Genomic DNA, 57,671 nt, shown 5'->3' on the forward strand with positions numbered 1-57,671 from the left:
GACTGCAGCCAAGAAACTGCTCAGCTGCATGACCGAACGTTTTGCAAGAAAAGGGAAAGAAAGCGGGTTGTTCGAATAAACCATATGAAAAAAGCAGAATAGACAAGAAAAATGAAAAGAGACATGAAAAGTGAAGTTGGCTTATAATAAGAAAGAAGAATATTTAGGAGGGGATTCAATTGGCGATTGCCGATATTACGATATTTCCGGTCGGAACGGATTCAACAAGCATCAGCAAATATGTGGCGGAGATTGAGAAGGCGCTGGGAAAAGAACAGGGAAGGGTGAAAATCAAGCTGACTCCGATGAGCACTTTAATAGAAGGGGACATCCATGACCTGTTTGAAATCATTGAAAAACTGCATGAAATCCCTTTTTCAAATGGCATAAAGCGCGTTGAAACGAATATCCGCATCGACGACCGCAGGGACAAACAGCTCACGATGGAAGGAAAACTGGCCTCCGTCGCCGAAAAACTTGACCAATAAAAAACCGGCACAAGGCCGGTATGATAAAAGGAGGTTTGGCCAGGCTCTGGGGGAAGCCCGGCCAAATATGGTTTGCTGCAATTCCTTGCCGCTGTTCTAAATGTAAAACATGAAAAAGAAAAACTTGTGAAATGAACATGATAAAATGATGAGAATTTCTCCGGAAAAAACAAAAAGCGGACCGGAGCCCGCCTTTTGAATGGGTCAACATTTTATCCGTGCAAAAATTTTACACAAACCGCTTCTGGAACGGGGACATCCTTTTGCAGCAAAGTGAGGATTCCGGTTTCCGGATCGCGGGCGTATAAAACGAGCGTGCCCGATTCCTGGTTTGCAGCCACGATAAATTTTTCGGTCGGGTCAAGCACAAAGTCGCGTGGCCAACTTCCTTCGGTTGAGGTGTACTCGACAAGGGACAGTTTGCCGTCCGGACCGACTGCAAACACGGCGATGCTGTCATGGCCGCGGTTTGCGGCGTAAACGAAACGACCGTCGGAAGAGAGATGGATTGCGCTTCCCTGGCTGTTTTCCGTAAAATCTTCCGGAATCGTTTTGATATACTGGACGTCTTTAAACGTACCGGAAGTTTCGTCAAATTCAAGCACAATCACTTCATTGCTCAGTTCTGTCATGCAGTAGGCAAATTTTCGGTCCGGATGAAAGGCAAGGTGACGCGGGCCGCTTCCCGGGCGGACGGAAAGGGCGGCTTTTTCCGTTAATTTGCCGCCATCATGCGCGTACGTTGTAATCGTATCATTGCCGAGGTCCACCGCGACGACATATTTTTCATCCGGGGTAAAGCCTGCAAAATGGACGTGCGGTTTTTCCTGGCGTTCCGGGTTCGGGCCGGAGCCGGTATGTTCGATGACACTTGCTGCCGGCTGCAGGCTGCCGTCTTCGTTTGTCAGATAGGCGCTGACCGTCCCGTTATGGTAGTTGGCGGAGACGACCGTTTTCTTTGCCGAATCCACGCTGACATGGCATGGGGAGGCGCCGCCGGATAATTGGCGGTTCAATTCCGTTAGAGCACCGCTTTCCGCATCAATTGAAAAAGCCGCAACCCCGCCCTGGCTGCCTTCTTTGACAACGGCATACAGATTGCGGTTGTCTGCCGTGATATTGAGATAAGTCGGATTGTCCAGTTTGGCGGCAACTTTCACATCTTCAATTTGCTTTTTTTCTGTATTGAGGGTGAAGGTGTAAATCCCTTCGCTGGCGCCTTTTGTATAGGTGCCGGCATACCCTGTCCATTTTGTTTTTCCCATGGCTGATGCTCCTTCCAATCTGTAATGTGAATATTATAACATAGAAAACGTTTCCCGTTCATTCAGGCGCATTTCCGGGTACGATGTCATGAGCGAAAAACAGGGTGATAAACGGGAAACATGCTCAAAATTGCTCCAAGCAAGCGAAAATATGGTAAATGTTTCATTTTTGTATCAAAATTGAAAGCGAACTGAAATTTTTTGTTGGAGATGTTTTGATAAAATAAAGTAATCGACAAAATTCTACACATCGCTGCATCCCGGATGCAATATGATAGAGATATAAAAGGCCGTGTGAGGAGGAAAATCATGAAGCCGGAAGACCAGTTTGTCCAAAAATGTTATTATGAAACGTTTATCAAAGAAGGGGAAGAGCGCCATCCGCTTGAAGTGCTCGGTGAAGCGTTCGAAAAAGAAAATGCCCTTGAAAATGCCGATCTTTCCTATATCCGCTTTGCACAAGGGGAAATTTATTTTCATTATAAAGATTATGAAGCGGCCGTTTTTAAATGGGAAAGCATACATAACGACTTTGAACCGTGGGCGCAAAAAAACATGGGGGATGCTTATTTTGAACTCGGTCTCAGCAGCATGGCCGAAGAAATTTACAAGTCGGTTCAAACAGACTCTATCGTGTTAAAGACGGAGATCGCGCTTCAGCTCATCTCACTTTATATGGAGGAGCAAAAGCATGACCAGGCTGTCCAGACAATCAAACAAGCGGTCGCTATGAACCCGGACTATCCGAATGTGACGAAAATCGCCCGTGCCTACTTTGAAAAAAACGAAGACTGGATGAATGCGGTTGAACTGGCTGTCAATGAATCCATCCGCACTGAATCGCTGTTTTGGTTTCAAATTTTAAAGTCGTATATTGAAAAAGGGCATACCAAGACGATTGCGCCGGATTATTTTCGGGATGCGCTGTCCGTTTTATACAAGGTGGATCAAATTCAGTTTGAACAACTGGCGGTTGCGCTTTGGCGGTCCTACGAAACGGAGGGCGCGTATCTCGGCTGGCTCCGCGAATTCAATGACCTATTTGCCGGGCTTGAACTCCATTCGCTTGAAACTTGGCACGAGCTGTCTGCCATTTACGGGGAAACCTATTTTTCTTTAATCAGCGGCAGCTATCTGTTAAAACAACTGGCACCGGTGATGCCGGGCATTTTAACGAACTGGCTGCGGATCACGGACCAGGCGCACGCCCTTCAAGCATCCACTGCGGTTCTCGCATGGGGCGATCTTTTTCCGGGCAGCATCGGGCCGCAGCAAATTGCCGATGCGGAAACGATTCTGAATCATGCGGAGCAAACATTGGATCAGCTTGAATATGCGCTCCGGCTCTTTGATTCCATTATGCAATGGGCAAAAAGGAACGGGCTATCCGTCAGCACCCGTTTGAAATGGATGGCGAGGGAGCTGATTGACTTTGATGTCCAGCACATTCTCGTTACCGGCATGAACGGCAGCGGCAAGACGGCCTTTATCCAGTCGGTGCTGGCCGACCCGCTCCCCGAACGGCCGACACAGTTTGTGATGGCGGTGCGCCATGATGATGAACATGCGCTTTCTGTGATCTCGGACAAAGGCATTTCGCCTGTAACGGAAGAGGACAATGCGGCGCCGGAGCCCGGAGACATGCTTGAATGGCGGGGTCCGAGCCGGTTTTTGGAAGAAAATGCGCTTATTTTCATCGATACACCCGGGCTGAACGGGCCGGGGCGGGGAAAGGCATACGAGTATTTGCGTTTTGTTGACGGCGTTTTATTCGTTTTAAATGCAAATGATCCCCTTACAGACAAAGAAGCGGATATGTTGTTGAAAATGAAGGAACAAGTGCCCGGGTTAACGATTCACTTTTTGCTGTCCAAAATGGATATGATATACAGCAAGCAGGAAGCGGCAGATTTAGTGGAAGAAACAGTACAAAAGGTGAAAACGATTTTTCCAGAGGCAAACTTGCACCCTTATACGTCCAATTATGCATCCCGGGAAGCAGGGCTGGATCTTGCCCGCTTTTTCCGGCAAAATTTCAAGCCGGAAAACCTGGAAGAAAGCCGGATTGAAAAACTATCGCACTGCATTCGGGAATCGATTGCCGATCTGCTGAAACAAAGGCTGCAAAATGAACAGCATCTGGTAGAGTCAATCAACCGGCATGAAGATCTGTACGCAAAATTAAACGGAGCGGCAAACCAGCTTCAGGATGTCATCCATGAACAAACCGAGCTTGTCCGCTCGTCCTATCACAGCATGACGCGGAAAATCCGCGATGAACTGCAAAATAAGATTCCGGAAATTTTACGGAAAAGCGCCGATTTTATTAAGCCGGACAGTGATTTTCGGAAAATTCATCTCGAGTTGAATGAAGAAATGAACAACCGGATCCGGCACTTTTTGCAGACGTCCATTTCCCCGAAATACGAGGAGCTGGTGACGGAGTGGATAGAAGCGTCGGAAAGGGAATTGCAGCAAAGCCAGGATTATCTTGATGAAATGGCGGAAGGGTTTAACAAGTTGTACGGGGAAGAGATTCTTGCGCTTGCCTGCGATTTTAAAATTATGGAGGACTGGCGGCGTGATGCGGATCGGATGGCAAACGGAATTCCTTTTGAACCGGTCAATATATTGTTGCGCCATACGCCGCAGCAGGTCCTGTTAAAGAGCGCGGGCAAATTGTTTGGTGTGCTTTCGCAAAACAAAACAATGCTGTATAACCGCTATAAAAAATTTATCGAAAGCGAAGATTATACGGAAATTGCAAACCTTGTCACGAATAAAGTGATGCTGCAATTCGAGCTGTTTGAACAAGGGCTTGAGCGCGATGTCCGCCTGTTCTTTAAAAATCCGGAAACGGTTCTCCGCGAAACGATTGCGGAAACAGGGGCGGCCATTGCCGAGACAAAAGAGATGCTGGAGAATATGAAAGAAAATCCGGAAGTGTATCAGGATCCGCTGAAATTATTCGAACTGAAACTCCGCCAGTTTGAATGGATGCAGCTCGGACAGAAAACAAGCGGGAAAGTGTAAACTTTTCGCAAGACGATGACGGGGCAGGCACAGGGCTTAAGGGGAAACAGGGCTTGCTGAACGCATGGCGAAAGTGCGGATTCAGTAAGCCCCAATATGATCAATAAATGAACCGCCTGAATTTCGCCGGAAACACATGCATGAACCGGTTTGGGAACAGAAAATGAACCGGCCGGATGTTGCGGAAAGCAGATGGATGGAAGCGGCCGAAAATTGTTGAATGAACAGCGCCCATATGCGGCGTTGTTTTTTTATCCTATTTTTCGGGTGTACCGGGCGTTTTCACCTGAAGCAGCGTGGGTTCTAAAAGTGTATTAAAGATAAGCTCCTTTTGGCAAAAACTTGACACTTGTTCGCAATATATTCCTGCTATGATGGATGATACATTCGTGATACTATTAAGATACAGTTTATACTTAGAAATGGGGTGGCATTTTGAAAAGGATTGACCGCATTTACGCGTATCTTGTTGAACAGTCGCAAGGCAAAACGCTTGATGAATGGATCCGTATAGAAGGATTTACAGCTTCGGATATCGCAAAAGACCTTGGCATTTTAAGAAACAATGTCAGTGCCGAGCTGAACAAGCTGTTGCGGCAGAAACGGATTATCAAAATAAAAGGCCGCCCGGTTCATTACTTGGTCAAACAAATCATGGAAGACCTTCTCGGAACGAAATTGCCGGAAGATCAATATGAATATGAAAATATACTTGAAGTGACGGGCGGGCAATCCCCGGATCCGGGCAACGGTCCGTCCGCAAATCATGATACCGCCTGGGAAACGAATCCCTTTGATGACCTGATCGGTTCGAAAACAAGCCTGAAAGTGCAGGTCGAACAGGCAAAGGCGGCCGTCCTCTATCCCCCGCACGGCCTTCATACGCTCATTGTCGGCCAGACTGGTGTCGGGAAAACGCTGTTTGCCAATTTGATGTTCAATTATGCAAAACTGGCAGCCCCGTTTATGGACGAAGACGCCCAATTTATTGTCTTTAACTGCGCGGATTATGCGAATAACCCGCAGCTCCTCATTTCCCACATTTTCGGTCATATTAAAGGCGCCTTTACGGGTGCGGACAGCGAAAAAGACGGCCTTGTTTCCAAAGCGGACGGCGGCATGCTGTTTCTCGATGAAATCCACCGGCTCCCGCCTGAAGGACAGGAAATGCTCTTTTACTTTATGGATACGGGGACGTATGCAAAGCTTGGGGAAACCGAACGGAATCGCAACGCCAATGTCCTGATCGTCGGGGCGACAACGGAAGACCCGGAATCTTCCTTGTTGAAAACGTTTGTCCGCCGTATTCCGATCCTGATCCGGATTCCGTCTTTTGAAGAACGGCCGGCAATTGACAAGATTGAGATTCTGAAATTCCTGCTTGCCATTGAAGCAAACCGCGTCCAAAAACCGATTAAAATTGATGCGGAATCGATGAAGGCGTTAATTGGCAATACGTCATACGGTAACGTCGGGCAGTTGAAATCCAACATCCAGCTTGTCTGCGCCAACGGTTTTCTGCACTGCCTGCACGATGATGTCATTACCATCCACTTTAAAGATCTGCCATCCGAACTGAAAAACGGTTTCTTCTATTTTAGTAGAAAACGCCAGGAAATCCAGGAGCTTTCCGATTTAATTGATTCCTATTTAACGGTTTATCCGGAAGGGGAAAACAAGGCGCTCTTTGAAGAAGACCCGTACGAACCGGATTTTAACCTGTACAACATCATCGAGGACAAAGTCAGTTTTATGATGGAACAGGACGTGTCGGATGAAGACATTAACCGGTTTCTGAAATTGGACATCGATATCCATTTAAACAAGTTTTACAACAAGTTTTCAAGCTATGCGCTGAACCGTGAGAAAATCTTAAAAATTGTCAGCGAAGATATCCTTAATTTCAGCGAAGAAGTGCAGGATATTGTGGAAAAACGGCTGAAGTGCAAAGTAAATGAACGTTTTTTGCTGGCGTTCAGCCTGCACTTGACTTCCTTCCTGAAGCGGGTAAAAAACCAGCAGGTGGCCAATTATACGAATATCGAAAATGTCATCAATGACCGACCGCAGGAGTATCAGCTGTCACTTGATATTTGCAAAATGATCGGGGAAAAATACCGCGTGCATGTACCGGTAAAAGAAGCCATGTACTTAACGATTTTGCTCACATCTCTTATAGACGAACAAAAGGCCGAGCAGGTGGCGATCCTCGTTGCCGCGCACGGGTTCAGCACCGCAAGCAGCATGGTAAGTGTTGTGAAAAGCCTCCTCGGTGAATCGAATGTGGACTGCATTGATATGCCGCTTGATATGGACCCGAAATATGTTTTGGAGGAAATGAAGAGGCGGGTAAAAGAAATTGATATGGGAAAAGGCGTCCTGCTGCTTGTCGATATGGGCTCGCTGACCGGGTTTGGCGATGTGATTACACAGGAAACGGGCATCAAAACGCGGACCATCGATATGGTGACAACGGCGCTCGTCATTGAAGCGATCCGCAAAGCGACGATTATGGAAATGGATCTCGACGATATTTATGAGTCATTAAAGGAATTCCGCGGCTACGGATCTTACCAGATGGAAAGCAAACCGCGGGAAACAGGGAAGCCCGTGAAACCGCAGGCCATTCTTTCCGTCTGTTCAACAGGGGAAGGGACGGCGGAAAAATTAAAGCAGCTGATTACAAGACTGCTCAAAAACATCGGCAAAACCAATATTGCCGTTATCCCGCTGCCAATCAACGAAGTAGAAGAAAAGAAAGAAATGCTGATGCAGAAATATGACATTTTGCTCGCTGTCGGGATTGCCGATCCGAAAGTCCAGGCACCGTTTGTTCCGCTTGAATCTTTGTTTATGGGCGACGGGGAAACGCAGGTCACCCATCTCATTCAAAACCACCAGTTGCTGAAACAACCGCCAAGGTCTCCGGCAATGGTGCGGGAAATGACGGAAGAAAGCCTGAATGAATTTTTAACCTTTTTAAATCCAAAGAAAGTGATCACAGCGATTACGGCGTTTGTCACTGCCCTTGAAAAAATAGCGGAAAGGCCGTTTAACAACGCATCGAAAATCAATATGAATATTCATATCGGTTGTGCGCTCGAAAGAATGGTCACCCAGTCTGGCCTCATTTACAAAAATGACATCACGCCGGAAAAAACTGCTAAAATCAAAAAATATAAAAAGGCGGCGCAAATTTTTGAAGACCAGCTGAAATTGAAGCTGTCGGATGATGAACTTTATTATATTGCCGACATGATCGACCATTTATCTGCCGAGCAAACTGCAGCCGTGCGGTAATTTTTACCTGCAAATAGATTCTCACTATTTGCAGGCTTTTTTTATGCCGGGGAAAAAGACGGAGAGATATCCCTGATACGGAATGCACATGCAGGTCAAAAGTATCAAAATGATACAGGTATTGCAGAACTTTTTAATACAGTAGCGAAATGGAAAATAAAACCCTTTTTCAATGTGTATTAAACAAACGGTTTGTGTATCATAAGCATAAAAGGATTTCTGAAAACGCTTATTTGACAACGGTTGTTTTTTGATACTCAAAAGTTGGCACACATCTTGCATTATAATAGGCGGAAAGGCAAGTTTTTTACGATTGATTAGCAGGAGGTGGTCGGATGGCATTGGATATACGGCTTGCGCGCATTGATGATCGTTTGATTCATGGCCAGGTTGCCACGGTTTGGTCGAGGGCAGTGGGGATTGACCGGATTTTAGTGGCCAATGATGAAGCCGCCAATGACGAGCTGCGAAAGCTTTTATTGAAGCAAGCGACACCACCGAGCATCAAATCACATGTCATTACGAAGCAAAAACTGCTTGAACTTTACCAAAACCGGCTGTTTGACGAAATGAAAGTGATGCTGCTGTTTGTTTCGCCGCAGGATGTACTGGAAGTTGTCCAGGCAGGGGTTGGTTTGAAATCGGTCAATATCGGCGGCATGCGTTTTACGGAAGGCAAGAAGATGATCACCAATTTTATTTCAGTCAATGAGGATGATATCCAGGCCTTTGCGAAGCTGGCTGCACGCGGCATCGAATTGGAAATCCGCCAAGTGCCCGCCGACCGGAAAATCGATTTGATGCAGCTGATCAAAAAGGAAAAACGGCTACATCCATGAATTTAGTTACAGGTTCTTTAGAACTTATTTATAAGATTGATACTGTAACAATACGATTAGGGAGGTAAGAAGATGGTAGGAATTATCATTGCCAGTCACGGCGATTTCGCCAATGGTGTCTTGCAATCCGGAGAGATGATCTTCGGAAAGCAGGAAAATGTAAAAGCTGTTACATTGATGCCGAGCGAAGGCCCTGATAACGTAAAGGCAAAAATGAAAGAAGCAGTCGCCTCTTTCGACAACCAGGATGAAGTCCTCTTCTTAGTCGATCTTTGGGGCGGAACACCTTTCAACCAGGCCAACAGCTTGTTTGAAGAACACAAAGACAAGTGGGCCATCGTCTCAGGCATGAACTTGCCAATGCTCATTGAAGCATTTGCAGCACGCGCCACGATGAACAAAGCCCAGGACATTGCCGCGCATATTTTAGGCGCAGCGAAAGAAGGCGTGAAAGTAAGGCCTGAAGCATTACAGCCGGCCGCACCTTCCAAGCCTGCCGGAAAACCGTTAACGGCAGGGGCTCCTGGCAAGTTTGAATACGTGCTGGCACGGATCGACTCTCGCCTGCTCCACGGACAAGTCGCAACATCTTGGACAAAAACGACACGGCCTACACGTATCATCGTTGTATCGGATGCGGTAGCGAAGGACGAACTTCGGAAGAAACTGATTCAACAGGCTGCGCCCCCTGGTGTAAAGGCACACGTTGTTCCTATCCGTAAAATGATTGAACTTGCGAAAGATGACCAGCATTTCGGTGGCCAGCGCGCCCTGCTTCTTTTTGAAAACCCGCAGGATGTGCTCCGTGCAGTCGAGGGCGGCGTTCCATTGAAAACAATCAACGTCGGTTCCATGGCACACTCGCCGGGCAAAGTTCAGCCAAACAAGGTGCTGGCATTTAGCCAGAATGATATTGATGCTTTCAAAAAAATGAAAGAACTGGGGCTAAAGTTTGATGTGCGCAAAGTTCCGGGCGATGCAAAAGGCGACATGGACGAAATTCTCAAAAGGGCTCAGGAAGAGCTGAACAAACAAAAATAATCCTGCCCATCAGGAGAAAAGGGAGGACGACTCGTTATGGATTTAAATATTGTCCAAATGATACTAGTCTTTATCGTAGCATTTTTAGCTGGTATGGAAGGGATTTTGGACCAATTCCAGTTCCATCAGCCACTCGTTGCTTGTACGTTAATTGGCCTCGTTACAGGTAACTTAGTGCCATGTATTATCTTAGGCGGTACCCTGCAAATGATCGCTTTAGGCTGGGCAAACATCGGGGCTGCCGTAGCGCCGGATGCTGCGCTTGCATCCGTTGCATCTGCCATTATCTTAGTTTTAAGCGGCGCAGGCAAAGCCGGTGTATCTTCTGCAATCGCGATTGCCGTTCCGCTTGCGGTTGCCGGCCTCTTATTGACGATCATCGTTCGTACCATTGCAACAGGGATTGTCCACTTAATGGATGCCGCAGCGCGGGAAGGAAACATCAGAACAGTTGAGTTTTGGCATATTGTTGCGATTTGCCTGCAAGGGCTGCGTATTGCGATTCCGGCAGTCCTGGTTTTAGCCATTGGTGCAGGACCGGTGCGTGACTTGTTATCCGCCATGCCGACCTGGTTGACAGACGGCCTTGCAATCGGCGGGGGAATGGTCGTTGCTGTTGGTTATGCAATGGTCATTAATATGATGGCGACAAGAGAAGTATGGCCGTTCTTCGCCATTGGGTTCGTTTTGGCAACTGTTTCGCAAATTACCCTTATCGGCCTTGGCGGTATCGGTGTGTCACTTGCACTGATTTATTTGGCGCTCTCCAAACAAGGCGGCTCCGGTAAAGGCGGCGGAAATGCAAACACCGGCGATCCGTTAGGCGATATTATTGACAATTACTAAGAAGGAGGCGGACAGAAAAATGGCACAAGAACTAAAATTATCTAGAAAAGATCGTATTTCTGTATGGTGGCGTTCAACTTTCCTTCAAGGTTCCTGGAACTATGAACGGATGCAAAACGGCGGCTGGGCATATACCATGATTCCGGCCATCAAAAAATTATATAAAACGAAAGAAGACCGTTCTGCTGCCCTGCAGCGCCACTTGGAATTTTTTAACACTCACCCTTATGTCGCTGCACCGATTGTTGGTGTAACTTTAGCGCTTGAAGAAGAACGTGCAAACGGCGCTCCCGTTGACGACACAGCCATTCAAGGTGTGAAAGTCGGGATGATGGGGCCTTTGGCAGGGATCGGGGATCCGGTATTCTGGTTCACGGTCAGGCCAATCCTTGGTGCGTTAGGTGCTTCTCTGGCATTGAACGGCAACATTCTCGGGCCAATTATTTTCTTCGTTGCATGGAACCTCATCCGGATGGGATTCCTGTGGTATACACAAGAATTCGGCTACAGAGCTGGTTCAAGAATTACGGAGGACTTATCGGGCGGCATTCTTCAGGATATTACAAAAGGCGCATCGATCCTTGGGATGTTTATCCTTGGCGCGCTGGTTAACAGATGGGTATCGATTAAGTTTACACCAGTTGTATCACAAGTAAAACTTTCTAAAGGCGCTTATATTGACTGGAATCATTTGCCTGCCGGAGCACAGGGGATTAAAACGGCGCTTGAACAGCAAGCTGCCGGCCTCTCATTGGAACCGGTCAAAGTCACGACATTGCAAAACAACCTGGACAGCTTAATTCCGGGCCTTGCCGCATTGCTTTTGACGCTGTTCTGCATGTGGCTTTTGAAAAAGAAAGTGTCTCCGATCGTTATGATTCTTGGATTGTTTGTTGTTGGTATCGTATTCCATTTAATTCACTTAATGTAAGAAAAGGCAAATGCCCGGGCTTTCTGGCCTGGGCTTTTTTCAAAAAAACCGCCAGCCCCTGGGTTGTATACGGGTTCTGAGTATGTTTTGCTTCAGGCGGTAAAACTTCGTATAATAAGGGAGAGGCCAGCCGGGGAAGATTTGCCCCGGATTTACAAATACGGTTGCGGGAAGAATTGCGATGTACAGCCGTTTCACCGGTCAACCAGGACCCTTTTTAGAAGCGAAGATCCGGAAATCAAGATAAGCTGTATAGATATGAATTTTTGAAACCACAAAAAGAAAAGAACGGGGTGGATCAAATGGTCCAATCAATCAATACAAAAGTGGATTTGGTGATAAAGGCAGCCGCGCATATGGGATTGACAGATTACGGCAAAATCATGATCGGCGATAAAGGATTTGAATTTTTCAATGAGCGCGATGTGCGCAAATACATTCAAATTCCTTGGGAAGAAGTCGATTACGTGATCGCTTCCGTCATGTTTAAAGGAAAATGGATCCCGCGTTATGCGATCAAAACGAAGAAAAACGGGACATACACCTTTTCTTCCAAAGATCCGAAAAGGGTGTTGCGGGCGGTCCGCCAATATGTGGATCCGAATCGGATGGTTCAGTCACTGAGTTTCTTCGATGTTGTGAAGCGCAGTTTTAAGAGAAAACCGAAAAAGCAATAGTTTTAAAAGACAAGGCAGGTTAAACTTGTCTTTTTTTGTTGGCTGTTCCGGGGAAATGGCAGGAAGAGCACGGAAAGTTTCCCTGAAGCCGGGCTGTTTGAAAAGCCGGATCACAGGACCGTTCTGAATCGTCGTCCAAAGCCTGTGGGCGTTGTCATTTTGTAAATATTATGATATGTTTTTTTATGAAAGCATCAGGGGTATTGGCAACTTTGTTTTACATAAAACTGTAAGTGCTTACAGTTTTGGCAAAATACAGAAACGGAGGATGGATGGAGATGGGAAATACGACACAGTTTGTGCCGGGGCTTGAAGGGGTTGTCGCTGTTGAAACGGAGCTTTCTTTTCTTGACACGGCCCAAGGCGAGATCGTTTTAAAGGGGTATGACTTGATTGAGTTGTCGAAAACGAAAAGCTATCTGGACATCGTGCATTTGCTTCTTGAAGGCACGCTCCCGAATGATGCCGAGAAAAAAGCGTTGGAAGAAAGTTTAAAGAAAAACTACCGGATTCCAGACGCCGTGCTGGACATTTTGAAGCTATTGCCGGCATCCACCCACCCGATGGATGCGCTCCGTACAGGGGTTTCAGCGCTGGCGGGGTATGATGAAAACCTGCTGGACCGCTCCCGTAAAGCCAATTTAAACCGTGCATACCATTTGCTCGGGAATGTGCCGAACATTGTTGCAAACAGCTACCATCTTTTAAATGGCGAGGACCCGGTTGAACCGCGGCAGGATTTGTCGTACAGCGCCAATTTCCTGTACATGATCACCGGGAAAGTCCCTTCGGAAAAGGAAGAAAAGATTTTCGACCGTTCCCTTGTCCTGTACAGCGAACATGAACTGCCGAATTCGACTTTTACGGCAAGGGTCATTGCGTCCACCTTGTCCGATTTATACGGGGCGTTAACAGGCGCAGTGGCATCGCTCAAGGGCCATCTGCACGGGGGCGCCAATGAAGCGGTGATGGAGATGCTGAAAGAAGCCGGCACGGTGGAAAAATTTGAAGAAATGCTTTATACGAAACTGAAAAACAAAGAAAAAGTAATGGGGTTCGGCCACCGCGTCTACATGAAAAAGATGGACCCGCGCGCCTTGATGATGAAAGAAGCGCTGAAAGAACTTTGTGCGGAAAAAGGGGATCATTCGCTGCTTGAAATGTGCGAAGCCGGGGAAAAAATCATGGCGCAGGAAAAAGGGCTCTATCCGAACCTCGATTATTATGCAGCCCCGGTTTATTGGATGCTCGGCATTCCGATTCCGCTTTATACGCCGATCTTTTTCAGTTCAAGAACGGTCGGGCTGTGCGCACATGTGATGGAGCAGCATGAAAACAACCGCCTGTTCCGTCCGCGCGTCCAATACAAAGGCCCGCGCGGTTTGCATCCGCAAGATTAAGTTTTAAAAAGGCCTGCGACCGGATGGCTTGCATTCGCAAGATGAGGTTTTAAAAAGGCGGGACCATTAAGAGATAAAGTGAACAAAAAGCTGGGGTAAAACGCTGTCTTAAGGACCCGGTGTTGCACTGCAGATGAAGTTTGGAAAGGGGAATGTTTAAATTGGCCGGTACAACAGCTGTAAATGAAAAAACAGGGGAGCGGGATGCCCTGATAGAAGAAATTGCCCGTTATGTGCTAGACAAAGAGATTACGAGTTCCGAAGCTTTTGAGACTGCGCGTTACGGGCTTTTGGATACGCTCGGCTGCGGCATTCTCGCCCTCCGTTTTCCGGAGTGTGCAAAAATGCTCGGTCCGATCGTTCCGGGTACAACCGTGCCGAACGGGACGCATGTGCCGGGCACTTCCTATGTGCTCGATCCGGTTGCGGGGGCGTTTAATATTGGCTGCATGATCCGCTGGCTCGATTATAACGATACGTGGCTCGCGGCGGAGTGGGGGCACCCTTCCGACAACCTCGGCGGCATCCTTGCTGTTGCGGATTTTTTGAGCCGGACGCGCGTTGCCAACGGGAAAGCACCGCTAAAAGTGCGCAATGTGCTCGAGGGCATGATCAAAGCCCATGAAATCCAAGGTGTGCTTGCTTTGGAAAACAGTTTGAACCGCGTCGGGCTTGACCATGTTTTATTTGTCAAAGTGGCTACAGCTGCTGTTGCGACAAAAATGCTCGGCGGCGGGAAAAACGAAATCATGAACGCCGTTTCCCACGCCTGGATTGATAACGGCCCGTTGCGCACATACCGGCATGCGCCGAATACCGGTTCGCGCAAATCATGGGCGGCCGGCGATGCAACCAGCAGGGGCGTGGCGCTTGCGCTGATTGCGATGAAAGGGGAGATGGGTTATCAAACGCCGCTTTCCGCACCCGGGTGGGGATTCCAGGACGTGATGTTCAAAGGGAAAGAACTGAAACTGGCCCGCCCGCTCGGTTCCTATGTGATGGAAAATGTTTTATTTAAAGTATCGTATCCGGCAGAATTCCATGCACAGACGGCAGCAGAAGCCGCAGTTAAACTCCATCCGGTTGTCGCCGGGAAACTGGATCAAATCAAGCATATTACCATTACAACGCATGAATCTGCCATCCGCATCATTGATAAAAAAGGGCCGCTTTATAACCCTGCTGACCGCGACCATTGCATCCAGTATGTGACGGCTGTCGGCCTGATCAAAGGCAATATTACGGCGGACGATTATGAAGACGCAGTCGCCGCTGACCCGCGCATTGATGCATTGAGGGAAAAAATGGCAGTTGTTGAAAACAAACAATACAGCATCGATTACCTTGATCCGGATAAACGTTCCATCGCGAATGCCGTACAAGTCTTTTTTGAAGACGGCACATCAACTGAAAATGTGGAAGTCGAGTATCCGCTTGGCCACCGCTTCAGAAGGGAAGAAGCGATCCCGAAAATTATCACCAAGTTTTCGGATAATATCGCCACCCACTATTCCGCGAAGCAGCAGGAAAGGATCAAAGAAGCCTGCCTTGCGGGAGAAGCGCTTGAAAAAATGGCCGTTCATGAATTCGTCAATTTATTCACCTTGTAGAAAGGATGTTGCACCATGGTTTGGATTGTCAATCACCCGTCTTCACAGGAGGCGCTTGCCAAACGGTTTAAGGAACGCATACAGGCGCCAGGCATTTTGCAAATCCCCGGCGCGCATGATGCAATGGCGGCACTCATTGCAAAAAACACAGGGTTTGAGGCGCTTTATTTATCAGGCGCTGCCTATACCGCGAGCAAAGGGATTCCGGATCTTGGCATGATCACATCGACGGAAATGGCGGAACGTGCACGCGATCTCGTGCGTGCCACCGATTTACCGGTTCTTGTTGACATTGACACCGGCTTTGGCGGCGTGCTGAACGTTGCCCGCACCGCCCGCGAAATGGTTGAAGCAGGGGTTGCGGCTGTTCAGATTGAAGACCAGCAGCTTCCGAAAAAATGCGGGCATTTAAACGGCAAACAGCTTGTGGAGACATCCGACATGCGCGAAAAAATCCGGGCGCTCAAAAGTGTGGCACCGCACCTCGTAGTTGTCGCACGTACGGACGCAAGAGGCGTCGAAGGGCTGGATTCCGCCTTGACGCGAGCTGAGGCGTATGTGGAAGCGGGGGCGGATGCGATTTTTCCGGAAGCGCTCGAGTCCCGTGATGAATTCCGGCTGTTTGCGAAAAAAATAAAAGCGCCGCTCCTTGCCAATATGACCGAATTCGGTAAAACCCCGTATTATACGGCGGAAGAATTTCAGGAAATGGGATACGCGATGGTCATTTATCCGGTTACTTCGCTGCGCGTTGCCGCAAAAGCTTATGAAAGGGTGTTTGAAAAAATCAAAAACGAAGGCACGCAAAAAAATGCCCTTTCCGACATGCAGACGAGGAAAGAACTTTACAACACGATTTCTTTAGAGGAATTTGAAGCGCTCGACCAGTCGATCGCTAAAACGATTCTGCCTGTTACGCCTGATCCTTCCTCATCAACGTAAAGAAAAAGGGCAAACCCGCCTTTTCCGTGCGGGTTTGCCCTTTTAAACTTAGCGGCCGGCCTATTTGGGGCTTACTCAATAAGCAAAATGGATACTGACAGCTTTGGCAAAAATTTTAAATGCAAGGGTTTTTTTCGACATCCAGCACTTCTTCGCGAACATCTACCTTTTCTCTTGCGACGTTGAGTAGTTTTCGCCAAATTCGTTTTTCAACCCGGATGCCGTTGTTTGGCCGGAAACTTCTGTGGCAGGATCGGCTGTTCTGGGAGCGGCCGTTTCATTGAGGGCAGAAGCATCATTGTCTACGAGCACAAGATAGTGTCCGGCATCAATTTCAGTCGAATAGCGGTCCAGTTCGTCCTGCGGGAGATCCAGATTGGTCAGTTTTCTTGTCGTTTCATCATAATAGTCCGGCTTGAAGAACCCTTTGATTTTCTCCCAGACAGAGCTGTTTTGTTCATCCTGGACAGTGGTGGTGTGGTCCACATTTGCGCCGGTCTGCTTTTTCAATAAAGTTCCATCATTCCCGTTTGAAATAATAGAAATATTGGAAGTGCTGTAGCCTTGTGCGGTCAACCGGTCTACTACGTCAATCGTTTCCTGCAACGTTGTGTAAATACCAACTACTTCTTTTGCCATCTCTATCTGCCTCCTAATGGTGATAGTGCATTTTTACCCGGTAGAAAAAGGGTTAAACGAGTTTCATAGGTTTTAACATCTCCATAAAATTCAGTCAATATAGAATTAAATGGAGGGAGAGAGATGGAAGAATCTGCATATCTATCGTATGATGCAACAGGGCTGGCCGGACTCGTAAAGCGAAAAGAAGTAAGTGTGGAAGAAGTGCTTGAGGCGGCAATGGCCCGGATTGAAAAAACAAACAGGCGTTTAAATGCCGTCATCCGGACACGGTTTGAGAAAGCAAAAAAGGAAGCGGCCACGCTCCGTACAGATGAGCAGCCATTTGCCGGCGTGCCGATTTTGCTGAAAGACCTTTCTCAGGCAGTAAAGGGCGAGCTGCTCACATCCGGATCAAAACTGCTCCAGCAAAACCGTGCCAGAGAAGATGCTTTTTTTACGGCAAAATTGAAGGAAGCGGGGTTTATCATTCTCGGACATACAAACGTACCGGAATTTGGATTAAAAAATATTACGGAACCTGAACTTTATGGTCCGGCGCGCAATCCGTGGAATCCCCATTTTTCACCCGGCGGATCAAGCGGTGGTTCCGCGGCTGCGGTGGCTTCCGGGATGGTACCGGTTGCCGGTGCAAGTGACGGCGGCGGATCGATCCGCATCCCAGCTTCTTTTACAAGTTTAACAGGATTAAAGCCGACAAGGGGAAGGACACCGGTCGGGCCGGGCCGTGGACGGCAATGGCAAGGGGCGGCTATTGACTTTGTGCTGGCAAAAACAGTCAGAGACAGTGCAGCGCTCCTCGATGTGCTACAAACGGTAGAGCCCGCCGCTGCTTTTCAAACGCCGCTTTTTCCGGGATATGTAAAGGAACTAGAGCGGAGTGGAACGAAAAAATACCGGATCGCGTTTTCGGTTGAATCGCCGGTCGGGACGCCTGTCAGCCGCGATGCAAAACAGGCTGTCTATAAAACGGCAAAATGGCTGGAGCAGGAGGGCCATCTTGTGGAAGAAGCCAAAAACGGTGTTGACGGCAGGCGGCTGATGGAAAACTATTATTTAATGAACTGCGGGGAAATGGCGGCGGAACTTTCGGATTTGGAAAGCGCACTTAGACGCCCGCTTACGGAAAAAGATATGGAGCCGGTTTCGTGGGTCTTGTATGCTGCCGGGAAAAATGTCACGGCGGCGGAATACGCAAAGAGCCTTGCGGAGTGGGATAAAGCCGCAGCACAAATGGCTGCTTTCCATGAGACTTATGACCTGTATATCACGCCTTCAACCGCGTTTCCGGCACCGAAAATCGGGGAACTTACCCAAACCGGGAAAGAGCGGGATCGCTTGTTTGGCGTTACCGGACTTCCGAAAGAAAAGCAGCAGGCACTTGTCTATGATATGTTTGAACCGAGCTTAACGTTTTCCCCGTTTACGCAGCTGGCCAATTTAACCGGGCAGCCGGCGATCAGCCTGCCGGTTCATGTAACAGCGGCCGGGCTTCCTTTAGGGGTACAGCTGGTTGCGCCGAAAGGAAATGAACATTGGCTGCTGGATGTCGCTTATGCGCTCGAACAGTCGGAACTTTGGGTTGGCATGCAGGGAAACCCTTGCCTTTAAAGCATGAATAAGCGGCGTTACTTACGCACGGGTTGGAACTCTACGTTAAGGAAGGCCGCGAAAAATCCTCGCTACCTTAACGTAGAGTCACTCTACGTTAAGGAAGGAGACCAAAAATCCCCGCTATCTTAACGTAGGGCGTTCTATGTTAAGGAAGGGTGAAAAAAGCAGGATTTATCTTAACATAGAAAGGAAGCTCGACAAAAAGACATGCTTTCTTAATGTAGAGACGTCCTATGTTAAGGAAGGCTGCCCAAAAGTCCCGCTTCCTTAACGTAGAGGCGTTCTACGTTAAGGAAGCTCGAAAAAAATGCCCGCTTTCTTAATGTAGAGGCGTTCTATGTTGAGGAATGCCGGCAAAAAGTTCCGCTATCTTAACGTAGAACTCTCTATGTTAAGGAAGTCCGAAAAAAAGACATGCTATCTTAACGTAGAGGCGTTCTATGTTAAGGAAGGCCGTCAAAAATCCCCGCTATCTTAACGCCCCAATCTTTACCAAGGCAGGCAAAGGCCGGCTTGCGCACCGCACCATCCTATTGAAAATTTTTTGCCAAAAAGGATGGCTTTCATGTTACAATAAAATTACAAGGAAAAAAAGCAGGGGAGCCGGTTTGGCTGAGAGGATGCCGCTTTGCATCGACCCTTCACCTGATCTGGATAATGCCAGCGTAGGGAGTCTCATATTGAAGCATGTTTCGGCATGTTTTGGATGGACAGGCTTTCTTGCGCATGCAATGAAAGCTTTTTTATTTGAAAAAAAGGAGGAGAATTTGATGGAAAAATCGAATCAAGTAACGGTTTCTTTTTCAGTTGTTCCGCATATTAAAAGTGATGACTTATACGGTGTCGTCGACCGCGCGATCGAAGTCGTCCAAAATGCCGGCGTACGTTATGAAGTCGGGGCAATGGAAACGACGATGGAAGGCGATCTTGACGAGCTGCTTGAGATCATCAAAAAAGCGCAGGATGCTTGCGTTCAAGCCGGTGCGATTGATGTCCTCACATCGATCAAAATCCATTACCGGCCAAGCACCGGGGTGACAATGGATGAAAAAATTGCAAAATATCGCGAACAAACGCCGCAGCCGGTTCGTTAACACGGCGCTCACGGCTGCCTGGCTCATTTTTTTGCTCTTCGTCTGGCAAGGGGTAACGGCCGGCTTTCATATCAGTGAATGGATGCTGCCAAAACCGACGGAAGTATGGCAGGAATTGAAAAGCCTGCAATGGATGGTTTGGCCCAATATTTGGCAAACTGCAAAAGAAGTATTGATCGGACTAGCCTTTTCCATTGTGATTGGCGCAGCGATTGCCGTTTTTATGGATATGGTTCCCGTTTTCCGGATGCTGGTCCGGCCGCTTTTGGTCGTTTCGCAAACGATTCCGATTGTGGCAATTGCGCCGCTTTTAATCGTCTGGTTCGGATTCGGGCTCCAGTCAAAAATCATTGTGGTCATTTTAATCTGCTTTTTCCCGCTGGCATTGAGCATCCTGGAAGGGTTTCAAACGGTGGATGATGACTTGGTGAAACTGTTAAAGACCATGCATGCTTCAAAATGGCAGCTATACCGGAAAGTCAAATTTCCGGCTGTGCTCCCTTACTTTTTTTCCGGTTTAAAAATTGCCGTTACATATAGTGTGATGGGTGCCATTATCGGTGAGTGGCTCGGCGCAAGCGAAGGGCTCGGCGTCATGCTGACAAGGGCGACGAAATCTTTTATGACGGCCCGCCTGTTTGCTATCTCTGCTGTCATCATTGGGCTCACATTTCTTTTATACGGCGCTGTTGAATGTTTGCAAAGGCTATCCGCACCATGGGTATACCGAAAGGAAGATCATCAATGAAGAAAATGTTAATCATCTTGCAGGCGGCCATGTTGCTGCTTGCTGCCGGATGCGCCGGAAGCGGGCAGAAGGAAAGCAGCAAAAAAGCGCTGCAAAAGGTGACGGTTGTGCTGGACTGGTTTCCGAACACCAATCATACCGGCCTGTATGTAGCTAAAACAAAACACTATTTTCAAAAGCAGGGCCTGGATGTGAAAATCATCCAGCCGGGGGACAATATTACGGCTGAACAAATGGTGGCTTCCGGGAAAGCGGATTTCGGGGTCAGTTATCAGGAAAATGTCACCACGGCAAGGACGGAAGGAATTCCGATTGTGTCCATTGCCGCGATTATCCAGCACAATACTTCCGGCTTTGCTTCTTTGAAAAAAGACAACATCACTTCTCCGAAAGACTTTGAAGGAAAACGTTACGGCGGCTGGGGTTCGCCGTCTGAAGAAGCCGTCATCAAAACGGTCATGGAAAAATATGGCGCCGACTACAGCAAAGTAAAAAATATTGTGCTCGGCCAGACGGATTTTTTCAAATCAATCGGGCGTGAAGCGGATTTTGAATGGATTTATTACGGCTGGGACGGCATCCAGGCAGAGCGGAGCGGGAAAAAACTGAATCTTATCATGGTCAAAGATCTCGACCCTGCGCTTGATTATTACAGCCCGGTCATCATTACAAGCGAAAAACTGGCCAAAGGGGATAAACCTCTTGTCAAATCTTTTATGAAGGCTACGGCTCAAGGCTATACATTTGCAATCAAGCACCCGGAACAGGCCGCCGATATCCTGATTAAGGACGTGCCGGATACAAATAAAGGGCTTGTCCGCGCCAGCCAGAAGTGGCTAAGCACGAAGTACCAGGACGATGCCGCGGAATGGGGGGTACAGAAGGAAGAAGTGTGGCGCCGTTATATGGACTTCCTTTATGACCATAAAGTCATTAAGAAAAAAATCAACATCAAGGCTGCCTACACAAACGAATTTCTTCCAAACCGGCCATGACGTATTTGCAATTGGAAGGTATTACGAAAACATTTGGCGGGAAAAAAGTGCTGGAAGGCATTTCCGCAACGATCCGGAAAGGTGAATTCTGTACTTTTATCGGGCCGAGCGGATGCGGAAAAAGCACGCTGTTAAATATCATTGCCGGGATTGAAAAGGCGAATGGCGGCAAAGTGCTGCTTGACGGCAAACCGGATGGGGTTCAGGATGCCGCCGGTTTCATGCCGCAGCAGGATTTGCTTCTGCCTTGGCGGACGGCACTGCAAAACATTGTTTTGCCGCTTGAAATAAAAGGGGTGCGGAAACGGGAACGGGTTTTGCGGGGGATGGAGGTGCTCCGGCAGTTTGGCCTTGAGGATTACGCCGGCCACTATCCCGCCTCGCTCTCCGGCGGCATGCGGCAGCGGATCAGCTTTTTGCGCACGTATTTATGCGAAAAACCGGTTATGCTGCTAGACGAACCGTTCGGGAAGCTCGATGCTTTTACTAAAATGGATGTCCACCGCTGGCTGCTCGAATCATGGGAGAAAGGAAACCAGACGATTCTTATGGTTACCCATGATCTTGATGAAGCCGTGCTGCTATCGGACCGTGTTTTTGTCATGTCGCAGCAGCCGTCCGCCATCATTCACGAATTGAAGGTGCATTTGCCGCGCCCGCGGAAATGGGAGATGCTCTCTTCGGATGCGTTGAAAAAAGACAAAGATGAACTGTTAAGAGAACTTGCCTCATTTTTGGGGAAATAAAAAAGGTTTGGAGATGCTCCAAACCTTTTTTTACAAGTTCAGCATATTGGATGCCGCATATTTTTCGACGGAAAGGCCGGTCCGGTCAATTTTGGCCGGTTCAACCAGCACATGCGGAAAATGGGCGTGGATCGTTTCTGCCATGGCCTCTGCCTGCCCGGACGGCACAAGCGAAATAACCGTCGGGCCGGCGCCGCTAATGACCGTCCCGTACGCGCCGAGTGATTTAGCCAGCCGGCGGATCTCCAAAAATTCGGGGATCAATTTTGTCCGGTACGGCTCGTGAAAACGGTCCTGTTCCATCATTTTTCCGGCCAGTTCGTACTGGCCGCTTATGAGCGCCGCAATAAAAAGATTGCTGGCCGCACTTCCTTTTACCGCCTCTTTCCGTGCATAAAAATCAGGAAGCACTTTGCGCGCATCTTCCGTTTTTAACTCATAATCGGGAATAAACAGGAGCAAATCCGCCATAATGTCAAAAAACGGCACGACTTCGACTCGTCCGTCCCCTTGCTCGGCTGAAACAACGAGCCCGCCGAACAGGGATGCCGCGACATTATCCGGATGCCCCTCGATCCGGGTGGCAATGTCCAGCTTTTCTGCAAGCGAAAGCCTGAGATTTCCGGCAAAGTTGGCAAGTTCAATGCCGGCCACAACGGCTGAGGCGCTGCTGCCAAGCCCGCGAGCAAGCGGAATTTCGCTGTCAACAATGACTTTGCACGGGGCAAGCTGCACGCCGTATAAATCCGCAACCTGCCGCGCAATTTTTAAGATAAAAGGGTCGCTGTCTTCCGGAAGCGGCGGCAAAAGGGGTGATACTTGTTCAAAAACCCATTCCTCGCTGCTAAGCACTTCAAGCGTTAAAAAACGGTTGAGCGCCATGCCGACTGAATCAAATCCGGGCCCGAGATTTGCCGTGCTTGCGGGGACGCGGATAACCAGCCTGTTCATACATGGATCACATTCGAAAGATAATCTGTCACGGCTTCCTCCGTTGCCGGCAGCACGGCAGGCCGGACTTCGACTTGGGACATGGCGGTCTGCGGGTCTTTTAGCCCGTTTCCGGTCAGGACAGCAACCACTTTGCTTCCTTTTTTGATCTGTCCCGTTTTGACCTGCTTGATGACACCGGCGATGGACGCACATGAACCCGGTTCGGCGAACGTTCCTTCATTGCGGGCGAGCAGCCGGAACGCATCAAGGATTTCCGGGTCTGACACTGAGTCAATCACGCCGCCTGATTCATCGCGGGCGTTGACAGCCAGTTTCCAGCTTGCCGGGTTGCCGATCCGGATCGCGGTGGCGACCGTTTCCGGGTTTTCGATCACCCGATCCCGGACGATGGCAGCTGCGCCTTCCGCTTCAAAGCCGTGCATTTCCGGCAGGCCGGTTTCGAATTTCTCATTGAACTCTTTGAATCCTTTCCAATACGCGCTGATGTTTCCGGCATTGCCGACCGGGATGGCAAGGACATCGGGTGCTGAACCCAGCTGCTCACAAATCTCGAAAGCTGCCGTTTTTTGGCCTTCCAGCCGGTAAGGGTTAACCGAGTTTACAAGTGTAACAGGCGAAGTTTCGCTTACTTTCCTGACGATTTTAAGCGCCTGGTCAAAATTGCCATCAATTTCCACGATTTCAGCGCCGTACATAACGGCCTGTGCCAGTTTGCCAAGCGCGATTTTTCCGCTCGGGATCACGATGATTGCCCGGATTCCGGCTTTTGCGGCATAGGCGGCCGCAGAAGCGGAAGTGTTGCCGGTGGAGGCGCAGATAACGGACCTGCTGCCGTTTTCGATCGCTTTCGCAACCGCCATCACCATGCCGCGGTCTTTAAAAGAGCCGGTTGGGTTCAAACCTTCAAATTTTCCGTACAATTCCACGCCGAGCTTTTCCGAGAGGCGGGCAAACGGGATAAGCGGCGTATTGCCTTCAAATAATGTCAGTTCCGGTGTTTTGTCTGTGACGGGTAAAAATGATTTGTACTGTTTGAGTAATCCTGGCCATTGATTCATGTTTTTATGCCTCTCCTTCAACACGGTAGTAGCTGTTCACTTCTTTGACAACAGGCATTTCATTTAACTGTTCGAGCGCCTTTTGGAAACGGTCGAGCGACACTTTGTGGGTAACAATGATGATTTCCGCAAGCTCATCGCGTTTATCAGGCGTCTGCAAAATCCGTTTAAAGCTGATATTGAGCGCGCTGAAGGCGGCTGTAATTTTTGAAAATGCGCCGACCTGGTCTTTTAAATGCATACGGATATAAAATTGCCCGTAGCGCTGCTCAGGCGGCATGAGTTTCCGTTCAAAGCGCGGGCCCCTGAGGTTCCGGCCGTTCACGCCGAGCTGCATGTTTTTAATCGCGGCAATACAATCGCTCACGACCGCGGTCGCAGTCGGCATGCTTCCGGCGCCGGGCCCGTAAAACATTGCCTCGCCGATTGCTTCCCCGTTAATATAAACGGCATTGAATTCGTTTTTCACGGAAGCAAGCGGGTGGTTTTGGGCGATATACGCCGGCTGCACGCTCACTTCAATATGTTCATCCTGGCATTCCGCCAAGCCGATCAGCTTCATCGTATACCCGAGCGTTTTCCCATAATGCAAATCTGCGGATGAAAGATGGGTAATGCCTTCCACTTCCACATCTTCAAGTTTCACATTTGTATAGAATGCGAGCCTTGCCAAAATCGCCATTTTCCTTGCCGCATCCAGGCCTTCCACATCTGATGTCGGGTCAGCTTCGGCAAAACCAAGTTCCTGTGCCTCTTTCAGCGCCTCGTCATAAGAAACGCCTTCATCCATCATTTTGGTCAAAATAAAATTGGTTGTCCCGTTGACGATCCCCATCACTTTTTGGATCCGGTCGGAAACAAGGCCGTCTGTAAGCCCCCTGATAATCGGGATGCCGCCGCCGACGCTTGCCTCATACAGCAAGTCACACTGGTTTTTCCAGGCCAGTTCCTGAAGCTCCGGGCCATAGAGAGCAATTAAATCTTTGTTCGCGGTCACGACATGTTTTTTATTTTCAATCGCCTTGACAATGTACCGGCGGGCTTCATCAATTCCGCCCATCACTTCAACGACGACATCGATTTCCGGGTCATTTAGTATCTCATCGGGATTTGTAGTGACAGAGGCGGGATCAATGTCTACACCGCGGTCCTTTTCGGTGTCGCGCACGAGAATTCGTTTCACCTTTACTTCACGCCCAAGCTGATGGACGAGTTCCTCCTGATGCTGCCGGATCAGTTTGACAACGCCGCAGCCAACGGTTCCGAGTCCAAGCAGTCCGATTGAAACGTCCGATTTCATTTGATCACACCTCTTTATGTATTTTTACAGAAAACAAATGTCTTTGTATAATAGACATTAAAGCATGATTACAGAGGAAGATCAAGTCTTTCTTTTTTAAAAAGTAAGAAAAAGAATCAGACGTGCAGTGCTGGTTGCGGGTGCCGCTCCAGGCAAACTTCGAGGATTTCAGCATTCATGGCGTCGTTTTTTTGGCTTATTTCAAATGCATGCGGGAGAAAGCGTTCAGCCGGCGAGACTGCGGTTTCCCCGCATATATCGATGCCGAATACTTGCTTTTGATCGAGAATGGCCGAAATACAGGACAGCAATTCCTGCTTGCCCATCCTCCCCTGATCCCAGTTTGTCTCGGCAAAAGCCGGGGAAAGGACGTCTTTGTCAATGCTGATATAGACGGTATCTGTTGGAATGGCGGATAAAATCCGTTTCCGGTTTTCAAGATTCCGGCCGTTAAAAGGAAAAATTTGGACGGTTTGTGGCGGGCGGCGATGTGTTTTGAAAGAAGTCGGGCCGATGATGACAACTCTTTTCAGCAGCGGGTTCGTTTTTAAGGCGTAGGATACCCACGACCCGCATGATAGCAGTGTCTGTTCAAAGCTGTCGTCCATGTCCGGATGGTTGTCGAACAGCACAAGGGTGAACGGTTTCGGCGCTTTTTTTAAAAGCAGGGAGGTCACATAATGGTAGTTGCCACTTCCAAGAAAGGTGATGCCTTTTTGTTTGCGGCGGTCCAGTGCCGTTTCAATTTGGAAAAGCGCCTGTTTTTCACAAAAAAGATTGGTATGGCGGATATGTTTCAGATTAATAGTTTCATGGGGAAAAGACTGGATCCTTTTTTGTTCATCATACGTTTCGTCAAAAGCCAATATCGTGACACCTTTATGCAATAAACCCATCTCTTTCATCTCCTTTAAGAATTCACAGAACGGGTTGAAGCAGGTTCCTTTGAATGGCGGAATATTGAAACGATTTATTATGATTTTATCACATTTTTTTGAAACACGCATCGTTTCCGGCTCAGGCGGGAAGGAGCGGGAAGATGATGATACAGGTAAATTTTTGAAACGGCCACCGGCAAACGCCGTGCTCCCGTGTTCCGTTTGACAGGAAATCTTCATCCGGCTTTTTTAATTGCCGGATTAGCTGGCATGAAAGGCGGAATCGCGCTTGGCCGTATTTATTTTTTTGCATCAAAATAAGCCTCCCTCATGCAGGAAGGCTCATGCTCTATTAAACGATTAAACGATGACGGGCGGTTTGCGCACGAGGCTCAAAATGCCTGCAATCAGGTAAAGCAGCGCCGGGAGCACCCCGAATCCGACGGTGAAAAAGAACACAAGCAATGCATCGATAATAAGCAAAATGCCTGACAGCTTCGGCCTTTTGTTATTCCTCAGTTGAACAGCGGCGACAATGCCGATCACCGTTCCGATGATAAGCACCACAGCAATTCCCCAGCCGAGCGCCTGGATCGTATGAAGGACTGTTTGAAAGTCGGCTTCCCGTATGGAGGCATCACTTTTCATCTGATCGATAATACTTTGGCTTTTCATGGCTATCGTAAAGAAGATAACGAGGATTGCGGCAAGTCCGTTTAGCACCGCGCCAATGACGCTCAGTATAATTTCAGCAGTTCGTTTCATTTATACCACCCCTTTCTTTCTCGTCTATAAGACCCATTCCCTTCTATAAATACGAAAAAAACAAAAAAAGGATTCGGAAATTAGAAATTTTATGTTGCCGCATTCAAGCAGTGTTACAATAAAACTATGAGAACGGGGGTGTTTGGCCATGCAAATTTATACAAGCAAAGAAATTAAGGAAGCCGATGCAAATGCAGCTTCTTTCGGCATGGATACGTTTACGCTGATGGAAAATGCCGGAAGCGGTCTGTACCGCGCCCTTGCACCGCTCCTTTCCAAACGCGACACGATTGCGGTGCTTTCCGGCAAAGGAAATAACGGCGGGGACGGGATCGTACTTGCCCGCTATTTAAAACTGAACGGATACAAAGCGGATTTGATCTTTCCTTTAGGCCCACCGCAAACAAAAGAGGCCGCGCAGCATTTTTCCTATTTTCAATCGTTCGGCTTTGAAGCAGCCCCTTTTGACCGTGAGAAACATTATGACTGGATCGCAGACGGGCTGCTTGGCGTCGGTACCAGGCTGCCGCTCAGGGATGATCTTGCAGAAGTAACCGATTGGATCAATACTCGGAAGGCAAAAGTGGCCGCCATTGACGTACCGACGGGTGTAGCGGGGGATACGGGTGATGCCGATCCACATACCATACACGCAGATTATACGTTTTCTCTTCATGGATTGAAACCGTCCAGCCTGTTATTCCCTTCTTCCACTTATTTCGGCGAAACAAAGGCTGTCGGGATCGGCCTGCCGCATACTTCAAAATGGAAAGTTTGGTCGGAGGAAGATGTCATTCGTTCGCTCCCCGAAAGAAGCGGCAATGTCCATAAAGGCACGTTCGGGACCGGGCTTTTGGTTGCCGGAAGTGACGATATGCCGGGTAGTGCGGCGCTGGCTGCGATCGGCGCCATGCGGATGGGAATCGGGAAACTCTCCGTTTTTACGGAAAGCGGTGCCCGGAATGTGATTGCTACACTCGTTCCGGAAGCCACTTATTTAAAAAGGGATTTTTCAAAGCGGCTTAACGATTTGGGGCAGAAATTTGCCGGGGTGGCCATCGGTCCCGGGATTGAGCCGGATGAGCAGCTGGAGTCTTTCATTCACGGCGTTTTAAAAGAACCACTTCCTGTTGTCCTCGATGCCGGGGCATTACATAAAAGGGCATACCCGAAACGTACGGCGCCGGTCGTTTTAACGCCGCATCCGGGGGAATTTTCAAGGATGGCGGGCATTCCGACCGGGCAAATTGCATCGGACAGGCTCAGGCTTGCTTCCGCTTATGCACAGGAACACGGGGTCATCGTCGTTTTAAAAGGACAGTACACGGTAATGGCATTTCCGGATGGCAGCGGCTATGTAAATACAACCGGCAACAGCAGCCTGGCAAAAGGCGGAAGCGGTGATACATTAACCGGCATGCTCTTGGCAAATATATGCACGTATGCTAATATCAAGGAAGCGGTTGCCAATGCCGTTTATATCCACGGGGCATGCGCTGACTTGTGGATCCGGGAAAACGGGTCCGCTACACTCACTGCCCATGAATTTTCCCGGCTGCTTCCCAAAGTGATGCACCAATTGGAAACGGCCGCAAAAGATGCAGGGAAAGCGCCGGGTTTAGGAAACGGTGACCGTTTTATAAAGAGGTGACAAATAATGCAAAAAATCAAGAAGGCGATTATCCCGGCAGCGGGGCTTGGAACACGTTTCCTGCCGGCGACGAAGGCAATGCCGAAAGAAATGCTGCCAATTGTCGATAAGCCGACAATCCAATATATTGTGGAAGAGGCCATTGATTCCGGCATTGAAGATATCATCATCGTAACCGGGAAAGGGAAACGGGCGATTGAAGACCATTTTGACCACGCATTTGAGCTTGAGGACAATTTGATCGCAAAGAAAAAATTTGATCTGCTTGAAAAAGTGCGCCAGCCTGCAGAAGTGGATATCCATTATATCCGGCAAAAGGAACCGAAAGGACTGGGCCACGCGATTTGGTGTGCGCGCAAATTTATTGGGAATGAACCGTTTGCCGTGCTCCTCGGTGATGATATTATTCAGGCTGAACCGCCTTGCCTGAAACAAATGATCGATGTTTATGAACAGGTCCATTCCAGCGTGATTGCCGTCATGGAAGTCGCGCGTGAGGAAACAAACCGTTACGGGATTATTGACCCGCTCGATCAAAAGGGAAGAATTTATGATGTGAAAGGCTTTGTAGAAAAGCCGAAAGTGGAGGAAGCGCCGTCAAATGTCGCCATTATCGGGCGGTATATTTTAACACCGGAGATTTTTGATTTCCTTTCATTGCAGAAGACGGGATCAGGCGGTGAAATCCAGCTGACCGATGCCATTGAACAATTGAATGAAATCCAAAAAGTGTATGCCTATGCTTATGAAGGGAAACGCTACGACGTCGGCGAAAAATTCGGGTTTATCAAATCGACGATTGAAATGGCGCTTTCCCGGGAAGATCTGCGCGATGATTTGCTCCGGTATTTGGAAGATTTGCAATGGAGAATTCAAAACCATCAGATCTGAAACTTGCAGGTCTGCCGGTAAAAACGCCTGTTTCGCGAAATATGCGAACGCAGGCGTTTTTTATCGGGCTGTGCGATGGGGATCGGGATACAACCCGAAGTTCCAGCTAAAATATCGCAGCTTTTGTTGCCTGCTGTAAAAAATCGTCATCGTGCAAATTGGCGCTCGGGCTTGATGTAACTTAAGCTCAACTTATATAGAATGAAATGAAGTTTTTCGCGTCAAAATCAATGACGATCAGAAGAGAGGTTGTTTCTGGCAACCATGAAAAGGAATCCAGTTTCGTTCGGCTTATTTTGCAAGTTCCAGTGCTTTTATGCAAAACAAACCTGATTCATGGTGAAAATCACACGGCCGGATGAAAAAGATGTAAGATAGTAGCAAAAGTAAGGAAAGGATGGCACATTTTGAAAACAGATGACAAAAGATTTAAACAGGCGCACAAAGAAGCATGGATCGGCGTCGGGCTTGTGCTGTTCAATTTTCTCTGGTGGTACGGTTTTGCTTACGGCCTCGGTTCACGGCCGGCCAAACAGTATCATTATATATTTGGCATGCCATCATGGTTTTTTTACAGCTGCATTGCCGGGTATATTGTCGTGACGGCGCTTGTCATCTTCATTGTGAAGTTCTTTTTTAAGGATATCCCTTTCGATGATGAAGAGGGGGATAAGCCATGAACTGGCCGGTATTGGCACCACTGCTCATTTTTTTGCTCATTATTTTTGCCGTTGGTTTTTGGGCCAATCAATACGTGATCAAAACGCAATCTTTTGTACAGGAATATTTTCTCGGAAAACGGCAGCTCGGCGGTTTTATCCTCGCGATGACGATGGTGGCGACATACGGGAGCGCCAGCAGCTTTATCGGCGGCCCGGGCGTGGCGTACACACAGGGGCTTGGCTGGGTGCTTCTTTCTATGGCACAGCTTTCAACCGGCTATTTTGTCCTGATGGTGCTCGGGAAAAAATTTGCGATTATGGCACGCAAATATGAGGCGGTGACGCTGATTGACTTTTTAAAAAGCCGTTATCAAAGTGATGCCGTCGTCATTTTGGCGGCAGCAAGCATTATTATTTTTCTGTTTTCATCGATGACGGCACAGTGGATCGGCGGTGCGCGCCTTGTTGAATCGCTGACCGGATTGTCGTATACGGCGTCGCTCCTAATTTTTGCCGCTTCTGTTACGCTGTTTGTCGTAGTCGGGGGATTTCGCGCAGTGGCGGTGACAGATGCAGTCCAGGGCACGGTCATGTTTCTCGGCACGCTTATTTTACTGGTGGCAACCATTAAAGCGGGCGGCGGGATGGAACCGATTATGCACAAACTTGCTGCAGAGGACCCGGATCTGATTACGCCGTTCGGACATGGGCACAGCCTGAGCCCTGCCTATGTGTCGTCGTTTTGGATTTTGGTCGGGATTGGTGTCGTCGGCCTGCCGCAAATTACGGTCCGTGCGATGTCCTACAAAGATTCCCGGGCGATGCACAGGGCGATCATCATCGGTACCATTGTCATTGGGTTTATTATGTTCGGCATGCATTTTATTGGCGTGATGGCACGTGCTGTCATGCCGGGTGTGAAAGTGCCCGATACGGTTATGCCGCTGTTAACGATGAAAGTGCTGCCGCCTGTGCCGGCCGGTATCGTGCTTGCCGCCCCGATGGCCGCAATTATGTCCACCGTTGATGCACTGCTTATTCTCGTCGGCTCTGCGCTCGTCAAAGACCTTTATTTGAATTACGTGAAGCCGGACGCATCCGAAAAACAGATGAAAGCGGCAAGTTTCAGCGTGACCGCAGCGATTGCCGTCATTGTCGTGCTGTTGTCGCTCAGCCCGCCGAAATTGATTATATGGCTCAACTTGTTTTCCTTTGGCGGCCTGGAATCCGTTTTTATATGGCCGGTGATTTTCGGCTTGTACTGGAATAAAGGAAACAAGTACGGCGCGGTTTGTTCTATGATACTCGGCATGGGCTCGTACATTCTGCTGGACCGCTTGCATCCAAACCCGTTCGGATTGCATACAGTGGTGCTGCCGGTCCTTATTTCCTGCGCCGGGTTTATCGTGGCGAGCCTTCTCTTCGGGCGCAAGAGAGCTGCCATTCGGGCTGAACGCGATGGGGCATAAAGTAAAAGTACCGGTTCAATTGACACGCGTCATTGCGACTTATTGGGGCCGAGTAATCCGGCGCCCCAAATTGAAATTTTTAGCTAAAAATGTGCGATGTCCGGAAGAAGCTGCAAAATAAGAATCAATCGGGCCGGGACGCATCATCTGCCCGGCCCGGATCTAAAAAAATTTTTCGTTGCATCTCTCCCGGATTTGTGATAATATAATGATTGTCATCTGCGGGACATTAGCTCAGTTGGAAGAGCAGCTGACTCTTAATCAGCGGGTCGTGGGTTCGAGCCCCTCATGTCCCATCACGAAGCAATATGATGCACAAATGTGCCATTATATTGCTTTTTTATTTTTATGTAAGTTTTTTGTGCGGATAATCCGGCTAAAAAATAACAAGCGGACATATTCAGGCATACTATATTGTGGTATAATAAAATGGTTGCAGGTTTCGCAGCTATTTATGAATCGAAGAAAAAAAGGAGATGATAACTGATGGATTCTGACGCGCATCCGAGGTCGTGCATGAAACATAAGCAAGAGGAAGTCTTCATACTGGCCTCGACCAATCCTACACGTTATCAGTCTCTGGAAGAGTAAAGTATGCTTGAGCTTCCTCAAAAGAGAAGAGGAGGTGCCTGCATGTTAAATATGTATTTAACGGACGAAAACGGCAAACTGAAGGAAACAGAAATTTTGTCAAAAGGATGCTGGGTGAACCTGGTGAACCCGACAGAAGAAGAAATCAACCAGGTTGTCCAACAAACGAATATACCGATCGATTTTATTAAAGACCCGCTGGATGTCGATGAACGCTCCCGTATTGAAAAAGAAGACGATGATATTTTAATCATTGTCGGCCTTCCGGTTAAGGTAAAGGACGATGTGGACTCCGCGCTGTATGATACGATTCCGCTCGGGATTATCGTCACGCCTTTTTATTTCATCACGGTCTGCCTAGAGGACAATCCGATTATCGGAAAATTTATCCACAGACGGGTGCGCGGGTTTTACACCTACATGAAAACCAGATTTACCCTTCAAATTCTGTATGAAGTTGCAAGCTATTATTTGAACTATTTAAAATATATCGACCGCAGATCAAGCTTGATCGAACGCGAATTGCACGAATCGATGCGAAACGAGGAACTGTTCGAACTGTTGAGCCTTGAAAAAACGCTCGTGTATTTCACTACCTCATTAAAAGCCAATAAAATCGTCTTGGAAAAAATGACACGGCAGCATTTTCTAAAAGTATATGAAGATGACATGGACTTACTGGATGACGTCATGATTGAAGTCAAACAGGCAATCGAAATGTGTGAAGTGCACAGCAATATTTTAAGCGGCATGATGGATGCCTATGCTTCTGTCATTTCCAATAACGTGAACGGCGTGATGAAATTTTTGACGACGGTCACGATTATCCTTTCCCTGCCAACGATGGTATCCAGCTTTTTCGGAATGAATCTTCACGGCCTGCCATGGCAATCAAGCCCCCATGGGTTTTGGCTGGCGTTTTTGGCCTCTCTGGTTCTTTCCAGTGTTACAGCCCTTATTTTTTGGAAAAAAAGATATTTCTAACACACCTGGGAGATGGATTTGCATAAAATTCATCTCCTTTTCCGTTTCTGCCTTGTGAATGTGCAGGTTTCACAAGCGAGAAGCGGTTTTTTTTACGGCAATTTCTATACGGAATTTTGCATAAATAGGGCTTGCTGAACGAATCAGATTCTGTCAGATACAAGCCAAATTACGGTTATTAAAATATAAAATAGTGTTGTACAAAAATTTCAAAAAAAGAACCCTGAGCTTCCGCTCCAGATTCATTATAAGGAATTGAAGGGCTACTACTGTTTCACTGGTCTCCTGAAGGCGTGCTCGAATAAGGCCTAGCCCATACTTGCGCTTGCCTTCGCCAAATTTGCTTTCAACGGCATTACGTTCGGAGGCATCCTGCCTTGCCACGCGTTCTAAGGTTTTGTCTTCCGTTTTGGATGGGCGTCCCAACCTTGGCCCACTCAGACGAATGCCAAGAGATTTACAGTATGCTAGGTTGTCACGGTTTCGGTAGATTTTATCTGCTAAAATCGCTTCTGGATAAAATCCGAACCGGTTGTAGTAGTTCTCAATAGATTCTCTAAGGGTGATCCCTTCATTGTAATTTTCCCAGTCGAGTTGCTCAATCAAGGCATAGCCATCTACAACGCTAATGGCGACTTTTGAGCCGAATTCCACGTTCGCTTTTGCCTTGCCACGCACAATTGGACGGACATGCGGCTGGGAAATGCTCACAATCCGGTGGTCAATCCGATGTGTTTTCTTTTTGTACATTTCTGCCTGTTGGCGGTAAAGTTCATGAATCACGAGGAGTTGTCGGTATTCATCTTTGCTCAAAAGAGACAGGGAGCTTTGGGAAATGAGATTTCCAATGATCTCCAGATTCCGTTTCACATATCCAAGTTGTTTGCCGACAGCTTTCCGGATTTTCCGGGCTCCAGCTTTGCGTTGCTTAGCGACAGAAAGATAGTCCCTGCGGGCTCTTTTTCTGTAGGTCCGTGGCTTTGGTAATTTTCCTTTGTGCGGTTCATGCAGTACATCAATGATATGTTCCAGTTTCTCACGGGCTTCGTTCAAAAGCCCCAGATCAGTAGGGTAAGCAATATCAGCCGGTGCACAGGTTGCGTCCAGAATGAGCTTTCCTTTGTTCTTCGTTTTAGGAGAAGCCGATCCAGTTGAATTCTCTTCCGAAGCAGGACCGGAAGGTTGATGATCACCACTACTATGATCGTCATCATCATGGTGATCATCATCGTTGTCATTTTCCTTAGATGCTTCTTCCGATTGGCGTTCTTGTTCTTCCAGAACAATCCATTCATTCAGTTCATTGATGATGTTTGCACCCAAACGTTTTCTAAAACGAGTCATCAGAGAATGATCGAATGGGGCTTTTTCCTGGAATTCAGGCAACCCGATAAAATACTGAAGATACGGGTTTTCCGTGATCTGTTCGACTGTTTCCCGGTCAGATAGCCCAAGCCGTTCTTTGATATAGAGAGCCCCAAGAGCAACTCTGACAGAATAAGCCTTTTCACCTTTGAACTTTTTCTTGAAGGACTTGGCATACTTTTCTTCAGCCTTCCACCAAGGGATTAATTCAGCAAGACGGACCCAGCGATTTTCTTTATTTAATTTTCCACCGAATGGTAGAAAAAAATCTTCTACAAAAGTTAATTGATGTTCAGTCTTTTTGTACATCGTAACGGCCTCCAAGTGCAAGGTTTTTTACACGTTTCCTATAAAATCCTTACACTTTATATTCGACAAAAGTGGCCAAAATCCTTGTCAAATCTGGAATTTTTGTTTATTCAGCAAGCCCTAAATATTCAAATATAAAATGTAAGCACTTACAATGTAAAAAGGCGGAAAAAACTTATTTTAATTAAATCATAGCTGGAAAGCAATATTTTAAAGAAAAAAGTTTATAAATGATTTATTCATTTGTCACCAATCTGACACAGCCATAGCATGTGAAATCGCCTATAATAAAGCCATAAAGAAAAGAAACAAATGTAAAACGGCAGAAAATCATGTGAAATACTTCACAAATTATATTTTTTTAGTTTGTCATGTGAAATTATTCACAAAAACATTTAGAATGGGGGCCACGAACATGGCAATCGATGAAAAAGTTGTTGGCAAATCTGCGCAAATCACGGAAATGGTCGATTCCCTCGTCGCAAAAGGGCAAAAAGCACTGCGTGAATTTATGGAACTGGATCAGGCACAAGTGGACAATATCGTAAAACAAATGGCACTTGCCGGGTTGGAACAGCATATGGTGCTCGCCAAAATGGCCGTGGAAGAAACAGGGCGCGGCGTATATGAAGACAAAATGACAAAAAACTTGTTTGCAACAGAATACATCTATCACAACATTAAATATAACAAAACAGTCGGCATCATTGACGAAAACAATAATGAAGGGATTGTTAAATTTGCGGAACCGGTCGGCGTGATTGCCGGGGTCACTCCTGTAACAAACCCGACATCAACCACGATGTTTAAAGCATTAATTGCCATTAAAACACGCAACCCAATTATTTTCGCGTTCCATCCGTCCGCACAAAAATGCAGCAGCCATGCCGCAAAAGTGATGCTTGACGCTGCTGTGAAAGCCGGCGCCCCGGAAAACTGCATCCAATGGATCGAAAAACCGGCCATTGAAGCGACACAGCAATTGATGAACCATTCGGGTATTTCACTGATTCTTGCAACGGGCGGTTCCGGCATGGTAAAGTCCGCATATTCGAGCGGGAAACCTGCGCTTGGCGTCGGGCCGGGAAACGTCCCTTGCTATATTGAAAAATCTGCTGATATCAAACGCGCCGTCAATGATTTGATTTTGTCCAAAACGTTTGACAACGGCATGATCTGTGCGTCGGAACAGGCTGTCATCATCGACAAAGAAATTTATGACAATGTGAAAAACGAATTGATTGCAAATCAATGCTACTTCCTGAATGAAGCGGAGAAGAAAAAGGTTGAGAAAACCGTCATCAATGAAAAGACGCAATCCGTCAACAGCGCCATTGTCGGCAAACCGGCCTATGAAATTGCGAAAATGGCAGGCGTAAATGTTCCGGAAGATACCAAAATTTTAATCGCCGAACTTACAGGTGTCGGCCCGGACTACCCGCTTTCCAGAGAAAAATTAAGCCCGGTTTTGGCCTGTTACAAAGCCAACAGCACAAAACAAGGTTTCGAATTTGCAGAAGCCATGCTCGAATTCGGCGGACTTGGTCACTCGGCTGTGATCCATTCGACAAACGATGAAGTCATTGAACAATACGGCTTAAAAATGAAAGCCGGCCGGATCATTGTCAACTCCCCGTCTTCGCAAGGGGCAATCGGCGACATTTACAATGCCTACATGCCTTCTTTGACACTCGGCTGCGGCACGTTTGGCGGCAACTCGGTGTCCACAAACGTCGGTGTCATCAATCTTTACAATGTAAAAACAATGGCGAAACGGAGAGTCAATATGCAATGGTTTAAAATTCCACCGCGCGTGTATTTTGAAAAGAACTCGGTCCAATACCTGGAAAAAATGCCGGATATCTCAAGTGCCTTTATTGTCACCGATCCGGATATGGTCAGGCTTGGATTCGTTGAGAAAGTACTGTATTACTTGCGGAAACGCCCGGACTATGTGCACTGTGAAATTTTCTCAGAAGTCGAACCGGATCCGTCTATTGAAACGGTTCGGAAAGGTGCCGCAGCTATGGCAAGCTTCCAGCCGGATGTCATTATCGCGCTTGGCGGCGGGTCGGCGATGGATGCTGCAAAAGGCATGTGGCTGTTCTATGAGCATCCGGAAGTTGATTTCAACGAATTGAAGCAAAAATTTATGGACATCCGGAAACGGGTTGCCAAATTCCCGAAACTGGGTGAAAAAGCGCAGCTGGTCTGCATTCCGACCACATCGGGCACCGGTTCTGAAGTGACTTCTTTCGCCGTCATTTCGGATAAAAAGAACAACACAAAATATCCGCTCGCAGACTATGAACTGACACCGGATGTTGCGATCATTGACCCGCAGTTTGTTATGACCGTTCCGAAATCCGTAACAGCCGATACCGGGATGGACGTTTTGACCCATGCGATTGAAGCCTATGTATCCAACATGGCCAACGACTATACGGACGGCCTGGCAATTAAGGCCATCCAGCTTGTTCACGAATACTTGCCGAAAGCATACGCAAATGGCAATGATGCACTGGCACGCGAAAAAATGCACAATGCATCGACTTTGGCAGGGATGGCGTTCTCGAATGCATTCCTTGGCATCAACCATTCACTTGCCCATAAAATCGGCGCTGAATTCCATATTCCGCACGGCCGGGCTAACGCGATTCTGTTGCCGCATGTCATCCGCTATAACGCGCAAAAGCCGAAAAAATTTGCGGCATTCCCGAAATACGAACATTTTATTGCGGATCAACGCTACGCGGAAATCGCGCGCGTACTTGGTCTTCCGGCAAGCACGACAGAAGAAGGTGTCGAAAGCCTTTGCCAGGAAATCATCCGGATGTGCAAACTGTTCAATATTCCGCTTAGCCTAAAAGCAGCCGGCGTGAACCGGGCGGACTTTGAAAAACGGGTTGCCATTATTGCAGACCGCGCATTTGAAGACCAATGCACACCTGCAAACCCTAAATTGCCGCTTGTCAGCGAATTGGAAGACATTTTACGCAAAGCTTTTGAAGGCGTTGAAGCAAAATAATGGCTTTCATTTTGGAAGAGGCGCACTTTACGTGAAGGGAACCGAAGAGGTTTTGGCGAAAACGCTCATGTAGCCCGTGTCTATGAAAAAGAAGCAATTTAAAAATTGTTGATCCGTTAACATAGAGCCCGTCTAAGTGAAGGAAATAGCCAGAATTTTGGCGATCACTTCACTTAGACGGGTTTTTAAGGTAAGGAACGAGGATCTACGTTAAGATAGGGATGATTTCTGGCGGTCTTCCTTAACGTAGAATGGCTCTACGTTAAGAAAGGGACGATTTTTTTCGATCTTCCTTAATATAGAGCGGGTCTACGTTAAGAAAGCATGACTTTTTTTCGGTCTTCCTTAACGTAGAATGGGTCTACGTTAAGAAAGGGGCGATTTTTTTCGATCTTCCTTAATATAGAGCGGGTCTACGTTAAGAAAGCATGACTTTTTTTCGGTCTTCCTTAACATAGAACACCTCTACGTTAAGATAGGGACGATTTTTGGCGGTCTTCCTTAACATAGAACGCCTCTACGTTAAGATAGGGGCGATATTAAGCGATCTTCCTTAACATAGAACGGGTCTACGTTAGATAACTTTTCTTTTCCATACGGGATAGTGTATGATAAAAGAACTGGAAAAGGAAGGTTAGGGAAAAAACAATGGAACCTACATTCATTCATCATTTACAGCCTTTTTTACAACAGGCATGGAAAAATTCAACGTTTGAACATCCTGCTTCTGTACAGGAAAAAGTGATTCCTGCTGTGCTGGACGGCCGGGATGTGATTGCTGCAGCACCGACAGGATCGGGAAAAACACTCGCCTACCTGCTGCCTGTGCTCGACCGGATGGACCCCGGAAAACAAACGGTTCAAGCTGTCATTCTGGCGCCTTCTAAAGAACTGGTCATGCAAATCCAAGAGGAAGCCGGAAAATGGTCACAGGGAAGCGGAATCCGGAGCATCCCGCTGATCGGCGGCGCGAATGTGAAACGGCAAATTGAAAAACTGAAAAAACACCCGCACCTTGTTATCGGGACGCCTGGACGCATCCTTGAATTGATCCACCAGAAAAAACTGAAAATGCATGAAGTGAAAATGATGGTGCTCGATGAAGGGGACCAGCTGCTCGGAAAGGAATACAGCCGCACGGTCGGACAAATTGTAAAATCCGCCATGCGTGACTGCCAGCTCCTTTTGTTTTCAGCCACTTTGCCTGATGCTGCAGCCCATAAGGCTATGGAACAGATGAAAGAACCCCTGTTGATTCGCATTGCAAAAGAGGAGGCGCGGAGCCCGGTTGAACATATTTATATCGTAAGCAGCGATCCGCGCGACAAAATCGAGCAGTTGCGAAAGATAGCCCGAATGGGGGTCCGGGGACTCGTGTTTTTTAATAATAAATGGGATGTTTCGGTTGCAGTGGAAAAACTCCGGTTCAAAGGGCTGGCCATCGCCGAATTGCATGGCGATATGCGCAAGGAAGAAAGAGAAAAAAGTATCCGGTTGTTCCAAAACGGCGATGTCCCGCTCCTTTTGGCAACGGATGTCGCTGCCCGCGGCCTGGACATTCCGGCGATTACGCATGTGATTCAATTTGATTTGCCGGAAGATGGTTCCGCATATGTCCACCGTTCGGGACGGACAGGCCGGCTCGGTTCAAACCCCGGCACAGTTGTCTCTCTTGTCACGCCGAAAGAAGAAACGGTGTTGAAAAAATATGCAAAAGCGCAGCATGTGGAATTGAGGCGAAAAGACATAAAGCGCGGTGAGCTGGTAGATCCCGAATAGGCAAATCAGTTTTTTTGAATGCGAAAAATTTGTCCGGAGGATGGCTTCATTCCCTGGGCGGATTCCAAAAGCGGGAAGATTATTCTGCTTTAAAAAGATGAAATACAAAGTTTCGTTGTCTTTCATGCCGCAGAAGGCCTGCCGGAAATCGATTCTCCGGCAGGCCTTCTGTTTTGGACTTCCTTTTAATTGGGCATAGGCAATCGTCCAGCTGTGTATTGAGACTTCCTTTTGAATAGGTACCGGCCATCGCCTGGTCGTGTTTTGAGACTTTTATTTGAATGAGTATCAGCAATCGCCCGGTCGTATTTTGAAACTTCCCTTTGAATGGGCATTGGCCATCGCCCGATTGTATTTCGAAACTTCCCTCTGAATGGACATCAGCGGAAGCCGTTTGGGTCGGCAATCGCCCGATTATATTTTGAAACTTCCTTATGAATTAACATCGTCCGGGAGGCTGGCCGGTGACAAGCCGGCTTTTTTAAATACTTTGCCGAGTTCATCGTTGGCTTGTTCCAGTTTTTTGTTCGCAGCATCCAGCGAAGGGTTCGTTTTTTTCAACTCATCCGCTTTCATTTGGTAGGACTGTTGCAAATCTTTTACAGCCGTTTTGATCTCCGATTGATAGCTACTTATTTTGGATGGGATTTTCGTATTTTTAATTTCTTTCACTACATTTTCTGCGGATGACTGCGCTTCCTTCTGCATGGTGGCAAGCTCAGTTTTCGGCGGTTTTTCGTCCGTCTTAGCGATCGCCTGTTCATACGTATTTAAATCCCTGTCCTGGGCATTGATATGATTGGTGAGATTCATATAAAAATTCATCAAAGCTGTTTTTGTGCTGCTTTTTGCCGGTTTCTTTGCCCCGGACTGCCCTGAATTTCCGGAACATGCGCCAAGTGCAAGCACAAGGGCAAGGCTAAAAGTTGCAAACCAAATTTTTTTCATGCTGTAACCCCTTCCTAAATCTGTAAATTTTTAATAGACTTGCAGCACGATCATAGCATTTTTTGTTTCTTATGGTAAATAGGGGAGGAAAAAATAAGATTTATGGAAAAATTTTAATTCATATTTTTGTATCCCGGTTTAGATTTCCGGGGAAGGGGTAGAGGTAGGAAAAAGTGCAAAAAAAACATCGGGAGTTTCCGAAGTTTTTTGATCTCAAAGTCTTTTTGCCCCGACGTACCGCGGTTTCCAGTAAGGATTGCTCAGGCTGTCGATCTTTACGCCCTGCGATACGGAGTGGATGACTTGGTTATGGCCGATATAAATGGCGACATGTGAAACGCCTTTTGAATAAGTATGGAAGAAAACCAGATCGCCCGGTTTTAAATTTGACTTGCTGACTTTTTTTCCTTTTTTGTAAATGCTTGCTGCTGTTCTCGGCAAGCTTTTTCCGTTCTTTTTAAATGTATAACCTACAAAGCCGGAACAATCAAAACCTGATGGGCTTGTGCCGCCCCACCTGTACGGGGTCCCTATATATTTCTTTGCCGTACTGATGACTTTTGACGGGGAATAGGATGCAGCAGCCGCTTGTTTAGCAGGCAGTAAAAAACCGGTTCCCAGCATGAATGCAAGCAGTATTGGAGCTACTTTCTTCAAATTTCCCACCTCTGTCTATGAATCTTGTAATCCCACTATACCAATATTTGTCGATTCTTTGGTTACGCTCACATTAAATAATATTACAAAAACATTACGTATACGACAAAAGTGTGAAAAGTTTGACGGCGTCCGGCATGCGGGGCACGGCATCCTTTTTTGTTCGGGTGAACCATGGATTTTGATATCTAACGTTATTTCTATATAATGGAGTCATGACTTTAAAGCAGAAAGGAACGTTCAACATGATCGTCAAGTCAGAAGCGGATTTGGAAGGACTGAAAAAAATCGGGAGGCTTGTTGCCAGCATTCGCGATGAGCTGAAGGAAAAAGCCAGGCCCGGCATCACAACAAAAGAGCTGGATGAATGGGCAGGCAAGAGGTTTGCAGAAAACGGGGCGGTCTCCGGGCCAAAGGGAGAGTATGACTTCCCGGGTTACACCTGTATCAGTGTAAATGAAGAAGTGGCGCACGGCATTCCGGGAGACCGCGTGTTAAAAGAAGGGGATCTTGTGAATGTGGATGTATCCGGATCGCTGGATGGATATTATGCGGATACAGGCATCTCTTTTGTTGTCGGAAAAGGAGATCCCGAATTATTTGCGCTGTGCGAATGTGCGCAGCTGGCGTTTGACAGCGGCCTGAAAAAAATCCGGGCCGGCAATCGGCAGAATCAAATCGGCCGGGCGGTTGAAAAAGCAGTGTACGACAATGGTTTTGAAGTACTCTTGAATTTGACGGGCCACGGTGTCGGGAAGGCCCTGCATGAGGATCCCGAGTATATTTTAAATTACTATGACCCAGACGATACAGGTTTGTTACAGGACGGCATGGTCATTGCGTTTGAACCGTTTGTCTCGACCGGCGCTGATGAAGTGGTAGAATCGGGCGACGGCTGGACGTATGTAACGCCGGACGGAAGCTTTGTAGCGCAAGTGGAACATACCGTCATTGTAACAAAAGGAACCCCCATCGTTCTAACGCGATAAGCGGTGCGCCGGAGCATTGTCCTCCCTAGAGAATCACCGTTTCGGGCGGCTACAGTGGAATAAATAGCCCGCCTCGTTTTAATCATCAAGCGGGGGTCTGAAGTATGCATTTGGAAAGATCCCGTCGTTTTAACGCAGTAAACGGGGAAATGCCCTGCTCCGGAATACTGTCCCACCCGAAGAATGCACCGTTTCAGGCGGCTGCAGCGGGATCGGATTTAATCGTCAAGCGGGGGTCTGAAGTATGCATTTGGAAAGATCCCGTCGTTTTAACGCAGTAAACGGGGAAATGCCCTGCTCCGAAATACTGTCCCGCCTGAAAAATCACCATATCGGGCGGGGCAGTATAAGCGGGGCCATTCTACCGTTTTAACGCAATTAGCGGGGAAACGGCTTTAATCCGGTGTGCCAGCCAGCCCGCAACCAAGGACAAAATGATGTCTTTTGGCAGGGGCACCGCCATCCACACCCAGGCAATTTTGTAGCTGAACGCTTGTGGGGCCTGCGCCCATATTTTGTACGCGGCGTACATCCAGTTGGTCCCAATCAAATAGTTTAAAATCAGGCCAATGATTGCCGCAATAAAGTACGTTGTCAAGTTTTGGCGTTTTTCCACAATCTTGCCCGTTGCCCAGGCTGCGGGGATAAAGCTAAGAATAAATCCGAATGTTGGGCTTAAAACGGTTTGAAACCCGCCGCTGAACTGCGCAAAAACCGGTGCTCCCAGTAAGCCGATCAGCATATAGGCGACCATCGAGATCGCTCCAAGCCTGCTGCCGAGCACTAAACCTGCCAGCACGGCAAAAAAAGTTTGCAATGTGATCGGCACCCCGCCGATAACAAGAAACGGCGCAATGGATGTAATATTTGCCCCAATGGCCATCAGCGCCGCAAACATACCCGCATAACAAAGATCAATGGCACGGAATTTTTTCGCTGCCATTTTTTCACTCCCCTTTTTTCCTTTATCTATTAATAGATTAAAAAACTGCGGCATATATGTCAACCTAAAAATAAAATTGGTTTACATATTTCGGGCTTTGTGTCTTGAAGTTTACTGTAACGTAGAGGGGAGTGACATGGTTCCAAAACACCGAGTGTTGTCAATAATATAGTGAATCAAATCAGTGGGGAGGTCTTCTTCTCTCACTAAAGGCGAAGGTCTTTGTCATCCTAATCGGATTTTTATCCACCCTAAAAGGTTTAATTGTGTCTTGACTATTGGATTTATATATGGAATAATTTGTCTATTAAGAAGATGATCTGTATATTTTTTGAAATTTTTTCAAAACGATTCTTCGTTCAGTACCGGGAAGTTTTTTAAATAGTATTTTTAAAAACTTAAAAAAGTTTGGTGATATCAATGGGTCAATCCTCAACACGTAGAAGCTTTTCATCCGTTATATATTTAGTTGTCGGTTTACTGGTTACTTTTATTCAGCGTACACCAGTGTACTGGGGTGCATTCATCGTCCTGTTTTTTATGTCCTTGTATAATATTTATAAAAAACCAAGCTTAGGGAATATTCTTTTCTACATCATTGCTTATTTACTCCTTTTTGCTTATCTATGGTTTTTTATATTACATTAAGTTAAAAACAGGGCAGGTAGAGGGGGAGACACATTTATTAGGATGGAAGAGGTGTTTTTATCATTCCCACTTCCACTCCTTATGAAGAATACGGGTATGTTGCTGCTTTTTATTTTGTTTAATTCCATTTTCTGAACGGTGTTTGAACTTCCTCTGGTCACTTCCTTAAAAACTTCCTTCAAAAACCAACCAATTATTCCTTAGCATTCGCTTCGGCAACTTTTCAATACATTTAGGGAAATATAGGCTGGCATAATCAACCAAATCCATGACATGCAATCCCAAAATGGCGCATTCCTGTATAATCGTATTCCCCTCTAATTGTTTCATAATGATAAAAGGAATTCACGCTTTATATCTTGAAGTTTACGTTAACGTAAATTGTATGATAGAGGCAAATGGGAAGGAGAGGGGTGTATGACCTGCAAAATTTCTGAACTGGCAGCCGAATTCGGGGTATCCACGAGGACCATCCGCTATTATGAAGAGCTTGGGCTGTTCAAGCCAAAAAGAAGCCAAAATGGCAGGAGGTGCTATTCGAAAAAGGACTACACCAGGTTAAAGCTCATTTTCCGCGGGAAACAACTGGATTTTTCTTTGGATGAGATTAAAGAAATGATCGAACTGTTCGATTGCGACCGCTCCGGCATAAAACAACTCAAAAAAACGATCGAGTATGGCAAACAAAAACGCCGGGAAGTTGCACAGCAAATTCAAAACCTCCAGGAACTTCAATCCGAACTGGAAAAATATCTGGCAGAATTTGAAACTCGTTTAAAACGCTTAAAGGAGGAGCAGGGATGAATATTTCTGAACTGTTGGCGCGGAATGCAAGAAAGTACCCACAGCAGGAAGCATTGGTTTCGCCTCGTGAACGGCTGAATTATCAGGAATTAAATGTCAGAGTAAACCGTTTGGCGCATGCCCTCCAAAATTGTAACTTCAAGCAGGGAGACAGGGCGGTCATCGTGATGCCAAATACAAATGCGTTTGTCATTGCCTATTTTGCCGTGATGCGGCTTGGAGGTATTGTCGTGCCGGTTAATGCCAAATCAAGCCGCGCAGAACTGGAGTATATGTTGGACGATAGCGGAGCAAACGTGTTATTTGTCCATGAGCTGCTTTTTGAGGAACTCAAAGAAGCAACTTTTCCTCCCCATCTCGTAAAAATAAAAACAGGCGAACGTGTGACAGGCTGTCAAATTTTTGAAGAAATGATTAACCATTCGCCTGAAACGGAGATCCGGTGCCGGCTCAAAGAAGACGATGATGCTTCTATTCTTTACACATCGGGCACAACTGGGAAGCCAAAGGGTGTTTTGTTCACCAACCGCAATATTTTGTCCGCCGCCTGGATGATGTGTGTGGAAATGGCAATGAAACCGGAAAGCAGAATCCTGCACATGATGCCGCTCAGCCATTCAGCGCCTCTTCATCTCTTTTTGGTTGCAGGCACGGTTGTAGGCGCCACACATGTGCTTTCGCCTGTATTTACACCGGAAGCATTGGTGGAAACTGTAGAAAAAGAACGAATCACCCATTTCTTCGGTGCCCCGGTGGCCTATTTGTTCACGGCAAAACTGCCGAACTTGCAGGATTACGATTTATCCACCATGAAGTATTGGGTATATGGCGGTGCGCCGCTTTCCAGACCGGAAGTGGGCCTGATTCAAAATGCTTTTCGGTCGGACCGGCTCGTGTGCGTATATGGCCTGACAGAAGCGGGGCCGAACGGGACATTGCTGCTGCCTGAAGAACACGCGGAAAAAGCTGGAAGCATCGGTAAACGCGCTGCACTTGGCATGGAAATCCGGCTTGTGAATGAAAAAGGTGAAGACGTAGCGGCGGGGGAAGTCGGGGAAATTGCGTTGTACGGGGAAAGCGTCATGAAAGGATATTTCCGGAAACCAGAAGAAACGAACCGCGTATTTCAAAATGGCTGGCTGTTAACTGGCGACATGGCGAGAAAAGATGAGGAAGGGTACTACTGGGTAGTGGACCGTAAAAAAGATATGATCCTCTCAGGCGGTGTAAACGTATACCCGAAAGAGATCGAGGACGTATTGGTTACCCATCCGAAAATAAGGGAAGTTTCTGTGATCGGTGTTCCGCATCCGGAATGGGGGGAAACGGTCAAAGCTTTTCTCGTGCTGGCAGAACCGATGGACAATATTGAAGAAGAATGCAAACGCTTTCTAAAAGGGAAACTGGCATCCTATAAAATTCCGAAGTTGTACGAAAGAATAGAAGAACTGCCGAGGAACGCCACGGGAAAAATCCAAAAACAAGTATTGAGGGGGAAGGCCAATGAACTTTTACCATGATGATCCAAATCTGGCACGGCTTTTGAAACAATATTTGGATCCGCTGTTTTTTGATTGGGCAGAAAAGGAACTGGCCGAATTCGGGGAAATGTGCGCCGGAGAAATTGACGAACGGGCGACCCACACGGACCGGGAAGGCCAGCCCAAGCTGATCAAATATAACCGCTACGGAGAAGATGTATCGAGAGTGTGTGTAAATGAGGGTTATTTAAAAACAGTGGAGCAAGTGTATAACAAAGGCATTGTTGGATATGTCCATAAATCCATTCCGGCATTGGGCCAAAAAGGCAATTATGTGTATGCGTTTGCGCAAGGTTATTTGCTGTCGCAATCGGAACCCGGGTTTTATTGTCCGGTCACATTGACGGCAGCAGCCGCCTATTTGCTTGACCATTATGGTAGCCATGAACTGAAACAAGCCTATTTGCCGCAGCTAATCTCAACAGGTGAAGCGGAGCGCTATGAAGGTGCCACTTTTTTAACGGAACGCCAAGGCGGGTCAGACGTTGGCGCCAATGAAACAAAAGCCGTTTCGGAAGGCGGCTGTTACCGGCTTTACGGCGAAAAATATTTTGCCTCTAATGTGGGCATGTGCGGGGTAGCTATGGTGCTTGCAAGGCGTGAAGGGGCCCCGTCCGGAACAAAAGGGCTAAGCTTGTTTTTGGTGCCGTGGGAAAAAGAAAACGGCGAGAAAAACGGCATCTATATCCGGCGTTTGAAAGATAAACTCGGCGTGTGCGCGGTGCCTTCGGGTGAGGTGGTATTTGACGGGGCAAAAGCTTACTTGGTTGGCGACCCGCGCAAAGGCTTTTACTATATGATGGAGGCCCTAAACCTTTCGCGCATCTGCAATGCCATTGCTTCGATCGGCATCATGCGTCGGGCATACCGGGAAGCGCGGGCCTATGCGCTGAGACGGACGGCGTTTGGCAGCCGGCTCGCAGACTATCCAATGGTAAAAGAAACCCTTGTCAAAATGGCAGCCAAACAGGAAGTGGAAACAAGCGCGGTGTTCCGGCTTGCCACACTTTTTGACCGGACGGCTTCCGGCAAGGCGGATGAACAAGAAAACATCATGACAAGACTGCTCATTGCCATTTTGAAAATGGAAACAGCCGAGCAGGCCATCCATTTTGCCCATGAAGCGATCGAAATGCACGGCGGAAACGGCTATATCGAAGACTTTGTAACGCCAAGGCTTTTGCGTGATGCCCAGGTGCTTACTGTCTGGGAAGGGACCGCCAATATTCTCGGCCTTGAAGTGCTCCGCCTGATGCGGAAATTTAAAGTGCATGACATTTTTATCGGCATGATGCGGGAGAAAATAGATCAGCTGCAGGCCGGTACATGGCTATCTGCCGGACTGGACCAACTCGAAGAAACTTGCCGTTTTGTCATGGAGACGAAAGAGGAAGCCGCGCAAACGTACCATTGTAAAAAAGTAGCCAGGCAAATGGTCAAAATATATGAAAGTGTCACAGCCCTCGAAGACGCATTGGCCGGGCAGCGGCAAAAATGGATCGCGGAAGCCTATCTCAGGCTGGCTTGGCACGACCCGCTTGCCATCGATCCGGAACTGGCGCTTGTGAAACATTTCGAAGAGATTGTGATGGAAAAAGTGCCGGCAAATGAAGGAAATTAATTGTCACCCACCGGCTTTTAGGCGAATACACTGAATGGAAAAAGCCTGGATAAAGAGGTGGTCCAATTGTATTGGCAGAAGCCAGATATGTATTTTTCCCGGACGGAACCGGGTTACCGCAATCATCCGCAAAAATATGCCTTTCCGCCGCAGCACCAGCCGGAACAGCCAGGGATTGAAAAACTGATGCACCCGCGCCCGCTGATTGAAGACCCGTCCTATAAGGGATCTGGAAAGCTTGAAAATAAAGTGGCGATTGTAACCGGCGGGGACAGCGGGATCGGCGCAGCTACCGCGATTGCGTTTGCAAAAGAAGGCGCGGATGTCGTGATTCCGTATTATTCCAATTATGAAATAGAAGATGCCGTCCGGACAAAGCGGAGGATTGAAGCGCTCGGGCAGCGTTGCCTGCTGATTCCGGGGGACTTAAAAGATCCGGAGCATTGCCAAAACGTTGTGAAGCAAACGGTGGATACATTCGGGCATCTGGATGTGCTTGTGAACAATCACGCCATGCAGTTTGTGCAGAAGGACTTGCTGAATATTACGAATGAACAATGGGATTTTACCTTTAAAAACAATATTCACAGTTTTTTCTACTTGGTCAAAGCCGCATTGCCATATTTAAAAGCCGGCAGCTCGATCATTTTTACCAGTTCTGTAACGGCGTATGAAGGAAATCAAAATCTGATCGATTATTCTGCAACAAAAGGGGCAATTGTGGCTTTCACCCGGGCTTTGTCGCAAAATCTGGTGAGAAAGGGCATCCGGGTCAATGCGGTGGCACCGGGGCCGATTTGGACACCGCTGATTCCGGCAAGCTTCTATCCGGAACAGGTTGCCAAATTTGGCCGTGATGTGCCAATGAAGCGGGCCGGCCAGCCGTACGAACTGGCTCCGACTTATGTTTATCTTGCATCCCGTGATTCCAGCTATGTAACAGGGCAGGTGCTGCATGTAAACGGCGGGACGATTACGGGTTCTTAATTGCAAAGGAGTGTGCTGTGCAAATCGACTGCGTACATGCGAAATCACAAGCGGCCGAGGAAACGGGTGAATGAAGATATATCAACCCGATGCTGGCGTATTGATAGCGGCGAGCAGCAACCTGACGCTGATGTATCAATTGGCCACTGCGGATGTTGTGCTAAGCGCAGATTGGGTCGCCCGACGCTGGTGTATCGATAGCCGCGAGCAGCAACCTGGCACTGGTGTATCAATTGGCCGCTGCCGAAGTTGTACTGAGCGCAGATTGGGTCGCCCGAAGCTGATATATCGATAGCGGCAGGCAGCAAACCTAACGCTGATGGATCAATTGGCCGCTGCCGAAGTTGTGCTAGGCGCAGATTGGGGCAACCCGATGCTGGCGTATCAATAGCAGCAAGCCGGTCTGTTGTGCACGCTGGGATCCGCCCGAAAAGGAAATTAGAAAACTAGTGGTGCGCTTTTTCCGTATCCGTGTATAACTCATCCAAATATTGCGCGGTAAAGTCGACGAGCGCCCGCTGTTGGATAAGTCTTGACGGAGCAGCGCCAATAAAACCAGTTTTTACTTGATGGCTGCGTTCAAAGGCGCGGCCAATTTTATTGAATAAATCGGAGTTTTCCTCGTAATCTTCATAGGATTGCCAGACCCTTTTTCCGTTTATCGTCATCGCGCAACTCTGCGTACACCGTTTTGTATGCTTGGACCTGGATTCGCCGAGATGCATGGATGTATTGACTTGGTAATCGACGCCGAGCAGCAAAATACAGCCATCCCGGTCATAAATCCGGGCGAGCGGGGACTTTTCCCCGAACGGGAAGTCGAGCGAGTGCCCGCTCAAAATCGATTTTGCATCCCGTCCCCAGGCAGTAAACGAACAGGTCGGATGATGGCTTCTTAAAACCTCCGGAAACGTCCGGAAAAGCTCGGCAACCCGGCCCATGCCGTAAGTCGGCGTGACGGCGGGATCGAATGCAGGCATAGAGCGGCGGATTTCTTCCCACCATGCTTCCGGAACGGGCGGGTTTTCCCAAAAGGCGGGGTCGGTATTATTCGCTGTTTGGGCCGGCATCACAATGGTGCCACGCTCTGTCACCACTTCCATTAAAGCCAGAATGACGGCAACCTCTCCCCCGCAAACCCAGCCGAGCGCGCTTAAAGACGAGTGGACGATAACCACCATACCTTCTTTCAGCCCAAGCTTGCGAAAATCTGTCACTAATCTTTCTTTTGTTACGAGCATTTGTTTTTGACGAATCACGTTTTCTTCTGTCACAGGAGCCTCTCCCATCTCTGTTAATTTATTTGTAATGATTCTCCAGGCTTGCCTCATATCCTTTATTATTGAAAAAGTTTTTCTTGATAAGGAGAAGAGGAAGAACATGGCAGTGTTTTTTAAAGGGGCATTTATGCTGATTGGCGTTGCTTTCATCGGAGAGTGCATTGAATTTTTAACCAATATGGTACTTGCAAATGAACTCGGGGCGCACGGCATGGGGCTATACATGTCTATTTTGCCGGCCATTTTTCTAATTGTCACCATCGCCAGCATGGAACTGCCCATCTCCATTTCAAAATTTGTTGCGGAACAGGAAGAAAAATATCATCGTGATATGCTGAGGTTTACAATCCGGCTGGCATCTTTGTTTGTCCTGTTGCTCATGGCGGCAGTTGCATTGTTGCTGCCGGTGCTTCCAATTTTCCATCATTACCACCCGTATCTTCGCTGGCTGATCATTGCGCTTATCCCGATGATCGCCTTTTCCTCAATTGCGAGAGGTTATTTTATGGGTGTTCAGCAAATGGGGAAGATTGCTGCTGCCAACTTCCTGAGAAAAATGATGCAGCTTATCCTGCTTGTCTTGCTATTTCATTGGATGGAATTTGACGTGCAAATGTCAATTTTTATCGCGATATGCACGCTTGTCGGTAGTGACTTGATTGTGCTGCTGTATCTTTTTCATATGTTTGTGCTGCAAATGCGGACGCTCAAGAAAAAAGAACAGGCTCCAATGGGGGGAAAGGAAATCAGAAGGAGCCTTCTTTCTGTTTCCTTGCCAACAACGGGCATGCGCGTATTTCATGCCGTAACAAATGCGATTGAACCATTTTTTATCAAATGGGTATTGCTTAAATCCGGGATGACGGAGGGGATGGCAAACGAACATTTCGGACTGGTGGCCGGCGTCGCTTTTACGATCGGATTTTTTCCGGCCTTTATTGCCCATTCCCTGTCCACCGTATTAATTCCGACTGTTTCGGAAGCTTATGCCAAAAGAGACGGCATAAAGCTGCAGAAACTGCTTCAGCAGGTGATGATGATGACGTTTCTTTACGGGCTTCCGGCTGTCATTGTCATTCAGGTGTTTTCCGTGCCGCTCACAACTTTGTTTTCCCATTCGGCTGCCGCCGCCGTTTATGTCCGTCTGTTATGGCCGTATTTTCTGTTTCACTATTTTGTCATTCCGATGCAGGCGTTTTTAATCGGCCTCGGCCTGGTCAGGGATGCCCTCGCGCATTTTATTTGGTCAACAATGGTTACGTACTGCCTCATTTATTATCTTGGCTCAAATCCCCAGTACCAAATGGCCGGCGTCATCATCGCTATGAATACGGGAACATTGCTTATCATGATGATGCACTATTTAACGATTTGTAAAAAAATTGAAATCTCCCTGATTCTCCGCAAATCAATGAAACATACTTTTTAACGGTAGATATACGGGTTCCGGCAGGCTTTTTGGATGTTTGTCCGGGTTTGTGAGGGTCCGCGGTAATTCTTGAAAGTTTGTGCAACATAACCCAGCTTGATCGTTTTATAAGGGGGGAACGAGAAAGAATCGAAATTTTTGATAGTAATTTCACATAGAACGGTTCTACGTTAAGGAACAGACGAAAAAATCGGTCAAAAGTTCACATAGAATGGTTCTACGTCAAGGAACAGACAAAAAATCCGGTCAAAAGTTCACATAGAGCAGTTCTACGTTAAGGAACAATGCAAAAATCCGGCCATAAGTTCACATAGAGTGGTTCTAGGTTCTATGTTAAGGAACAATGCGAAAATCCAACCATAAGTTCACGTAGAGCACGTCTAAATAAAGGAAAACAAGGATTTTTGGGGATAAGTTTACGTAAGGGGCCTATATGTAGAGAGGCACTTGCCCGGTTCAATTTCAAAAACCTGTCCGGTATTTCAGGACAGGCTTTTGAAACAGGACTATTTTATAATCAGTACCGGACATTTGGCAAGCTGGGTGACTTTCTGGCTGACGCTGCCAAGCATGAGCCCCTTCAGATTGCCGAGTCCTCTGCTTCCCATAATGATAAGCTGATAGTTTCCTTCTTCCGCCTTTCTGACAATCTGGGCAGCGGGATCGCCCGTTTCATAAAATTTCTCTATCTCAATTTCTTCCTCTTCAGCAAGAGCGGCGGCTTGGTCTAGCAAATCGTCCCCGTCCCTCTGCTGTTCAGAATAAAGGGTATCTATTGACGCATTTGGCATCCCCTCCGGAATAACCGGATTTTTCTCCACATGGATGACACCGATTTTTGTAAACCTTTCTTTTGCAAAATTCAGTGCGGATTTCAGTGCTTTTTCACTCATTTTTGAACCGTCTATTGCCACAAGAATACGATTAAACATAAAATCATCTCCATCGGCTTTCTTCTCATCAACCTTATCATATCATAAAAAATTGCAACAATTAACAGAGAATACGAGAAAAACACAAAATCTCTGCCCCTTGGGGTGGACAGGCACGGTTTATTTTTTGCATGTTCGTCGGATATTTTCTGTTTTTTTCGGAAAAATAAAGGGTATTGAACCATACGAGGTGATATGAAATGAACGAAAACAAAAAGAAATCGCAACGGAAAATGGACAACCCCGAACAATTTGCAACAGAAAACGAAGACATGCATGATAAATTTATGAGTGAACAAACAGTTGACCCGATCCCAATGGAAGACTTGCGAGAAGAAAAGCTTGAAGAAAAAACGGATCATGACAAAAAAACGACTTCTTCAAGCGAAAAAAAGTACAAACCGTAAACCTTGTAAGCAAAGCACCCGCGGGATGGCCGATAAAAACGGAATCCGAATCCCCGAGTGCTTCTAGTATGTTTTTCGCCAAGATTCGAGTGGGTACTGTCGCTGCAAACAATGGAACAGCGATGGATCTGTCTTGCCCGGAGCGGTAGGTTCTAGCCCTTGCAAAACCTTTGGACAAAGTTGTAAATAGTTCTACGCTGCCAATCTCATTTCTAAGTTCTAGCCCTTGCAAAGCCTTTGGGCAAATGCCAATGCAGGTTAGCCTGCTGGAAACCCGTCATAAGGAAACGGAACAGGCAGTTGCAGCACCTGTTCCGTAAATTTTTTTAAAGCCAGCCTCCACCAAGTCATAACTTGCATCTGCTTTTGGTTGCGGCACCTGTTCTGTTTATATGCTTACAGCCAGTTATTGTCATCCGATCCGCTATCCCATCCGCCAAAGTCATTGTCATCATTGGAACTGAAATCAGCCAGATCGAATCCGGTGTCTTGCTGGTCGTTGTCATGTGTGTCATGATCCTCATGGGAACTGAAATGAGCCAAATCAAAACCGGTATCTTGCTGGTCGTGGTCTCCATGATCCCCGTCTTCATGACCGTCATGGCCATTGTCTTCAAAGTTGCTTAAAGTATCTTGGAGATGGTCAATCTCATCCTGTTGTAAAATATTTTGCTCTTCCAGTTCTTGCAACAGATCGTTGCCATCAAGATTTTGAAAATGCTCGAACTGGTCTAAACCGATTCTGCCCTGTTCCAGTAAATACGTCAGCAAAGCGCCTGTTGCCATCCCGCCGGCAAACATGCCAAACCGGCCGATTCCGGCATTGCCCCCCTCGTTCCATCCGGTTTGCTCCGGGTGCGGGTCATAGGCATCTCCATTGTAAATGCTTCTTCGCGGTTCAATGATTTGCGGGCGGTTCCGCTCGATCAAAGGACGGATGATTAAAAAATACACGAGCAAGATAATAATGATAATCCCGATCAACCAACCCAATTTTATTCCCTCCTGATCAAAAGTCATTTTATGCTGCATCCAATCATCTTTGTTGCGTATTGTAACGCATTAGAATGAAAATAACCAGGATAAAAGTAGTTGAGATTACGAGAAAGCATGGGGCAGGCGCACCCCATGCTTCTGCCATTTTTAGCCCATCCTGGAAGAGGCGCCCTGCATGTCGATGACTGCTTTTCGTTGGGTAAAATCAATATTTTTATAGTAAGCATTTTTGACTAAAATGTTCGGTCCGAGACATTTGACTTGCGGGCAATGACAGTTCAGCGATTTTGCAATGGGTGTTTTGAGCCATTTTTCAAAGACGTCGGGCAGTCTGTCATGCTGGATATTGCCAAGCGGCGGTGTATCGCCAAAATCCGTGACAATCACATCACCGGTAAAAATATTGACATTCAGGCGGGAGCGGCCGTCCGGATCATTGCGGAGGGTCACATTTTTGCTTTCGTACAATCTTTTCAATAATGCCTGGTCTTCCGGGTTAGTGCTGCACGGATAAAATGGCAGCGTGCCAAACAACATCCACACGCTTTCATCACGGATATCGAGCAAATGGTGGATGGCTTCCCGGATTTCATCCAGGCTGAGCACTTCAAGATCAGCGGCAAAATCGCTTGGGTACATTGGGTGAATTTCGTGCCTTGCACATTTCATTTCTTCGACAATCTGATGATGGATTTGTTCCATATAAGGCAAAGTGCGTTTGTTCAACATCGTTTCCGCAGAAACCATCACGCCCATCTCCGACAAGGCGCGGCTGTTTTCTACGATGCGCCTGAACATTTTTTCCCCGTGCTGATCGCTTGGCTTGATCCGCATGTTGGCAAACCCGCCGTCAATATAATCACGGACAGTTCCCCAGTTGTGGGAAATGTGCAGCACATCGAGATAAGGCACAATTTGCACATATTTTTCGAGTTTCATTGTTAAATTGGAATTGATTTGGGTGCGGATCCCTCTTTCATGCGCATATTGTAACAGTGGCAGAACGTAATTTTCAACAGATTTGGTTGATAACATCGGTTCGCCACCGGTAATGCTGATGCAGCGCAGTGTGCTGATTTCGTCCAGCCGCCTGAGCAGCAGATCAAGCGGCAGCGCATCCGGATCTTTTGGCTGCAGCGTGTAACCGACCGCACAATGTTCACAGCGCATATTGCATAAAGTGGTCGTTGTGAATTCAATATTCGACAAAGTCAGTTTGCCGTGCGTCGTGATGTCCATGTATGCTTCCCACGGATCGTATTCAGGCGTAATGCTTCGTTGTGTTTCTTCTTTTAACATGTTTGTGCTCCTTTTTCAAAAAGTCAATCCGGGCGCCTGCTTTGCGCATGATTCCACCTCCAAACGGCAGGCCCCTCCTTTTTCTGCTTTTTTCCTATATATGCCATGGTTCATTATAACATGCAGCCTGTTTCTTTTTTCGCAGATTCCATTTCCTGGGCTCCGGGTGTTTTTCGTAAAAAGTACGGTATGCTGCCTTCGCTAAAGCAGTGACGTCTGTGTTGAAAAGTTGCGCCGGCTGTTTGTCATTTTTCTCTGATGCAAGGCTCGTTATGGCACGGGCACCTAGACCGACGCCATTCATCCGTTTTGATATTGGATTTTTTTCTTTATAAACTGATTGAATTTTTCTGTTTCATCGCGGATGCTGATGTTTTGTTCCCATGACGCAGCGAGATGAAGGGCTTCCTGACTGGAATAAAGGGCGTATGCCAAATCGCCTTTTTTGGCAAATAATCTGGCCATGCCGTAGTGATAGTACATTAACTCAATCGGGTTGGCTTTATTTTTTTGATAAAGCATCTTTTCAAATGCCGCCGCCGCTTTTTCAAACTGCTGATTTTCCACGTATGCGATGCCGAGATTAAAATAGGCTTCAATCGTCTTTTCCCCGCCGTAAGCATGGCTGATTTGATTTGCAGCTTCATATGCACGGATGGCCTCTTTGTATTTTTTCCGTTCCAAATATAAATCGCCCTGGACCAATAAAACACGGTGCCTGATCATCGGGGTGGATGGGACCGGAATGACTTTGCTAAGAATGGCCTCTGCCTGATCGGGGTCGCCCGCTTTGAGAAGCACCCTTGATTTTAAGGCATGCCCCCAGACCATCAAGTCGCGGGTATCCTCATTGCCAGCATCCAGGCCGGATAGCCGCTTTAGCCCGGCATCAATTTGTATGAGCGCCTCTTCAAGCTCATTCATTTCCATCAGCGCCCATCCAACCGTATCAATCCGAAAGAAAGCTTCGAGCATGCTTTTGTCCAGTGCAGCAGCAAAATCAGCTGCTTTTCGCCCGTATTCGACCCGTAAAGGCAGATTGACCCTGCTTAAGAAATGGCTGGTACGAACTACGAATTCAATCAATATTTCCTTTTCGTCTGATTGGCTGGCCCATTCCATTACCTTGCGAATGTTCGTCCATTCCTGCTTCAGATCATCGAGATCCCGGCCAAGCAGATAGCGCCAATAGAATATATTGGGCTGTTCCCGTTTTAAATGGGTATCCAAAAAATGGATATAATAGCGAGCCCATCGTTTTCGCGCCTCTTTTTCCAGCTGCCGGTTTTCCGACAAGTGCTGTTCACCGTAAGCAATCACGGTTTGATGCGCGGGGTAGCGCAATTTTCCGTCTGTCCGGTCAGGATGGATCAGCGCATAATTCCGCATTTGTTCAACTGCTGCATAAAAGCCCCTGGCATCTAATCCTGCCGCTGCGGCCCAGGCAGCTTCAACGGGCGGCTTTTCAAAAAAACAGAGCACCTGCCATAAACGGCGGGCTGCTTCATCGATGCGCTTCCATGTTCTCCCGAAAAGAAATTCAAATAACTCCAGTAATGAATACCCGGCGCTTTCGATTTCCTGAATGAGTTGTTCTGCCGGAATGCCGCCGTCGCTGATATAGGCAATACAGAGGGACAGCGCTTTTGGATTCCCGGCGGCCGCTTTGATCAGCTTTGCCTGCATCTCCGGTGTCAGATGCCGCAACTCTTCCTGGTTAGGTGCACTGCCGGTTTGCAAATGTTCGCGGATGACAAATGACAAATATGAAAGTGCCTCTTTTTCGTTTAATCCCTTTAACTTGACAATTGTGAAATTTTGAAAAGCGTCTTTATAATCTTGATTGTAGTTTTCACGGGAAGTCAGCATCGCTTTTACGCCTTGAGGGAGGTTGATAATGAATTCAAGCACCTCTTTTTCAGCGGCGTCCATACTATCCACAATAAGCAGTATCGGCTGTTCCCTGGAAAAAAGCTGTAAAGCATGCCGCACTGCAAAACGTTTTTCCATGACGGGTTTATCGATTTGTTCTGTCAGTCCAAGCTGGTAAGCGATTGTATTTAAAAAATCATTGAAACTTAACCCTGTTAAATGGGTGCTGAACCAAATGATGCAGTGAAACGCGGGCCACTTATCAGAGACATTTGCCGCTTCTTCACCCGGTTCCCCTGCACAAGCATAAGCGGCTTCAAGGGCGAGCGTCGTTTTTCCCACGCCGGCCCACCCTGTAATGGAACAAACAGGCGAAGGGGAAAGAAGCCAGTGATAGATGGCTTGTAAATCTGATTTTCTACCAAT

47 protein-coding genes, 1 tRNA gene and 1 riboswitch (2 of these 49 only partly in view) are annotated in these 57,671 nt (G+C 47.4%); of the genes, 32 read left to right on the top strand and 16 right to left on the bottom strand.

Annotated features, from left to right (window positions below; genetic code table 11):
• Positions 1–79, top strand: partial view of a YhgE/Pip domain-containing protein gene (locus tag OF158_RS03700; protein ID WP_035182369.1) — the 3' end only. Its footprint begins 2,051 nt before the window's first position; 79 of the gene's 2,130 nt are visible here — the last part of the coding sequence; its start codon lies beyond the left edge, outside the window; it ends in the stop codon at positions 77–79.
• A gap of 100 nt (positions 80–179) precedes the next feature.
• Positions 180–488 carry an MTH1187 family thiamine-binding protein gene (locus OF158_RS03705; protein ID WP_014096016.1) on the top strand — a complete coding sequence of 103 codons (309 nt, stop codon included), beginning with the start codon at positions 180–182 and terminating at the stop codon, positions 486–488.
• 212 nt (positions 489–700) lie between these two features.
• Here OF158_RS03705 and OF158_RS03710 read toward each other — a convergent pair whose 3' ends face one another.
• Complete coding sequence (locus OF158_RS03710) at positions 701–1,753, bottom strand: lactonase family protein (RefSeq protein WP_014096015.1); 1,053 nt, start codon at positions 1,751–1,753, stop codon at positions 701–703.
• 309 nt (positions 1,754–2,062) lie between these two features.
• On the opposite strand from OF158_RS03710, the gene OF158_RS03715 reads away from it, so the two are divergent.
• From OF158_RS03715 to prpB, 10 genes are all read left to right on the top strand, one after another.
• Positions 2,063–4,786, top strand: coding sequence for a GTP-binding protein (locus tag OF158_RS03715; protein WP_014096014.1), 2,724 nt, complete (start codon positions 2,063–2,065; stop codon positions 4,784–4,786).
• A gap of 435 nt (positions 4,787–5,221) precedes the next feature.
• Positions 5,222–8,086 (top strand): sigma-54-dependent transcriptional regulator, encoded by a 2,865-nt coding sequence (locus tag OF158_RS03720; protein ID WP_014096013.1) that lies wholly within the window; start codon positions 5,222–5,224, stop codon positions 8,084–8,086.
• A 335-nt stretch (positions 8,087–8,421) separates the two neighbouring features.
• Complete coding sequence (locus tag OF158_RS03725) at positions 8,422–8,925, top strand: PTS sugar transporter subunit IIB (protein ID WP_014096012.1); 504 nt, start codon at positions 8,422–8,424, stop codon at positions 8,923–8,925.
• Between the two features lie 72 nt (positions 8,926–8,997).
• Positions 8,998–9,966, top strand: a complete 969-nt coding sequence (locus OF158_RS03730; protein WP_014096011.1) for a mannose/fructose/sorbose PTS transporter subunit IIA — start codon at positions 8,998–9,000, stop codon at positions 9,964–9,966.
• Between the two features lie 36 nt (positions 9,967–10,002).
• Entirely contained in the window at positions 10,003–10,812 is an 810-nt protein-coding gene (locus OF158_RS03735) for a PTS mannose/fructose/sorbose transporter subunit IIC (protein ID WP_014096010.1), read from the top strand.
• A 19-nt stretch (positions 10,813–10,831) separates the two neighbouring features.
• A complete protein-coding gene (locus tag OF158_RS03740) occupies positions 10,832–11,743 on the top strand; it encodes a PTS system mannose/fructose/sorbose family transporter subunit IID (protein WP_014096009.1) in 912 nt (303 codons plus the stop codon).
• Positions 11,744–12,045: 302 nt separating this feature from the next.
• On the top strand, positions 12,046–12,420 hold the full coding sequence (locus OF158_RS03745; RefSeq protein WP_014096008.1) for a DUF956 family protein: 375 nt from the start codon (positions 12,046–12,048) through the stop codon (positions 12,418–12,420).
• Between the two features lie 278 nt (positions 12,421–12,698).
• Positions 12,699–13,820, top strand: a complete 1,122-nt coding sequence (gene mmgD / locus OF158_RS03750; RefSeq protein WP_017551979.1) for a citrate synthase — start codon at positions 12,699–12,701, stop codon at positions 13,818–13,820.
• A gap of 152 nt (positions 13,821–13,972) precedes the next feature.
• Positions 13,973–15,430, top strand: a complete 1,458-nt coding sequence (gene prpD, locus OF158_RS03755; RefSeq protein ID WP_043052514.1) for a 2-methylcitrate dehydratase — start codon at positions 13,973–13,975, stop codon at positions 15,428–15,430.
• A gap of 15 nt (positions 15,431–15,445) precedes the next feature.
• A complete protein-coding gene (prpB, locus tag OF158_RS03760) occupies positions 15,446–16,372 on the top strand; it encodes a methylisocitrate lyase (protein WP_035182363.1) in 927 nt (308 codons plus the stop codon).
• Between the two features lie 162 nt (positions 16,373–16,534).
• On the opposite strand, the gene OF158_RS03765 is transcribed toward prpB, so the two are convergent.
• A complete protein-coding gene (locus OF158_RS03765) occupies positions 16,535–17,011 on the bottom strand; it encodes a YflT domain-containing protein (protein ID WP_014096004.1) in 477 nt (158 codons plus the stop codon).
• A 123-nt stretch (positions 17,012–17,134) separates the two neighbouring features.
• Between OF158_RS03765 and OF158_RS03770 the strand changes: the two genes are divergently transcribed.
• The 5 genes from OF158_RS03770 to OF158_RS03790 all read left to right on the top strand — a co-directional run bounded on the left by OF158_RS03770 (position 17,135) and on the right by OF158_RS03790 (position 22,208).
• Positions 17,135–18,622: an amidase gene (locus OF158_RS03770; protein ID WP_014096003.1), complete on the top strand. Its 1,488-nt coding sequence runs from the start codon at positions 17,135–17,137 to the stop codon at positions 18,620–18,622.
• 589 nt (positions 18,623–19,211) lie between these two features.
• Positions 19,212–19,314, top strand: a riboswitch (TPP riboswitch).
• An 81-nt stretch (positions 19,315–19,395) separates the two neighbouring features.
• The gene (locus OF158_RS03775; RefSeq protein WP_013858509.1) at positions 19,396–19,719 is read left to right on the top strand and encodes an MTH1187 family thiamine-binding protein; all 324 of its coding nucleotides are present in this window, start codon (positions 19,396–19,398) and stop codon (positions 19,717–19,719) included.
• On the top strand, positions 19,670–20,467 hold the full coding sequence (locus OF158_RS03780; RefSeq protein WP_035182360.1) for an ABC transporter permease: 798 nt from the start codon (positions 19,670–19,672) through the stop codon (positions 20,465–20,467). Before OF158_RS03775 ends, OF158_RS03780 begins: the two co-directional genes overlap by 50 nt.
• Positions 20,464–21,462 (top strand): ABC transporter substrate-binding protein, encoded by a 999-nt coding sequence (locus OF158_RS03785; protein ID WP_014096000.1) that lies wholly within the window; start codon positions 20,464–20,466, stop codon positions 21,460–21,462. Before OF158_RS03780 ends, OF158_RS03785 begins: the two co-directional genes overlap by 4 nt.
• Positions 21,459–22,208 (top strand): ABC transporter ATP-binding protein, encoded by a 750-nt coding sequence (locus OF158_RS03790; protein WP_013858512.1) that lies wholly within the window; start codon positions 21,459–21,461, stop codon positions 22,206–22,208. Before OF158_RS03785 ends, OF158_RS03790 begins: the two co-directional genes overlap by 4 nt.
• 30 nt (positions 22,209–22,238) lie before the next feature.
• Here the strand turns inward: OF158_RS03790 and thrB are convergent, their stop codons facing one another.
• The 5 genes from thrB to OF158_RS03815 form a co-directional block, all read right to left on the bottom strand.
• On the bottom strand, positions 22,239–23,159 hold the full coding sequence (gene thrB / locus OF158_RS03795) for a homoserine kinase (RefSeq protein WP_014095999.1): 921 nt from the start codon (positions 23,157–23,159) through the stop codon (positions 22,239–22,241).
• A complete protein-coding gene (thrC, locus tag OF158_RS03800; RefSeq protein ID WP_014095998.1) occupies positions 23,156–24,220 on the bottom strand; it encodes a threonine synthase in 1,065 nt (354 codons plus the stop codon). The genes thrB and thrC overlap by 4 nt, the downstream gene beginning before the upstream one ends.
• Before the next feature lie 4 nt (positions 24,221–24,224).
• Positions 24,225–25,520, bottom strand: coding sequence for a homoserine dehydrogenase (locus tag OF158_RS03805; RefSeq protein ID WP_035182355.1), 1,296 nt, complete (start codon positions 25,518–25,520; stop codon positions 24,225–24,227).
• A 116-nt stretch (positions 25,521–25,636) separates the two neighbouring features.
• Positions 25,637–26,416 carry an arginase family protein gene (locus OF158_RS03810; protein ID WP_035182353.1) on the bottom strand — a complete coding sequence of 260 codons (780 nt, stop codon included), beginning with the start codon at positions 26,414–26,416 and terminating at the stop codon, positions 25,637–25,639.
• Between the two features lie 342 nt (positions 26,417–26,758).
• Positions 26,759–27,163 carry a DUF4064 domain-containing protein gene (locus OF158_RS03815; RefSeq protein ID WP_035182351.1) on the bottom strand — a complete coding sequence of 135 codons (405 nt, stop codon included), beginning with the start codon at positions 27,161–27,163 and terminating at the stop codon, positions 26,759–26,761.
• Positions 27,164–27,311: 148 nt separating this feature from the next.
• Here OF158_RS03815 and OF158_RS03820 point away from each other — a divergent pair, with 148 nt between their 5' ends.
• The 6 genes from OF158_RS03820 to OF158_RS03845 all read left to right on the top strand — a co-directional run bounded on the left by OF158_RS03820 (position 27,312) and on the right by OF158_RS03845 (position 33,411).
• A complete protein-coding gene (locus OF158_RS03820) occupies positions 27,312–28,814 on the top strand; it encodes an NAD(P)H-hydrate dehydratase (protein WP_264302953.1) in 1,503 nt (500 codons plus the stop codon).
• Between the two features lie 6 nt (positions 28,815–28,820).
• Positions 28,821–29,705 carry a UTP--glucose-1-phosphate uridylyltransferase GalU gene (galU, locus tag OF158_RS03825; RefSeq protein ID WP_014095992.1) on the top strand — a complete coding sequence of 295 codons (885 nt, stop codon included), beginning with the start codon at positions 28,821–28,823 and terminating at the stop codon, positions 29,703–29,705.
• 407 nt (positions 29,706–30,112) lie between these two features.
• Positions 30,113–30,385: a YhdT family protein gene (locus OF158_RS03830; protein ID WP_017551968.1), complete on the top strand. Its 273-nt coding sequence runs from the start codon at positions 30,113–30,115 to the stop codon at positions 30,383–30,385.
• Positions 30,382–31,836: a sodium/pantothenate symporter gene (panF, locus tag OF158_RS03835; protein WP_017551967.1), complete on the top strand. Its 1,455-nt coding sequence runs from the start codon at positions 30,382–30,384 to the stop codon at positions 31,834–31,836. Before OF158_RS03830 ends, panF begins: the two co-directional genes overlap by 4 nt.
• 223 nt (positions 31,837–32,059) lie before the next feature.
• Positions 32,060–32,132, top strand: a tRNA-Lys gene (locus OF158_RS03840).
• Positions 32,133–32,469: 337 nt separating this feature from the next.
• Positions 32,470–33,411 (top strand): magnesium transporter CorA family protein, encoded by a 942-nt coding sequence (locus OF158_RS03845; RefSeq protein ID WP_014095988.1) that lies wholly within the window; start codon positions 32,470–32,472, stop codon positions 33,409–33,411.
• A 153-nt stretch (positions 33,412–33,564) separates the two neighbouring features.
• Here OF158_RS03845 and OF158_RS03850 read toward each other — a convergent pair whose 3' ends face one another.
• The gene (locus OF158_RS03850; RefSeq protein WP_043052461.1) at positions 33,565–35,085 is read right to left on the bottom strand and encodes an IS5-like element ISBco3 family transposase; all 1,521 of its coding nucleotides are present in this window, start codon (positions 35,083–35,085) and stop codon (positions 33,565–33,567) included.
• A gap of 415 nt (positions 35,086–35,500) precedes the next feature.
• Between OF158_RS03850 and adhE the strand changes: the two genes are divergently transcribed.
• Both adhE and OF158_RS03860 read left to right on the top strand, forming a co-directional pair.
• Positions 35,501–38,113 (top strand): bifunctional acetaldehyde-CoA/alcohol dehydrogenase, encoded by a 2,613-nt coding sequence (adhE, locus tag OF158_RS03855; protein ID WP_014095987.1) that lies wholly within the window; start codon positions 35,501–35,503, stop codon positions 38,111–38,113.
• Positions 38,114–38,761: 648 nt separating this feature from the next.
• Positions 38,762–39,892 carry a DEAD/DEAH box helicase gene (locus OF158_RS03860; protein ID WP_014095986.1) on the top strand — a complete coding sequence of 377 codons (1,131 nt, stop codon included), beginning with the start codon at positions 38,762–38,764 and terminating at the stop codon, positions 39,890–39,892.
• A gap of 432 nt (positions 39,893–40,324) precedes the next feature.
• On the opposite strand, the gene OF158_RS03865 is transcribed toward OF158_RS03860, so the two are convergent.
• Positions 40,325–40,840, bottom strand: a complete 516-nt coding sequence (locus OF158_RS03865) for a hypothetical protein (protein ID WP_014095985.1) — start codon at positions 40,838–40,840, stop codon at positions 40,325–40,327.
• Between the two features lie 213 nt (positions 40,841–41,053).
• On the bottom strand, positions 41,054–41,497 hold the full coding sequence (locus OF158_RS03870; RefSeq protein WP_014095984.1) for a C40 family peptidase: 444 nt from the start codon (positions 41,495–41,497) through the stop codon (positions 41,054–41,056).
• Between the two features lie 245 nt (positions 41,498–41,742).
• Between OF158_RS03870 and map the strand changes: the two genes are divergently transcribed.
• Complete coding sequence (map, locus tag OF158_RS03875) at positions 41,743–42,486, top strand: type I methionyl aminopeptidase (protein ID WP_014095983.1); 744 nt, start codon at positions 41,743–41,745, stop codon at positions 42,484–42,486.
• 361 nt (positions 42,487–42,847) lie between these two features.
• Here map and OF158_RS03880 read toward each other — a convergent pair whose 3' ends face one another.
• Entirely contained in the window at positions 42,848–43,429 is a 582-nt protein-coding gene (locus tag OF158_RS03880; RefSeq protein ID WP_014095981.1) for a biotin transporter BioY, read from the bottom strand.
• Positions 43,430–44,494: 1,065 nt separating this feature from the next.
• On the opposite strand from OF158_RS03880, the gene OF158_RS03885 reads away from it, so the two are divergent.
• The 4 genes from OF158_RS03885 (at position 44,495) to OF158_RS03900 (ending at position 49,030) form a co-directional block, all read left to right on the top strand.
• Positions 44,495–44,881 carry a MerR family transcriptional regulator gene (locus OF158_RS03885; RefSeq protein ID WP_035182340.1) on the top strand — a complete coding sequence of 129 codons (387 nt, stop codon included), beginning with the start codon at positions 44,495–44,497 and terminating at the stop codon, positions 44,879–44,881.
• Positions 44,878–46,401 carry a class I adenylate-forming enzyme family protein gene (locus OF158_RS03890; protein WP_035182338.1) on the top strand — a complete coding sequence of 508 codons (1,524 nt, stop codon included), beginning with the start codon at positions 44,878–44,880 and terminating at the stop codon, positions 46,399–46,401. The genes OF158_RS03885 and OF158_RS03890 overlap by 4 nt, the downstream gene beginning before the upstream one ends.
• Positions 46,385–48,043: an acyl-CoA dehydrogenase family protein gene (locus tag OF158_RS03895; protein WP_035182336.1), complete on the top strand. Its 1,659-nt coding sequence runs from the start codon at positions 46,385–46,387 to the stop codon at positions 48,041–48,043. Before OF158_RS03890 ends, OF158_RS03895 begins: the two co-directional genes overlap by 17 nt.
• An 87-nt stretch (positions 48,044–48,130) precedes the next feature.
• Positions 48,131–49,030: an SDR family oxidoreductase gene (locus tag OF158_RS03900; RefSeq protein WP_043052586.1), complete on the top strand. Its 900-nt coding sequence runs from the start codon at positions 48,131–48,133 to the stop codon at positions 49,028–49,030.
• A gap of 446 nt (positions 49,031–49,476) precedes the next feature.
• Here OF158_RS03900 and OF158_RS03905 read toward each other — a convergent pair whose 3' ends face one another.
• Entirely contained in the window at positions 49,477–50,304 is an 828-nt protein-coding gene (locus tag OF158_RS03905) for an AAC(3) family N-acetyltransferase (protein WP_035182332.1), read from the bottom strand.
• Between the two features lie 106 nt (positions 50,305–50,410).
• Between OF158_RS03905 and OF158_RS03910 the strand changes: the two genes are divergently transcribed.
• Positions 50,411–51,739 (top strand): polysaccharide biosynthesis protein, encoded by a 1,329-nt coding sequence (locus OF158_RS03910; protein WP_035182331.1) that lies wholly within the window; start codon positions 50,411–50,413, stop codon positions 51,737–51,739.
• A gap of 506 nt (positions 51,740–52,245) precedes the next feature.
• Here the strand turns inward: OF158_RS03910 and OF158_RS03915 are convergent.
• Positions 52,246–52,671, bottom strand: a complete 426-nt coding sequence (locus tag OF158_RS03915) for a universal stress protein (RefSeq protein WP_014095974.1) — start codon at positions 52,669–52,671, stop codon at positions 52,246–52,248.
• Between the two features lie 200 nt (positions 52,672–52,871).
• On the opposite strand from OF158_RS03915, the gene OF158_RS03920 reads away from it, so the two are divergent.
• The gene (locus OF158_RS03920) at positions 52,872–53,078 is read left to right on the top strand and encodes a hypothetical protein (RefSeq protein ID WP_014095973.1); all 207 of its coding nucleotides are present in this window, start codon (positions 52,872–52,874) and stop codon (positions 53,076–53,078) included.
• Between the two features lie 396 nt (positions 53,079–53,474).
• On the opposite strand, the gene OF158_RS03925 is transcribed toward OF158_RS03920, so the two are convergent.
• The 3 genes from OF158_RS03925 to OF158_RS03935 form a co-directional block, all read right to left on the bottom strand.
• The gene (locus tag OF158_RS03925) at positions 53,475–54,071 is read right to left on the bottom strand and encodes a hypothetical protein (protein ID WP_035182330.1); all 597 of its coding nucleotides are present in this window, start codon (positions 54,069–54,071) and stop codon (positions 53,475–53,477) included.
• A gap of 150 nt (positions 54,072–54,221) precedes the next feature.
• Entirely contained in the window at positions 54,222–55,373 is a 1,152-nt protein-coding gene (yfkAB, locus tag OF158_RS03930) for a radical SAM/CxCxxxxC motif protein YfkAB (RefSeq protein ID WP_035182328.1), read from the bottom strand.
• 300 nt (positions 55,374–55,673) lie between these two features.
• Positions 55,674–57,671, bottom strand: partial view of a tetratricopeptide repeat protein gene (locus tag OF158_RS03935; protein WP_035182325.1) — the 3' portion only. Its footprint extends 522 nt past the window's final position; 1,998 of the gene's 2,520 nt are visible here — the last part of the coding sequence; the start codon falls outside the window, past its right edge; its stop codon occupies positions 55,674–55,676.

The sequence above is a fragment of the Weizmannia sp. WK01 genome, assembly GCF_025905465.1.
GTDB lineage: Bacteria > Bacillota > Bacilli > Bacillales > Bacillaceae_C > Weizmannia > Weizmannia faecalis.

Excerpts from the sequence above, each read along its gene's own strand:
- OF158_RS03885 (WP_035182340.1), top strand. The coding sequence starts at position 44,495 with ATGACCTGCAAAATTTCTGAACTGGCAGCCGAATTCGGGGTATCCACG.
- galU (WP_014095992.1), top strand. The coding sequence starts at position 28,821 with ATGCAAAAAATCAAGAAGGCGATTATCCCGGCAGCGGGGCTTGGAACA.
- OF158_RS03745 (WP_014096008.1), top strand. The coding sequence starts at position 12,046 with ATGGTCCAATCAATCAATACAAAAGTGGATTTGGTGATAAAGGCAGCC.
- adhE (WP_014095987.1), top strand. The coding sequence starts at position 35,501 with ATGGCAATCGATGAAAAAGTTGTTGGCAAATCTGCGCAAATCACGGAA.
- OF158_RS03890 (WP_035182338.1), top strand. The coding sequence starts at position 44,878 with ATGAATATTTCTGAACTGTTGGCGCGGAATGCAAGAAAGTACCCACAG.
- OF158_RS03780 (WP_035182360.1), top strand. The coding sequence starts at position 19,670 with ATGAAAAAATTGCAAAATATCGCGAACAAACGCCGCAGCCGGTTCGTT.
- OF158_RS03710 (WP_014096015.1), bottom strand. The coding sequence starts at position 1,753 with ATGGGAAAAACAAAATGGACAGGGTATGCCGGCACCTATACAAAAGGC.
- OF158_RS03810 (WP_035182353.1), bottom strand. The coding sequence starts at position 26,416 with ATGGGTTTATTGCATAAAGGTGTCACGATATTGGCTTTTGACGAAACG.
- OF158_RS03790 (WP_013858512.1), top strand. The coding sequence starts at position 21,459 with ATGACGTATTTGCAATTGGAAGGTATTACGAAAACATTTGGCGGGAAA.
- OF158_RS03805 (WP_035182355.1), bottom strand. The coding sequence starts at position 25,520 with ATGAAATCGGACGTTTCAATCGGACTGCTTGGACTCGGAACCGTTGGC.
- OF158_RS03895 (WP_035182336.1), top strand. The coding sequence starts at position 46,385 with ATGAACTTTTACCATGATGATCCAAATCTGGCACGGCTTTTGAAACAA.
- OF158_RS03730 (WP_014096011.1), top strand. The coding sequence starts at position 8,998 with ATGGTAGGAATTATCATTGCCAGTCACGGCGATTTCGCCAATGGTGTC.
- OF158_RS03915 (WP_014095974.1), bottom strand. The coding sequence starts at position 52,671 with ATGTTTAATCGTATTCTTGTGGCAATAGACGGTTCAAAAATGAGTGAA.
- prpB (WP_035182363.1), top strand. The coding sequence starts at position 15,446 with ATGGTTTGGATTGTCAATCACCCGTCTTCACAGGAGGCGCTTGCCAAA.
- thrB (WP_014095999.1), bottom strand. The coding sequence starts at position 23,159 with ATGAACAGGCTGGTTATCCGCGTCCCCGCAAGCACGGCAAATCTCGGG.
- prpD (WP_043052514.1), top strand. The coding sequence starts at position 13,973 with ATGTTTAAATTGGCCGGTACAACAGCTGTAAATGAAAAAACAGGGGAG.
- OF158_RS03785 (WP_014096000.1), top strand. The coding sequence starts at position 20,464 with ATGAAGAAAATGTTAATCATCTTGCAGGCGGCCATGTTGCTGCTTGCT.
- OF158_RS03770 (WP_014096003.1), top strand. The coding sequence starts at position 17,135 with ATGGAAGAATCTGCATATCTATCGTATGATGCAACAGGGCTGGCCGGA.
- thrC (WP_014095998.1), bottom strand. The coding sequence starts at position 24,220 with ATGAATCAATGGCCAGGATTACTCAAACAGTACAAATCATTTTTACCC.
- OF158_RS03725 (WP_014096012.1), top strand. The coding sequence starts at position 8,422 with ATGGCATTGGATATACGGCTTGCGCGCATTGATGATCGTTTGATTCAT.
- OF158_RS03920 (WP_014095973.1), top strand. The coding sequence starts at position 52,872 with ATGAACGAAAACAAAAAGAAATCGCAACGGAAAATGGACAACCCCGAA.
- panF (WP_017551967.1), top strand. The coding sequence starts at position 30,382 with ATGAACTGGCCGGTATTGGCACCACTGCTCATTTTTTTGCTCATTATT.
- OF158_RS03735 (WP_014096010.1), top strand. The coding sequence starts at position 10,003 with ATGGATTTAAATATTGTCCAAATGATACTAGTCTTTATCGTAGCATTT.
- OF158_RS03815 (WP_035182351.1), bottom strand. The coding sequence starts at position 27,163 with ATGAAACGAACTGCTGAAATTATACTGAGCGTCATTGGCGCGGTGCTA.
- mmgD (WP_017551979.1), top strand. The coding sequence starts at position 12,699 with ATGGGAAATACGACACAGTTTGTGCCGGGGCTTGAAGGGGTTGTCGCT.
- OF158_RS03880 (WP_014095981.1), bottom strand. The coding sequence starts at position 43,429 with ATGGCAGCGAAAAAATTCCGTGCCATTGATCTTTGTTATGCGGGTATG.
- OF158_RS03765 (WP_014096004.1), bottom strand. The coding sequence starts at position 17,011 with ATGGCAAAAGAAGTAGTTGGTATTTACACAACGTTGCAGGAAACGATT.
- map (WP_014095983.1), top strand. The coding sequence starts at position 41,743 with ATGATCGTCAAGTCAGAAGCGGATTTGGAAGGACTGAAAAAAATCGGG.
- OF158_RS03865 (WP_014095985.1), bottom strand. The coding sequence starts at position 40,840 with ATGAAAAAAATTTGGTTTGCAACTTTTAGCCTTGCCCTTGTGCTTGCA.
- OF158_RS03900 (WP_043052586.1), top strand. The coding sequence starts at position 48,131 with ATGTATTTTTCCCGGACGGAACCGGGTTACCGCAATCATCCGCAAAAA.
- OF158_RS03845 (WP_014095988.1), top strand. The coding sequence starts at position 32,470 with ATGTTAAATATGTATTTAACGGACGAAAACGGCAAACTGAAGGAAACA.
- OF158_RS03740 (WP_014096009.1), top strand. The coding sequence starts at position 10,832 with ATGGCACAAGAACTAAAATTATCTAGAAAAGATCGTATTTCTGTATGG.
- OF158_RS03850 (WP_043052461.1), bottom strand. The coding sequence starts at position 35,085 with ATGTACAAAAAGACTGAACATCAATTAACTTTTGTAGAAGATTTTTTT.
- OF158_RS03775 (WP_013858509.1), top strand. The coding sequence starts at position 19,396 with ATGGAAAAATCGAATCAAGTAACGGTTTCTTTTTCAGTTGTTCCGCAT.
- OF158_RS03910 (WP_035182331.1), top strand. The coding sequence starts at position 50,411 with ATGGCAGTGTTTTTTAAAGGGGCATTTATGCTGATTGGCGTTGCTTTC.
- OF158_RS03715 (WP_014096014.1), top strand. The coding sequence starts at position 2,063 with ATGAAGCCGGAAGACCAGTTTGTCCAAAAATGTTATTATGAAACGTTT.
- OF158_RS03860 (WP_014095986.1), top strand. The coding sequence starts at position 38,762 with ATGGAACCTACATTCATTCATCATTTACAGCCTTTTTTACAACAGGCA.
- yfkAB (WP_035182328.1), bottom strand. The coding sequence starts at position 55,373 with ATGTTAAAAGAAGAAACACAACGAAGCATTACGCCTGAATACGATCCG.
- OF158_RS03820 (WP_264302953.1), top strand. The coding sequence starts at position 27,312 with ATGCAAATTTATACAAGCAAAGAAATTAAGGAAGCCGATGCAAATGCA.